Source organism: Collinsella ihumii (assembly GCF_900046475.1).
GTDB lineage: Bacteria > Actinomycetota > Coriobacteriia > Coriobacteriales > Coriobacteriaceae > Collinsella > Collinsella ihumii.
Genome location: NZ_FCOU01000014.1, coordinates 1 through 57,671, shown reverse-complemented (window position 1 = coordinate 57,671; position 57,671 = coordinate 1). Strand labels below are relative to the sequence as shown.

39 protein-coding genes, 1 tRNA gene and 2 pseudogenes (1 of these 42 running past the window's edge) are annotated in these 57,671 nt (G+C 64.8%); 10 read left to right on the top strand and 32 right to left on the bottom strand.

Annotated elements, in window-relative coordinates:
* From BN3789_RS11435 to uvrC, 13 genes are all read right to left on the bottom strand, one after another.
* Positions 1-1,039 carry the 5' portion of an ABC transporter ATP-binding protein gene (locus BN3789_RS11435; protein ID WP_066834490.1) on the bottom strand. The gene continues 80 nt to the left of window position 1, outside the view, so only the first 1,039 of its 1,119 coding nucleotides appear in the window; it begins with the start codon at positions 1,037-1,039; its stop codon lies beyond the left edge, outside the window.
* Positions 1,039-1,995, bottom strand: coding sequence for an ABC transporter permease (locus BN3789_RS11430; protein ID WP_066834488.1), 957 nt, complete (start codon positions 1,993-1,995; stop codon positions 1,039-1,041). The genes BN3789_RS11435 and BN3789_RS11430 overlap by 1 nt, the downstream gene beginning before the upstream one ends.
* A 12-nt stretch (positions 1,996-2,007) precedes the next feature.
* Entirely contained in the window at positions 2,008-3,045 is a 1,038-nt protein-coding gene (locus tag BN3789_RS11425; RefSeq protein ID WP_066834546.1) for an ABC transporter permease, read from the bottom strand.
* Between the two features lie 216 nt (positions 3,046-3,261).
* Entirely contained in the window at positions 3,262-4,947 is a 1,686-nt protein-coding gene (locus BN3789_RS11420) for an ABC transporter substrate-binding protein (RefSeq protein WP_066834486.1), read from the bottom strand.
* A 333-nt stretch (positions 4,948-5,280) separates the two neighbouring features.
* A complete protein-coding gene (gene secG, locus BN3789_RS11415; RefSeq protein ID WP_066834484.1) occupies positions 5,281-5,535 on the bottom strand; it encodes a preprotein translocase subunit SecG in 255 nt (84 codons plus the stop codon).
* 202 nt (positions 5,536-5,737) lie between these two features.
* Complete coding sequence (gpmI, locus tag BN3789_RS11410; RefSeq protein ID WP_267872882.1) at positions 5,738-7,291, bottom strand: 2,3-bisphosphoglycerate-independent phosphoglycerate mutase; 1,554 nt, start codon at positions 7,289-7,291, stop codon at positions 5,738-5,740.
* Between the two features lie 3 nt (positions 7,292-7,294).
* The gene (gene tpiA / locus BN3789_RS11405; protein WP_066834483.1) at positions 7,295-8,065 is read right to left on the bottom strand and encodes a triose-phosphate isomerase; all 771 of its coding nucleotides are present in this window, start codon (positions 8,063-8,065) and stop codon (positions 7,295-7,297) included.
* Complete coding sequence (locus BN3789_RS11400; protein ID WP_066834482.1) at positions 8,055-9,248, bottom strand: phosphoglycerate kinase; 1,194 nt, start codon at positions 9,246-9,248, stop codon at positions 8,055-8,057. The genes tpiA and BN3789_RS11400 overlap by 11 nt, the downstream gene beginning before the upstream one ends.
* A 133-nt stretch (positions 9,249-9,381) precedes the next feature.
* On the bottom strand, positions 9,382-10,407 hold the full coding sequence (gene gap, locus BN3789_RS11395) for a type I glyceraldehyde-3-phosphate dehydrogenase (RefSeq protein ID WP_066834481.1): 1,026 nt from the start codon (positions 10,405-10,407) through the stop codon (positions 9,382-9,384).
* A 165-nt stretch (positions 10,408-10,572) separates the two neighbouring features.
* Positions 10,573-11,526, bottom strand: a complete 954-nt coding sequence (whiA, locus tag BN3789_RS11390; protein WP_066834479.1) for a DNA-binding protein WhiA — start codon at positions 11,524-11,526, stop codon at positions 10,573-10,575.
* Positions 11,527-11,580: 54 nt separating this feature from the next.
* Positions 11,581-12,522: an RNase adapter RapZ gene (rapZ, locus tag BN3789_RS11385; RefSeq protein ID WP_066834477.1), complete on the bottom strand. Its 942-nt coding sequence runs from the start codon at positions 12,520-12,522 to the stop codon at positions 11,581-11,583.
* Between the two features lie 171 nt (positions 12,523-12,693).
* Positions 12,694-13,200 (bottom strand): ROK family protein, encoded by a 507-nt coding sequence (locus BN3789_RS11380; protein WP_079989306.1) that lies wholly within the window; start codon positions 13,198-13,200, stop codon positions 12,694-12,696.
* A gap of 191 nt (positions 13,201-13,391) precedes the next feature.
* Positions 13,392-15,290, bottom strand: a complete 1,899-nt coding sequence (uvrC, locus tag BN3789_RS11375) for an excinuclease ABC subunit UvrC (protein ID WP_066834475.1) — start codon at positions 15,288-15,290, stop codon at positions 13,392-13,394.
* Positions 15,291-15,366: 76 nt separating this feature from the next.
* On the opposite strand from uvrC, the gene BN3789_RS11370 reads away from it, so the two are divergent.
* Positions 15,367-16,602 carry a carboxylate--amine ligase gene (locus BN3789_RS11370; RefSeq protein WP_066834473.1) on the top strand — a complete coding sequence of 412 codons (1,236 nt, stop codon included), beginning with the start codon at positions 15,367-15,369 and terminating at the stop codon, positions 16,600-16,602.
* Positions 16,603-16,858: 256 nt separating this feature from the next.
* Here BN3789_RS11370 and BN3789_RS11365 read toward each other — a convergent pair whose 3' ends face one another.
* The 13 genes and pseudogenes from BN3789_RS11365 to BN3789_RS11305 form a co-directional block, all read right to left on the bottom strand.
* Positions 16,859-17,821 (bottom strand): lipid II:glycine glycyltransferase FemX, encoded by a 963-nt coding sequence (locus tag BN3789_RS11365; RefSeq protein ID WP_066834471.1) that lies wholly within the window; start codon positions 17,819-17,821, stop codon positions 16,859-16,861.
* A gap of 42 nt (positions 17,822-17,863) precedes the next feature.
* A complete protein-coding gene (gene murJ, locus BN3789_RS11360; RefSeq protein WP_229254353.1) occupies positions 17,864-19,921 on the bottom strand; it encodes a murein biosynthesis integral membrane protein MurJ in 2,058 nt (685 codons plus the stop codon).
* 86 nt (positions 19,922-20,007) lie between these two features.
* A complete protein-coding gene (locus BN3789_RS11355; RefSeq protein ID WP_066834470.1) occupies positions 20,008-21,285 on the bottom strand; it encodes a C40 family peptidase in 1,278 nt (425 codons plus the stop codon).
* A gap of 304 nt (positions 21,286-21,589) precedes the next feature.
* Positions 21,590-21,664, bottom strand: a tRNA-Thr gene (locus tag BN3789_RS11350).
* A 425-nt stretch (positions 21,665-22,089) separates the two neighbouring features.
* Positions 22,090-22,581, bottom strand: a complete 492-nt coding sequence (gene ybaK / locus BN3789_RS11345) for a Cys-tRNA(Pro) deacylase (RefSeq protein WP_066834468.1) — start codon at positions 22,579-22,581, stop codon at positions 22,090-22,092.
* Positions 22,582-22,656: 75 nt separating this feature from the next.
* A pseudogene (locus tag BN3789_RS11340) lies at positions 22,657-23,682 on the bottom strand (nSTAND1 domain-containing NTPase); the annotation flags it as partial.
* Between the two features lie 315 nt (positions 23,683-23,997).
* Positions 23,998-25,802, bottom strand: a pseudogene (gene uvrA / locus BN3789_RS11335) (excinuclease ABC subunit UvrA); the annotation flags it as partial.
* Between the two features lie 218 nt (positions 25,803-26,020).
* Positions 26,021-26,677, bottom strand: coding sequence for a DUF5028 domain-containing protein (locus BN3789_RS11330; protein WP_066834466.1), 657 nt, complete (start codon positions 26,675-26,677; stop codon positions 26,021-26,023).
* Positions 26,674-27,411 carry an ATP-binding cassette domain-containing protein gene (locus BN3789_RS11325; RefSeq protein WP_079989305.1) on the bottom strand — a complete coding sequence of 246 codons (738 nt, stop codon included), beginning with the start codon at positions 27,409-27,411 and terminating at the stop codon, positions 26,674-26,676. The genes BN3789_RS11330 and BN3789_RS11325 overlap by 4 nt, the downstream gene beginning before the upstream one ends.
* Positions 27,404-28,249, bottom strand: coding sequence for a hypothetical protein (locus tag BN3789_RS11320; protein ID WP_066834464.1), 846 nt, complete (start codon positions 28,247-28,249; stop codon positions 27,404-27,406). Before BN3789_RS11320 ends, BN3789_RS11325 begins: the two co-directional genes overlap by 8 nt.
* Positions 28,246-29,163: a hypothetical protein gene (locus tag BN3789_RS11315; RefSeq protein WP_066834463.1), complete on the bottom strand. Its 918-nt coding sequence runs from the start codon at positions 29,161-29,163 to the stop codon at positions 28,246-28,248. Before BN3789_RS11315 ends, BN3789_RS11320 begins: the two co-directional genes overlap by 4 nt.
* Entirely contained in the window at positions 29,163-29,921 is a 759-nt protein-coding gene (locus BN3789_RS11310) for a hypothetical protein (RefSeq protein ID WP_147569724.1), read from the bottom strand. Before BN3789_RS11310 ends, BN3789_RS11315 begins: the two co-directional genes overlap by 1 nt.
* 149 nt (positions 29,922-30,070) lie before the next feature.
* The gene (locus tag BN3789_RS11305; RefSeq protein ID WP_161939012.1) at positions 30,071-32,320 is read right to left on the bottom strand and encodes a helix-turn-helix transcriptional regulator; all 2,250 of its coding nucleotides are present in this window, start codon (positions 32,318-32,320) and stop codon (positions 30,071-30,073) included.
* 199 nt (positions 32,321-32,519) lie between these two features.
* On the opposite strand from BN3789_RS11305, the gene BN3789_RS11300 reads away from it, so the two are divergent.
* Positions 32,520-34,655 carry an LTA synthase family protein gene (locus BN3789_RS11300; RefSeq protein WP_066834459.1) on the top strand — a complete coding sequence of 712 codons (2,136 nt, stop codon included), beginning with the start codon at positions 32,520-32,522 and terminating at the stop codon, positions 34,653-34,655.
* A 209-nt stretch (positions 34,656-34,864) separates the two neighbouring features.
* A complete protein-coding gene (locus BN3789_RS11295) occupies positions 34,865-36,766 on the top strand; it encodes an ATP-binding cassette domain-containing protein (protein WP_066834458.1) in 1,902 nt (633 codons plus the stop codon).
* Positions 36,767-37,376: 610 nt separating this feature from the next.
* On the opposite strand, the gene BN3789_RS11290 is transcribed toward BN3789_RS11295, so the two are convergent.
* Together BN3789_RS11290 and BN3789_RS12495 are read right to left on the bottom strand one after the other, a co-directional pair.
* On the bottom strand, positions 37,377-39,677 hold the full coding sequence (locus BN3789_RS11290; protein ID WP_229254367.1) for a helix-turn-helix transcriptional regulator: 2,301 nt from the start codon (positions 39,675-39,677) through the stop codon (positions 37,377-37,379).
* Between the two features lie 23 nt (positions 39,678-39,700).
* Positions 39,701-40,996 (bottom strand): sirohydrochlorin cobaltochelatase, encoded by a 1,296-nt coding sequence (locus tag BN3789_RS12495; protein ID WP_161939011.1) that lies wholly within the window; start codon positions 40,994-40,996, stop codon positions 39,701-39,703.
* A 309-nt stretch (positions 40,997-41,305) separates the two neighbouring features.
* On the opposite strand from BN3789_RS12495, the gene BN3789_RS11280 reads away from it, so the two are divergent.
* The gene (locus BN3789_RS11280; protein WP_066834455.1) at positions 41,306-41,845 is read left to right on the top strand and encodes a GNAT family N-acetyltransferase; all 540 of its coding nucleotides are present in this window, start codon (positions 41,306-41,308) and stop codon (positions 41,843-41,845) included.
* A 458-nt stretch (positions 41,846-42,303) separates the two neighbouring features.
* Positions 42,304-48,342, top strand: a complete 6,039-nt coding sequence (locus tag BN3789_RS11275; RefSeq protein ID WP_066834453.1) for a DUF7601 domain-containing protein — start codon at positions 42,304-42,306, stop codon at positions 48,340-48,342.
* Between the two features lie 122 nt (positions 48,343-48,464).
* On the opposite strand, the gene BN3789_RS11270 is transcribed toward BN3789_RS11275, so the two are convergent.
* Complete coding sequence (locus tag BN3789_RS11270; RefSeq protein WP_066834452.1) at positions 48,465-48,986, bottom strand: NUDIX hydrolase; 522 nt, start codon at positions 48,984-48,986, stop codon at positions 48,465-48,467.
* Positions 48,987-49,052: 66 nt separating this feature from the next.
* Here BN3789_RS11270 and BN3789_RS11265 point away from each other — a divergent pair, with 66 nt between their 5' ends.
* Together BN3789_RS11265 and BN3789_RS11260 are read left to right on the top strand one after the other, a co-directional pair.
* On the top strand, positions 49,053-49,403 hold the full coding sequence (locus BN3789_RS11265; protein WP_066834451.1) for a phenylpyruvate tautomerase MIF-related protein: 351 nt from the start codon (positions 49,053-49,055) through the stop codon (positions 49,401-49,403).
* Between the two features lie 500 nt (positions 49,404-49,903).
* A complete protein-coding gene (locus BN3789_RS11260; RefSeq protein ID WP_066834450.1) occupies positions 49,904-52,480 on the top strand; it encodes an FAD-dependent oxidoreductase in 2,577 nt (858 codons plus the stop codon).
* 77 nt (positions 52,481-52,557) lie between these two features.
* On the opposite strand, the gene BN3789_RS11255 is transcribed toward BN3789_RS11260, so the two are convergent.
* Entirely contained in the window at positions 52,558-52,839 is a 282-nt protein-coding gene (locus BN3789_RS11255; RefSeq protein ID WP_066834449.1) for a hypothetical protein, read from the bottom strand.
* A gap of 23 nt (positions 52,840-52,862) precedes the next feature.
* Positions 52,863-53,525: a hypothetical protein gene (locus tag BN3789_RS11250; RefSeq protein WP_147569722.1), complete on the bottom strand. Its 663-nt coding sequence runs from the start codon at positions 53,523-53,525 to the stop codon at positions 52,863-52,865.
* Positions 53,526-54,134: 609 nt separating this feature from the next.
* Here BN3789_RS11250 and BN3789_RS11245 point away from each other — a divergent pair.
* Positions 54,135-54,977 (top strand): P-loop NTPase, encoded by an 843-nt coding sequence (locus tag BN3789_RS11245; RefSeq protein WP_066834446.1) that lies wholly within the window; start codon positions 54,135-54,137, stop codon positions 54,975-54,977.
* Positions 54,978-56,255 (top strand): NAD(P)/FAD-dependent oxidoreductase, encoded by a 1,278-nt coding sequence (locus BN3789_RS11240; protein ID WP_066834445.1) that lies wholly within the window; start codon positions 54,978-54,980, stop codon positions 56,253-56,255.
* A gap of 254 nt (positions 56,256-56,509) precedes the next feature.
* Here the strand turns inward: BN3789_RS11240 and BN3789_RS11235 are convergent, their stop codons facing one another.
* A complete protein-coding gene (locus BN3789_RS11235; protein ID WP_161939010.1) occupies positions 56,510-57,169 on the bottom strand; it encodes an IS3 family transposase in 660 nt (219 codons plus the stop codon).
* Between the two features lie 292 nt (positions 57,170-57,461).
* On the opposite strand from BN3789_RS11235, the gene BN3789_RS12825 reads away from it, so the two are divergent.
* The coding region (locus BN3789_RS12825; protein WP_147569718.1) for a hypothetical protein at positions 57,462-57,671 on the top strand (210 nt) is incomplete at its 3' end.

Here is a 57,671-nt window from a genome sequence, read left to right as displayed (position 1 = left end):
ACTTGAGGAAGTTCGGGTCGTCGGCGAAGTGGCACGCGGAGTAATGGCCGGTCTCGGTCGTGATGTGGCCGGGGACCTTCTCGTGGCAGACGTCGACGGCATACGGGCAGCGCGGGGCGAACGGGCAGCCGCTCGGCAGGTTCACGAGCGACGGCGGGTTGCCCGCGATCGGGGTGAGCTCCTTCTTCTCCTCGAGCGCGTGGTCGGGGATGGAGCGGATGAGGCCCCAGGTGTAGGGATGGCGGGAGTCGTAGAAGATCTCCTCGGCCGTGCCGAACTCCACGGGACGGCCCGCGTACATGACCATGATCTTGTCGGCCATGTCGGCCACGACGCCCAGATCGTGCGTGATCATGATGATGGCGTTGCCGTTCTTCTGCTGCATCTCCTGCATGAGCTCGATGATCTGCGCCTGGATGGTCACGTCGAGCGCCGTGGTGGGCTCGTCGGCGATCAGGATGTCGGGGTCGCAGGCGAGCGCCATGGCGATCATGACGCGCTGGCGCATACCGCCGGAAAACTGGTGCGGATACTCGTTCACGCGCTTCTCGGGCTCGGGGATGCCCACGAGGTCGAGCAGCTCGGTGGCGCGCTTGAGCGCCTCGGCCTTGGAGTAGCCGCGGTGCAGGCGCAGGCCCTCGCCCACCTGGCGGCCGATCTTGTAGACCGGGTTCAGGGAGGTCATGGGGTCCTGGAAGATCATAGCGATGTCGTTGCCGCGGATATGCTGCATCTCCTCCTCGGACATCTCCAGGATGGAGTGGCCGCGGTAGCGGATGTCGCCGCCCTCGATCTTGCCCGGGGGCATCTCGATGAGGCCCATGATGGTCATGTGCGTCACCGACTTACCAGAGCCGGACTCGCCCACCACGCCGAGCGTCTCGCCGCGGTCGAGCGTATAGGACACGCCGTCGACCGCGTGGACGATGCCGTCTTGGGTATGGAAGTACATCTTGAGGTTGTCGACCTCGAGCAGGTGCTGGCCCTCAGGAACCGGCTGCTCCTTGAGATCGACCCAGTCGTTCTTACGCTTTGCCATTATGCATCCTTCATCTTGACGTCGAGGGCGTCACGCAGGCCGTCGCCGAGCAGCGTGAACGCAAGCACCGTGGAGAGAATCGCCAGGCCGGGCAGGACCATGAGCCAGGGCTCGGTCTGCAGGTACTGCTGGCCGGACTGGATCAGCGTTCCCCACGAGGGATCGGGCGGGACGACGCCCATGCCGAGGAACGACAGCGCGGACTCGGTCAGGATGGCGCCGCCGATGTTCATGGTCGCGTAGACGACGATGGAGGCCACGGAGTTCGGGAAGATGTGGCGGGCGATGATGCGCAGATCGGAAGCGCCCATGGCGCGCGCCGCGTCGACGTAGTCGTTCTGCTTGACCGACAGGATCGCGGAACGGAACACGCGCGCGATACTCGGCCAGCCGAGGATGCCGATGGCGATGAACACGTTTTGGATGCCGTTGCCGATGACCGCGATCATGGCGATGACGAACAACGTGTAGGGGAACGCCAGGAAGATGTCGGCCAGACGCATGATGATGGTGTCCCAGATGCCGCCGTAGTACGCGGCGATGGCGCCCATCACGAGGCCGATGGCGGTGGAGATGCCGGTGGCGACCACGCCGACGGTCAGCGAGATGCGCGCGCCGTAGATGACGCGGGACAGCACGTCGCGGCCGAGGGTGTCGGTGCCGAACGGGTGCTCGAGCGACGGCGGGAGGCGCGACTCGGCGGCCATGTTGGCGGCCGTCGAGTTCGGGTCGCCCAGGACCTGGGGCACCCACAGGTCGGCGGAGAGCGCGATCACGATGATGAACAGGATCCAGATCGCGGCGATCACCGCGAGCTTGTTCTTCTTCAGGCGTCCGAGCGCGTCGCCCCACAGGGTGCGGGACTTGCCGCTATCGGCGGATGCGACGCCGCTGTGCTCGACGGCGATGGAATCGGCATACGCCTGTGCGTCGGGACGCGAAACGGGGTAATTCATATGCGCTGCCTCCTAGCCCTCGTTCTTGGAGCTGCCGAGCCTGATGCGCGGATCGAGGAAGGCGTAGCTCACGTCTACGATAAGGTTGATGACCATGACCACCACGACGATGACCGTGACCGAACCCATGACGATGGGCCAGTCGCGCTGGGTGATGGCGACGTAGGTCTCGCGGCCGATACCGGGCCAGGAGAACACCGTCTCGGTCAGGATGGCGCCGGCGAGCATGGCGCCGAAGTCCATACCGACGTAGGTGACGACCGGGATGAGCGCGTTTTTGAGAGCGTGCTTGCGGATGATCGCGCCCTTGGACAGGCCCTTGGCCTTGGCCGTGCGGATGTAGTCCTGGTTCATGACGTCGAGCAGCTGCGAGCGCATGATGCGCGCGGTGTAGGCCGTCGACACGGAGGCCAGGGTGATGGCGGGAAGGATGTAGTACATCCAATCCGGGTACAGGGCGCGCGGTCCGGCGACGCCCGAGATCGGCAGCGACACGGCGCCGCCCGTGGCACCCTTCAGCCAGATGCCGAAGATGAGCTGGAGCAGCATGCCGAGCCAGAAGGCGGGCATGGCCACCAGCAGGGACGTGACCAGGGTCACCAGGACGTCCCAGAACGAGTATCGTTTGATCGCCGATATGATGCCGGCGCCGATACCCACTATCGCCTCTATCACGATGGCCACGAGCGCCAGCTGCACCGTGTAGGGGTACTTCTGCAGGATGATGCTCGAGACCGGCGTACCGCGCTGGTACGAGGTGCCGAGGTCACCCTGGAGCAGATCGGTCAGATAGTTGACGTAGCGCTTGGGCATGGACGTCGGAATCGTGTCACCGTTCTCATCGTAGATGATGTTGCCATCGGCGTCGGTCTCGATAAGACCATGGGCGGCACGGATGTTCATCTCCGTCGTCGGATCGAGCTTCCTCTCACCGGCGATCAGCTTGATCGGATCGCCCGGCACGACGTTCTGCATGATGAATAGAATCAGCGTCACGCCAAGGAAGACGGGGATGAACTGTAGGATTCGCTTGGCGATGTACTTGATCACAGCGATACCCTCCCTCATCTGGTTCTTACAGCGCGCCGCGGCACAGCTCATCGACCCCTGTCGCGGCGAAATTACAAGTATAGGGCAAACACTGCATCAAGCGAAAGTACAACGTGTTAGCTACAGGGGTCTAACACAACAAACAGGACACCGCCACATTGACGGTGTCCTGCTTAACATCACATGTGCTGGATTTTACCCATGCGTTTCATGCAACTAGGCGAGCTCAGCAGTCTCGAAGTGCGGGATGGTCTGAGCGTCGTAGTTGAAGCTCGCGAGGCGCTCGGTACCAACGTAGTTGTGGGCGTAGAACATGATGGGGATGACCGGCATGTCGTTGCCGATGGTGGCGCAGATCTCGCGATAGGCGGCCTTGCGCTCCTCCTCGTCGTTGATCTGACGGGCGGCCAGCAAGGCGGCGTCGACATCGGGGTTGTTGTACGGGCCGTAGTTGTTGTCCGCGGTGCTGAAGAAGTTCGGGTACAGGAAGTTGTCCATGGTCGGGTAGTCAGCCGTCCAGCCGAGGCGGGCGAGCTGGAACTGACCGGTGGACAGGTTGTTCAGGTAGGTGGCCCACTCGGTGGTGTTCTGGGTCACCGTGATGCCCACGGCCTCGAGGTCGGCCTGGATGGAGGACATGATGTCCTCATGACCGCCGTCGCCGTTGTAGTCCAGCGTCACGTTGATGCCACGGGAGCCGTCCTCGCCCGCAGGGTAACCGGCGGCGTCGAGCTCCTCGGCAGCCTTCTCGGGATCGTAGGTGCAGGCGGCCCAGACGTTCTGCTCGTTGTCGTCGATGGACAGCGGCATGATGGAGTTGGCCGCCTCACGATAGCCCTCGTACAGGGTGTCGACGATGTTCTGGCGGTTGATGGCGTAGGAGATGCCGCGACGGACGCCGGCGTTGGAGAGCACCGGGTCGTTGAAGTTGACGACCAGGTAGTAGGTGGACAGCTCGGTACCGGTGAGGCACTGCTTGCCCGGGGTGACGGTGAAGCCGTCGTCGGACAGGCCGTACTGGTCGATGGTGTCCTGGATCTGGCCGGTGGGGATCATCGCGAAGTCGATGGAGCCGGACTGCAGCTCACGGAAGGCGACGTCCGGGTCGGCCTGGATGGAGAAGTACACGCCGTCGAGCTTGGGCGCCTCGCCGTAGTAGTCGTCGAAGCGGGAGACGGAGATGTACTGGTTGTGCTGCCAGGCCTCGTCCATCTTGAAGGGGCCGTTGCCGATGGGCTGCTCGAGGAACGACGCGGGGTCGTCGAGAGCGGCCTGCGGAACGGGCACGAGACCCGGGTGGCAGCAGACGGCCACGAAGTCGCCCATGGGGTCGGTCAGCTGGACCTGGAAGGTCAGCTCGTCGGGGCAGGTGAGGCCGGTGATCTCGGTGGCCTCGCCGGCAGCCATCTCGGCGTAGCCGGCGACAGGGGCCAGGTGGTAGCCGATCTCGGACGGGGCAGACATGGTGCCGTCGGCCAGGCGCTCCCAGCCGCGCTTGAAGGAAGCGGCGTCAACGGGGTCGCCGTTGTGGAAGGTCATGCCCTCGCGCAGATGGAAGGTGTAGGTCAGGCCGTCCTCGGAGACCTCGGGCAGGTCGGTGGCGCACATGGCCTTGGGCTCGTTGGTGTCCCAGTCCCAAGTGACCAGGCCGTCGAACACGGCGCGCACGACCGCGGTGCCCTGGTTCTCCTGGGCGTTGTACGGGTCGATGTAGGCGGGCTCGGACAGGTAGAAGCTCATGACGTTGTCGCCCGAGGCGCTGCTGTCGGTAGCGGTGCCGGAGCCGGAGCTTGCGGTGTTGCCGCCGTTGGAGCAACCGGCGAGCGCAGCGAGTGCGCTGGTAGCGAGAGCGCTGCCCACGAAGGCGCGACGACCCATGGGCTTGTTGAAGATTTCAGCCATGCCATCCTCCTTAAAACAGTTCAGAAGCGGGACCTGTGCGGCCCCTCCCCTACGACGCGATCATAAGCGGGGTGCTCAGGCTGTGATTGCACCCCTGACGCGATGGTCCCTAATGTACCGCAACTTTTGCATAATAAAGTGCTCAATTTGGTTCAATCCGAGATTTTCTTTAACAAACCGGAGCATTCGCAGGTCACATCTGCATACTTTTAGAGGTTTGTAACATTTCTGTAACCTAGAGAGGCCGAACCCCGTCATGCGGGGCGCCACACTAAAAAGCCGCCCGAGGTCTCCCCCGGACGGCTTGCAAGAAACTGGATTGAAGGCGTTCGCTTAGATGCCCACGATGCCCTGCGGGAAGAAGAACATCGCCAACACGATGCAGATCGCGAACACGACGGCAACGATCACCGTCAGCTTGTCGAGATTCTGCTCCATGATGCCGGTCGCGGCGCTGGAGTTGTACAGCGAGCTGGCGATCATGTCGGAGACGCCGGTGCCCTTGCCGGAGTGCATGAGGACGAGCGCGATGAGCGCGAGCGTGGACAGTGCCCACACGATGAACAGGATGATCTGGAACGGACCCATGAGTCGTAATCTCCTTCTACGTACGTTCGAACAGTCCGTATGGTACCACACCTGAACCCGCCGCACGCAATCGCCACGGGTTAAGGGGCTGAAGAGCCCGACCCCCACCCGACCCATCCATACGAGAAGGGGGTCGCCAGCAGACGCTGACGACCCCCTTGCGGATCGATGGGTTGGAACGAACCCGTCCCCAACCGACCGTCTACTCGGTGGCGAGGATGCGGCCGGTCATTTCGGCCGAGGGCTCCAGGCCTGCGAGCGTGAGCATCGTCGGGGCGATGTCGGACAGGCGACCGTCCTCGATGCCGGTGAGCTTGGCGGCCGGATCGACCACGATGAACGGCACGCGGTTGGTGGTGTGCGCCGTGAACGGGTGCTTCTTGCCCTCGGCGTCAACATCGAACATGTGGTCGGCGTTGCCGTGGTCGGCGGTGATGAGCGCGAAGCCGCCCTTGGCGAGAATGGCCGGGATGACCTTGGACAGACCGTCGTCAACAGCCTCGACCGCCTTGACGGCGGCGTCGAACACGCCGGTGTGGCCGACCATGTCGCAGTTGGCGTAGTTGACGATATAGAAGTCTGCGCGGTCCTCGTTGATCGCCTCGACGAGCTTCTCGGTTACCTCGGGCTCGCTCATCTCGGGCTGCAGGTCGTAGGTGGCCACCTTCGGCGAGGGCACGAGCACGCGCTCCTCCCCCTCCTTGGGCTCCTCGACGCCGCCGTTCAGGAAGAACGTGACGTGCGCGTACTTCTCGGTCTCGGCGGTATGCAGCTGCTTCAGGCCGGCCTGGGCGATGACGTCGGCAAGGACGTTCTCGGGGAACGTCTTGGGGAACGCCACCTCGACGTTCTTGAAGGTGTCGTCGTACTCCGTCATGGTCACGAAGTGCGAGAGCTTCGGCGCGACCTTGCGCTCGAAACCGTCGAAGTCGGTCTCGGTGAAGGCGCGCGTCATCTCGCGGGCGCGATCGGGACGGAAGTTGAAGAACACCATGGCGTCGCCGTCGCGCACGCCCTCGTTATGGCAGGCGAACGGCTCGATGAACTCATCGCCGCGCTCGTCCTTCTCGTAGTAGGCGCGGACGCCCTCGACCGGATCGGTCTCGGTGTCGGACGGCAGCGTGATGACGTCGTAGGCGCGCTCGACGCGCTCCCAGCGGTTGTCGCGGTCCATGGCCCAGTAGCGGCCGGAGACCGTGGCGATGCGGGCGTCGACCTCGGCGTAGGCGGACAGCGCCTCGAGGTTCTGCTTCAGCGTCTCGATGTAGCCTGCACCGGAGTGCGGGTCGACGTCGCGACCGTCCATGAAGCAATGGAAGCGGATGCGCTTGACGCCGTGGATGGCGGCGATGGCCGACAGGTTCTCGCCGTGGCGCTGCATGGAGTGGACGCCGCCCGGGGACACGAGGCCCAGCAGGTGCAGCGTGCCGCCGTTCTTGGCGACGTCGTCCATGGCGTGGGCCAGCGTCTCGTTCTCCTGGATGGAGCCGTCCTTGATGGAGTTGTTGATGCGGCTGAGCTCCTGGAAGACGATACGTCCGGCGCCGATGTTCAGATGGCCGACCTCGGAGTTGCCCATCTGGCCGTCAGGCAGGCCGACGTCCTCGCCCGAAGCGCCGAGCGTGGTGTGCGGGTACTGCTCGTACAGGCTGTCGAGAAACGGCGTGTTCGCGGCAGCGACGGCGTTGTCGGAGCCCTTAGGCGCCAGACCGCAGCCGTCCATGATCACGAGCAGAGCAGGAAGATGCTTGGGCACGGTCTACTCCCCCGCCTTCTCAACCATGGCGGCGAAGTCAGCAGCCTTGAGCGAGGCACCGCCCACCAGCGCGCCGTCGACGTCCTCCTTCTCGAGGAAGCCGGCGATGTTGCCGGGCTTGGCGGAGCCGCCGTACAGCACGCGGATGCCCGCGGCGGTCTCGGCGCCGAAGACGTCGACGAGCGTGGCGCGGATGGCGCCGCAGACCTCCTGGGCGTCGTCGGCCGTGGCGGTCTTGCCCGTGCCGATGGCCCAGATGGGCTCGTAGGCGATCACGTACTTGGAGGGATCGGTGATCTCGAGGCCCTCGGTGTCCTTCTTGATCTGGTCGACGACGAACTCGACGTGCTTGCCGGCCTCGCGGACCTCAAGCGACTCGCCGCAGCACGAGATGGGCGTGATGCCGGCGGCCATCAGGGCCTTCGCCTTGCGGTTGACGTCCTCGTCGGTCTCGTGGAAGTAGTCGCGGCGCTCGGAGTGGCCGATGATGCAGTAGGTGGCACCGGCACTCTTGAGCATGTCGCACGAGGTCTCGCCGGTGTAGGCGCCGGAGGCCTCCCAGTACACGTTCTGGCCGCCGAGCGCGATCGGGGCGGCCTGGATGCGGTCGTTTACCGTGGTCAGGTCGACGGCCGGCGGGCAGACGACGACCTCGACGCCCTCGGGGACCTCGGGCAGGGCGCAAGCCAGCTCGTCGGCGAGCTTGGCGGCGCCGGCCACGTCGTTGTTCATCTTCCAGTTGCCTGCGATGAGGCGGGTGCGGTTACTCGGCATCGTTCAGAGCCTCCACTCCGGGAAGGGCCTTGCCCTCGACGAGCTCCATGGAGGCGCCACCGCCGGTGGAGATCCAGCTCATCTTGTCGGCCAGGCCGAACTTGTTGATAGCGGCCACGGAGTCGCCGCCGCCGATGATCGAGGTGCAGTCGGAGTCGGCCACGGCACGCGCGACGGCCTCGGTGCCATGCGCGAACTGGTCCATCTCGAAGACGCCCATGGGGCCGTTCCAGAACACGGTCTTGGCGCCGGCGATGGCCTCGGCGTACAGCGCCTCGGTCTTGGGGCCGATGTCCATGCCCATGCGGTCCGCGGGGATCTTGTCGGAGTCGACGACCTCGCCGACCGCGTCCTCGCCGAAGTGGTCGGCGACGATGTTGTCGATGGGCAGCAGGATCTTGACGCCCTTGTCCTCGGCCTTCTTGAGCATCTCGCCGGCGCGCTCGATCCAGTCCTCCTCCTTCAGGGAGGTGCCGACAGCGTAGCCCTTGGCCAGGAAGAAGGTGTAGGCCATGCCGCCGCCGATGATCAGGGTGTCGGCGGAGTCGATGAGGTGGTCGAGGACGCCGATCTTGGAGGACACCTTGGAGCCGCCGACGATGGCGACGAACGGGCGCTCGGGCTCGGCGAAGATGCCGGTCAGGGTGTCGACCTCCTTCTCAAGCAGGAAGCCGGCGACCGCGGGCAGGTACGCGGCCGGGCCCACCACGGAGCCCTGGGCGCGGTGCGCGGTGCCGAAGGCGTCGAGCACGAACACGTCGCCGTAGGACGCGAGGATCTTGCCGATCTCGGGGTCGTTCTTCTTCTCGCGCTTGTCGAAGCGGACGTTCTCGAGAACAAGGATGTCGCCCGGCTCGAGGGCGTCGACCGCGGCGGCGGCCTTCTCGCCGTAGGTGTCGTCGACGAACTTGACGTCGAAGCCGGTGAGCTCGGCGAGCTTGTCGGCAGCCGGCTTCAGGGAGAGCTCGGGCTCGGGGCCGTCGCCCTTGGGGCGGCCGAGGTGGCTCATGAGGATGATCTTGGCGTTGTGCTCCTTGAGGTAGGAGATGGTGGGGATGGCGGCGCGGACGCGGGTGTCGTCGGTCACGACGCCGTCCTTCAGGGGCACGTTGAAGTCAACGCGCATCAGGACGCGCTTGCCGTCGACATCGATGTCGCGAACGGTCTTCTTGGTGAAAGCCATGTGCATCTACCTTTCAACTTGATGCATCCGCGAAAGCGGAGTGCATATGAAAAGAGGGCGCGACCTTGGGGCATACGCCTTAAGGCCGCGCCCTCTCAATTCAAGACGCTAAGAAGCTCTGGTCGGGATATGCTTAGCCGACGAACTTCTCGAAGTACTTGATGGTGCGGACCATCTGAGAGGTGTAGGAGTTCTCGTTGTCGTACCAAGAAACGACCTGCACCAGGGTCTGGCCGTTGCCCAGATCGTTGCACATGGTCTGGGTGGCGTCGAAGATGGAGCCGTGGGTCTCGCCGATGATGTCGGTGGAGACGATGTCGTCCTCGTTGTAGCCGAAGGTCTCGGAGATGGTGGCGGCGTAGGCCTTCATGGCAGCGTTGACCTCGTCAGCGGTGACCTGCTTGTCGACGACGGCGTAGAGGTTGGTCAGCGAGCCGGTCGGGGTCGGGACGCGCTGGGCGGCACCGATGAGCTTGCCGTTGAGCTCGGGCAGGACCAGGCCGATGGCCTTGGCGGCGCCGGTGCTGTTGGGGACGATGTTGATGGCGCAGGCGCGGCTGCGGCGCTTGTTGCCCTTGCGCTGCGGGCCGTCGAGCGGCATCTGGTCGCCGGTCCAGGCATGGATGGTGGTCATGATGCCGGCCACGATCGGGGCGAAGTCGTTCAGGCCCTTGGCCATCGGGGCGAGGCAGTTGGTGGTGCAGGAGGCGGCGGAGATGATGTTGTCCTCGGCCGTCAGCGTCTCATGGTTGACGTTGTAGACGATGGTGGGCAGGTCGTTGCCGGCGGGAGCGGAGATGACGACCTTCTTGGCGCCAGCATCGATGTGGGCCTGGGCCTTGGCCTTGGAGGTGTAGAAGCCGGTGCACTCGAGCACGACGTCGACGCCCAGCTCGCCCCACGGGAGGTTCTTGGCGTCGGCCTCCTTGTAGATGGTGATCTGCTTGCCGTCGACGGTGATGGAGTTCTCGTCGGAGGTGATCTCGTGATCGCGAGCGTAGTTGCCCTGCGTGGAGTCATACTTCAGCAGGTACGCGAGCATGTCGGGGGACGTGAGGTCGTTGATAGCAACGATCTCGGAGCCCTCGTGACCGAACATCTGACGGAACGCGAGACGACCGATGCGGCCAAAGCCGTTAATCGCAACCTTTACTGCCATGCTTGTCTCCTTTCGCGAGGCCCCCGCAGGTTCCCTTGCCTGCCGCTGAGGCCTACAAACAAACCTCTTAGAATATACCGTTTTTTCGTGATGAGTTTCACGACAATAGGGGTCGAATTGAGAATTTTCAGAGCTTTGAATTGCTTCAAAACCGCAGGAAAACGGCTATTGAAGCGATTCATTCATATCGGGACCAGCGGCTTCGACGAGCTTTTCCAGACGCAGCACGCGATGGTAGAGCGCCGACTTCGAAAGCGGGGGGTCGGCAATCTCTCCCAGATCGCGAAGCGACAGGTCGGGATGCGATTCGCGCAGGTCGCAGAAGGCCGACAGGGCCGAGGGAAGCGACTGCCTGAGCCCGAGCGCGTTCACCTGCTCGATGAGCTCCATCTGGCGCTGGGCTGCGCCCGCGCTCCTGCCCTGGTTGGCAAGCTCGGCGTTCACCCGGCGGTTGACGGCGTTTTTCACCGACTTGACGACGCGCGCCTCCTCGATCTCGGCGACCGAGCGCTGCGCCCCCACCTCGCGCAAAAGGCGCAAGATGTCGTCGGCGCTCTTGATGTAGACGGCGAACGAGGAGCGGCGCCGGTTCACGCGGGCGCGCACGCCCACCTGCCCGATGAGGTCGGCGAGCGCATGGGCGAACTGCTCGCCCTGCACCGAGATCTCCAGGTGGAAGTCGCCGCGCGGGTCGGCCACGAAGCCGCCCGCGATGAGGCTGCCGCGGATGTAGGCGAGCCGGCAGCAGTCGCGCGCGACCACATGGTGCGGGATGCCGCGCACGAGCGTTCCGGAGCGGTCGAGGATACCCAGCAGCACGAGCGCCTTCTCGAGGTCGGGCTGGTCGGGCAGGGCGATCAGGTAGTTGCGGACCCGGTGCAAGACGCTCTTGCGCACGGTGAACTCGGTTTTGAGCTTGAGGATCTGATGGGTGAGCCCGATCATGGTGCGCGCCACGGCTCCCGTCTCGGTCGCCACCTGCAGGCGGTAGTGGCCGCCGCCGCGCACGCTCAGGGTGCCGCAGACGCGGGCGAGCGCCGCGAGCGTCGCGATGTTGCAGTACTCGCAGGTCGGCGCGCAGCGCGCGAGCTCGTCGCGCACCTCGGCGGTAAACGACATCTATCCACCCCTTCTCAGGTATCGGGTCGGCACGAACCTTCAGACGTGCGGGCGTCAGTGCGCCTCGCCCGTGGCGGTCCGGTTCGCGCGCGGGAGGTCGCGGTGCGAGATGCTCACGTGATAGGACTGGCGCTCAAGGTAGTGCGCCGTCGCCTCGGCGATGGCGACGCTTCTGTGCTGTCCACCCGTGCACCCGATGGCGATCGACAGCTGCGGCTTGCCCTCGGCGACGTAGCCGGGCATCACGGCATCGAGCAGCTTGAACCAGGCGTCGAGGAACTCCTTGGTCTTGGGGTTCTCCAGCACGAACGTCGACACCTTCTCGTCGAGCCCCGTCAGCTTGCGCATCTCGGGGTCATAGAAGGGATTCGGCAGGAAGCGCACGTCGATCATGATGTCGGCCTCGACGGGCATGCCGTGCTTGAAGCCGAAGGAGAACACGCGCACGTCCATGAGCTGCTGGTCGGTCAGCTCCGAGAAGGCGACCAGCAGCTTGGCGCGCAGCTCGCTCGTGCGCAGGCGCGTGGTGTCGATGGTCATGTCCGAGCACTCGCGGATGCTCGCCAGCTGCACGCGCTCGCGCTGGATGGCGTCGGCAGTGGTCTCGCCGGGCATCGCGAGCGGGTGGCGGCGGCGGTTCTCGTTATAGCGCCGCATGAGCACCTCGTCCGAGGCCTCCAGAAAGACGATCTTGCAGCTCATCTCGTGATCGCGCAGCATCTGGATGGCATCTTGCAGCTCATCGAACAGGCCCTGGCTGCGCAGGTCGCACGTGACGGCGAGATGGCGCCCGATGCCCGCGTTGATGCCCACGAGCTCGGCGAGCTGCAGGATGAGGCGCGGCGGCAGGTTGTCGATGCAGAAGTAGCCCATGTCCTCGAACACGTGCATGGCCTGGGTGCGCCCCGATCCGGACATGCCCGTGATGACCACGACGTCGGGCACGCGGTCGGCAAGTTCGGCCTTGGTGATGGGGTTGTCGTTGGCAGCGGGCATAGAAGACCTCCTCGGGCAAACGCACTCTTTTCAGTATACCCGGGTGGAACTTTTTGGGACGGGGTCATTTGCCCCCGGCTGCCGGGAAGCAGATGGCCCCGTCCCAAAAAGTTCCGCGGGGCCGGCAGGTGCGCCGGCCCCGCGGAGCGACGTCGTCTTCGATCGAAGCGGCTACTTCTCGACCTCGGCCTTGAACCAGGAGGTCAGGCTCGTGGGATGCGCGATGGCGCCGCCGATGCCCGTGCCCGCGGCGACGACCAGGCAGCTGGACGCCTTGCGCCCGCCGCCCCAGCGCGCCTCGCCCAGGGCGTGCGCGTGCACGTCGTTGAGCACGCGGCACGGCAGGCCGCAGGCCTCGCTCACGGCAGCGGCGAGCTTAGTGCCGCCCCAGCCGGGCATGAGCTCGTTGGCGAAGGTGATGTCGCCCGTGCGCGGGTCCACCACGCCGGCCGACGAGATGCCCACGCCGGCAACGGGCTCCTCGGCGCGCTCGAGCGCCGCCTGCACGGCAGAGATCACGCGTGCGAGCACGTGCTCGCCGTCCTGCGCCGCCTCGGTCGGTATCTTCTCGACGGCCGAGACGACCGGGGTCGCGCCGCCGGCCTCCCCTATGGACACCAGGCCGCACGCAATCTTGGTGCCGCCGATGTCGACGGCGGCGGTGGTCATCTGTTCCATCGCGGACTCCTTACCTTAAGCGAGGGCGCGCCGGGCCCGCGCATGCGCGACGGCCCCGGCGCGGTACCAACCTGCATGCCAGTAAGAACCACTTGCACGACGTGGTCTTTTAGGGACAGGTGATTTTTATTCACGCCGGTGCGAGGGCACCGGCGTGAATAAAAATCACCTGTCCCTAAAAGACCAAAAGCTCAGGCGCGCAGCGTGTCGTAGACCGCCTGCGCCACGGCGCGCGGGACGCCCTTCACGGCGGCGATGTCGTCCACGCTTGCCGCGCGCAGCTTCTTCATGGAGCCGAAATGCCGCATGATCGCCTTCTTGCGCGTGGGCCCCACGCCCTCCACCTCGTCGAGCACGCTCACGGTCATCGCCTTGTCGCGCAACTCGCGGTGGAACGTGATGGCGAAGCGGTGCGACTCGTCGCGCACCTGCTTGATCAGGTACAGCGACGCCGAGCCCGACGGCAGCACGACCGGCGTATCGTCCCAGGGGACGAACACCTCCTCGTCCGCCTTGGCGAGGCCGCACACCGGGATATCGAGCCCCAGCTGCTCGAGCTGGTTCATGGCCGCCGTCAGCTGCGGCTTGCCGCCGTCGACCACGAGCAGGTCGGGACGGGACCCGAAGCGCTCGTCGGCCATGCGCTCCGGCGCGTAGCGGCGCCCGAGCACCTCGGACATGGACACGAAGTCGTTCGCCTCGGTGAGCTCGGTGCGGATCTTGAACCGACGGTACTGGCTCTTGTCGGGGCGGCCGTTCGTGAACACGACCATCGAGGCCACGGTGAAGCGGCCGTGGATGGTCGAGATGTCGAAGCATTCGATCCGCATGGGCGGCTCGTCGAGCGCCAGCGCGCTCTCGAGCTGCAGCAACGCCTGGTTCGTGCGGTCGTCGGCGTAGCCGGTGCGCATCATGTAGCGCATGAGCGCGTGGCGGGCGTTGCGCTCGCACATCTCGAGCAGATGCCGCTTCTCGCCGCGCTGCGGCCGGTGCAGCGCGCACTTGCGCCCCCGCTTGGCGGTGAGCCACTCGCCGATGACCTCCGCGTCCTCCAGGTCGACCGCTACGTCCACCTCGGAGGGAATGTCCGCCGTCTCGTCGTAATAGCGCTTGACGAAGCCCGAGACGAGCTCCTCCTCCGCCACGTCGAGGCCCTTGTCCAGGATGAACTCGCAGCTGCGCACCGTGCGGCCCTCGCGCACCACGAACACGCACGCCCCGGCGATCGTCTCCTCGCGGTAGAACCCAATGAGGTCGATGTCCACGCTCGTGGGGAACACGACCTGCTGACGGTCGTCGAGCCCGTCGATGACCTCGAGTCTGCGCTTGATGCGCCCCGCCCGCTCGAAATCGAGGTTCGCGGCGGCCTCGGCCATGTCCTCCTTCAGCTCGCCCACCAGCTCGCGGCGCTGGCCCGATAGGAAGCGCTCCACGCGCCGCACGCTTTTCGCGTACTCCTCAGGAGCGATCATGCCGGCGCACACGCCGGGGCCGCGGCCCACGTGGTAATCGAAGCACGGGCGCCCCTTCTGCGCGCAGATGAGCCCGATGATGTCCGCGTCGTCGGAATGCTTGGCGAGCAAGCGGTTCACGCGCTTCCATTCCGCGCATGTGCCCGAGCAGATGGGGCAGATCTTGCGCAGCGTGTCGATCGTCTCGCGCGCGGCGCGGGCGTCGGTGTAGGGGCCGAAGTAGCGCGTGCCGGGCCTGTGCTTCTCGCGCGTGTACTTGATGGCGGGAAACAGGTCGCCCTGCGTCACCGCGATGTAGGGATAGCTCTTGTCGTCCTTGTAGTCGACGTTGAAGTACGGGTGGTACTGGCCGATCAGGTTGCGTTCGAGCACCAGCGCCTCGTGCTCGTTGTCGACCACGATGTAGTCGAAGCCCGCCACGAGCTGCATCATGAGCGGGATCTTCTCGCGGTCGTCGGTGAGCATCACGTACTGCTTCATGCGGGCGCGCAGGTTCTTGGCCTTGCCCACGTAGATGACCTCACCCGCAGCGTTTTTCCACAGGTAGCAGCCGGGATCGGTCGGCACATGGGCGACCTGCTCGGCGATGTCGGGATCAAGGCCCGGGGCGAGTGCCATTCTCGTGACCTCCTGTCGAAGACGGGTGCTAAACGCTATGATGGCTATCGTACTATAGCCTCTGAAAGGTTGATGCATGGCGCATACCGAACACGACGCCGACATCGTGCCCGTCATCCTGGGCGGAGACATCGGCGCATACGCCATCGGCCGCGAATTCCACGAAGCCTACGGAACGCGCGCCGTCGCCGTGATCCAAGATCCCATCGGCATCATTCTGCATTCCCGCATCTTCGAGCACGAGCGAGTCGAAACCATCGGTGCCGACGACGTGCGCGCCGCGCTCGAGCGCATCCACGCGCGCAACCCGGGCAAGACGCTCGTCGTCGTCACGAACTCCGAGCCCTGCATCCCCGCCATCTCGGCGATCCGCGACGAGCTCCCCTACGTGGTGACGCCCACGCCGCGCCCCGAGGTCATCGAGCAGGTCTCGAACAAGGACCGCTTCAACGAGCTGTGCCGGGCAAACGGTCTCGACGTGCCCGAAACCGAGCTCGTCCGCCTCGCCGGCACCGATCCAATCGCGCCGAGCGAGCTGCCCTTCCCCGTGGTCGCCAAGCCGGCGCTCTCCCCCGAGTACGCGCACTTCATCAACCAGGGGTTCAAGAAGGTCTACTTCGTCGAGCGCCAGGAGCAGCTCGACGAGCTCTGGCGCGACCTGCGCGCCGCGGGCTTTGCCGGAAGCTTCCTGGTCCAGGAGCTGATCGGCGGCGACGACACCTATATGGACTCGATCACGCTGTATATCGACAGCACGGGCACCCCGACGCTGTTCGGCGGAGCCAACGTCCTGCTGGAAGACCACGCGCCGGCCATGCTGGGCAACCCCGTGGCGATGATTACCGCGCCCATGCCGGGCATCTGGGAGCGCTGCGCCAAGATGCTGTCGGATATCGGCTACCGCGGCTTCGCCAACTTCGACGTCAAGCGCGACCCGCGTACGGGACGCTCGCTGTTCTTCGAGGTGAACCCGCGCATCGGCCGCAACTCGTACTACAACTGCGCCGCCGGCGCCAACCCCATGCGCTTCTGCGTCGAGGACCTCGTGCACGGAAGGCGCGTCGAGCCGGTCCGCATCGACAACGAAATCCTCTACACGCTCGTGCCGACGAGGCTCGTGCGTCGCTATGTGCGCGACCCCAAGCTGCTCGCGCGCCTCGACGCGCTCATCCGCGCCGGCCGCGTGTACGACCCGCAGCGCTACCGCGCCGACGCCGGGCTGCGCCGCATGATCGACGTGACGCTCACCGAGCTCAACCAGGTACGCAAGTTCAAGCGCTACTACCCCGAGCCGACCGACACGTCGTTCTAGGGCCTCCCGCGGGGACGGGTTGGACAGGGCCCGTCCCCAACGAGCTCTGTCCTTGACGTCGCGACGGTTTTTGCGGGAAGCTCGGACGAAATATACATATCAATTCGAGCAAAACACAAACCAACGAGGTAAACAGCCGTATCGTTTTGGCCGTTATGCAAGATATCCCCCGGTGTTCCCGCAAAAACCGTCGCGACGGTTTTTGCGGGAACCATCCCCCGGGGTTCGTTGACGGGGCCGGGTTCGTTCGAGCCCCTTACTTAAAGAAGTGGCGATACAGCGTGAGCGCGCGCTCCCACACGGCGAACAGCGGGCTCAGCGGCTTGTCGAACGTGCCGATCCACATCGTCGGCTCGTTCACGAACAGCATCTTGAACTTGCTGATGCCGTCGTTGAACAGGCCGTTCAAGTCGTAGAGCTTGGCGCCCGCCTTCTTGGCCTCGCACATCGCGTGCCATTTCAGCAGGTAGTTGGCGCGCAGGCGCTTGCCCTCGTCGTTCACGCCTCCCCACAGCTCGAAGGCCGCCGCGGGCATGGTGATGTTCCACAAAAAGGCGAGCAGACGACCCTCGACCTCGGCCACGAACAGCTGGTTGACGTCGGCCATCGCATCGAACGCCTTGTAGTAGTACTCGTCCTCGTGGATGAAGAAGTCGTCCTGCTCGGCGGTGTTGTGGTAGAGCTCCATGATGCCCGGCAGATCCTCCCGCGTGGCGAGGCGGACCTCCACGCCGCTGCGCCCCGCCTTGCGGATGTACTGGCGGGCCTTCTTGGAGTGGATGCTGGCCATGATGGCGTCTTCGTCGGGCGTCAGGTCGAGCGTCGCCGTGTTCGGGATCAAGATCTTGTTCCCCTCTTTCCACCCGTCGCCCAGCTTGATGCCCGACACGCCCGGGTCGATCTTGAGCGAGACGGCGTGCACGTGCGCGCGGCACCACTCGGCGATGAGGTCGGCGGCGCGCGGCACGTCCTCGTCGCGCTCCGTCACCGGGCCGCGGGCAGCATAGCAGATGGAGCGAAACGGCCACGGCAGCTTGCGCTCGAGCACCTGGGCCGCGCAGACGAACTTGCCGTCGTCCTCGCACACCACGCGGTGCGCCGTCCACGAGCCCGTCTGCTCCTTGAGCGAGCCCCATCCCCACGACTGCATGGGGTGACCGTTGTGGGCCCGCAGAATCGCGTCCCAGGTCTCCTCGTCGTTGATCAGACGATACTCCATGGCAGATACCTTCCCTTGCGAATAAGCAGCCCCGCGTGGCGCCTAGGCGCGGCGCAGCAGGCCTGCGGCCTTATCGAACAGCGCGTCGAAGAACGGTGCCTCCGACTTGTGCAGCACGTACGCGCTGCCATAGGTCACGAGCAGCGCCGGGATGCCGGCAGCCGCAGTGTACACGAACCCACGGACCATCGAGCCCCCGACCGGGCCCATGAAGTTCGTGAGCGCCCACAGGATCGCGGCGCCGACGGCAGACCCGAGCAGGCCGAACGCGAGCGAGCGGACGCTCGAGGCCACGACCTCCATCATACCGAAGGCACCGATCTCCTTGCGGATATGCAAGATGGTGACCGCATCGACCGCGATGAAGAAGAACGTCGAGGAGAACGGCACGACGTACAGGCCGTACAGCGGCGTGAGCACGATGCAGAACGACACCTGGACCACGGCGGCAACGCAGGTGGCGATCGCGTAGAACTTCATGCGCATGAGCGACGAGCAGACCTTCTGCAGATAGGTCGACAGCGCGTAGAACGGCAGGGCGATCGACTGCACGCGCAGGTACATCGACGTCATGGCGGCGTCCTCCGCGTCGAAGCCGCCGATGGCCGCGATGAGGCAGGGCGCGAACACGATCAGAAGCATCGCGCACGGGATGAGCGTGAACATGAGCTTGCGCATGCCCGAGGCCACCGCGCGGCGGTAAGCGTCCAGACGGCCCGCGACGTGGTAGTTGGACAGCTCGGTGAACATCGTCACCGACAGCGGGATCGCCAGGATGGAATACGGCAGCACGTACCAGACGCGCGAGTAGTACGAGATCGCGGCGCCGTTGGCCGTGCACTGCAGGGCGCACGACGACTGGACGGCGCTCGTGGGGAACGACGCGAAGGTCACTACGAGCGTCGGCAGGCCGATGGCGAGCGTCTCCTTGATGGCCGGATCGTGCAGGTCGATGCGCAGGCGCAGGTGCACGCCATGCCGCGCGAGGGCGGGCAGCTGGACGAAGACCTGCGTGGCGACGGCGAGCGGGTTGCCGATGGCGAGGATGATGAGCGCCCGCTCCCAGTCGAGGATGCCGTTGTTGACCACGTATGCGTACAGCAGGAACGACGCGATCGTGATGACGTTGTTCAGAATCGGCGCCGCGTTGCTCCAGAAGTAGTCGCGCTCCGCGTTCAGCACGCCCGAGATGATCGACGACAGGCCGTACAGGATGATCTCGAACGCGAAGAACCGGAAGAACCAGACCGCCAGATCGAAGTTGAAGTCCTCGCTCGCGCCTGCCGATTGGGTCCAGATGACCGGCCCCGCGAAGATGAAGCACAGGATGGACATGGCGCCCATGAGCAGCAGCACGAGCGAAAGCAGGTTGGACGCGTAGGCGGCCGCGCCGTCCCGGCCGAGCCGCTTGCGAACCGACAGGTACACCGGCAAAAAGGATGTGATGAGCATGCCGCCCATGACGAGCTCGTAGAGGAAGTTCGGCATGGTCGAGGCGACCGTGTAGCAGCTCGCGACCGCCATGAGCGCACCCGACAGCGCGTTGGCCTGCGCCATGGTGCGCCCGAAGCCCGTGATGCGGCTGATGATGACGAGCAGGCTCACGCCGTTGGCCTTGCGGGAGGCCAACTGCTCGACCTCCTCCTCGGTCTCCTCCTCGTCGGGGTCGGCGGGAGCGAAGTCGTCCAGCGCGGGGAGGTCGCCCGTGGCCTGGTCCGCGGCATCAGGGCAGGCGATGACGCCATCGGCATCGACTACCTCATCGGATGCGAACGGAGCGGACGGCACGTCGGCGCCCTCGAAACCGGACTCCATGCCCAGCCGGGCGCTCTCGGCGGCGGTCAGGTAGGCGATGGTCTCGTCGGGGCGCGGCGCGTATCGCCGCGTGTGGCGCGCCTCCTGGCTCTGGGCAGCCAAGATGAACTGCGTGGTCTCATCGGGTGAGGACGAGGCCGCCGTCATGTGGCTCGGCGCGGCCATGTGGCTCGGCGCGACCGCATGGGCGCCGCGCACCGTCTCGTCGGCATCTTGGGATCGGGGCGCAAAGTGCGCGCCGCGCGGTTTCGGCTCGTCCGCGTTCGTCTGGAACTCGTCGTCCATCGCATCCCCTATTCGTCAATAAAACGGGACCCCGGGAAACCCGGGGTCCCGCCGCTTCGGACAGATGTGTGTGGAGGCAGGAACCCTTACACCGGAGAACCGCCGCCGGCGAAGTTGCCGCCCGTGGACAGCGTGCCGACCACGACGCCGACGCCCGGCATGGACGCATGGACGTACTGGCCGCCGCCGATGTACATGCCCACGTGGTAGATGGAGCTGCCGCTTCCGCCGTAACCCCAGAACACGAGGTCACCGGGGCTCAGCGCGCTGACGCTGTACACGAGATGGCCCTTGGAGGAGACCAAGTTGTACTGCGACTGGGAAGAATGCGGGATGGAGATGCCCATCTGGCGATAGGCGTAGGAGGTCAGGCCGGAGCAATCGAACGAATCCGGACCGGAGGCGGCCCACACGTAGGGCTTGCCGACCTGGGCGAGCGCGACGTCGACGACACCGGAGGGCGCGTTGCCGGAATCGGTATTGCCCGTATCGGTCGGGGGCTCGGGCTCAGGCTCAGGCTCGGGCTCGGGGTCGGGCGTCGTCACGGTGTTGTCCGAACCGCCGCCAGACGGCGTGTTCGGAGTCGAGGGGCTCGAGGTGCCCCCGGACGGGGTCGACGCATCGGGCGTGTTCGCGTCCGTGTTGGTATCGCCGCCCGTCGTGGTATCAGTGGTGGAACCGCCGTCGCTGTTGTTCTCCTGCTCCTGGGCGCGCTCGGCCTCGGCCGCCGCCTCGGCAGCGCGAGCCGCCGCCTCGGCCGCAAGCTGGGTTTGCAGCTCGCTGTCGAGACCGTTGTAATAGCTCTGCTGGGCGGAGAGCTTCGTCTGGACCTCGGAGGTCTTGGCCTCCTGGTCGGACACGAGCTGCTTCTGCTCGGCCTCCTGGGCCGCAAGGGCGCTCTGCTTCTCCTCGAGTTCGGCCTTGGTCGTCTTGACCGAATTCACGAGCGCGGCGTCCTGCTCGGCAACCTTGTTCGCGTAGTAGACACGCGAAAAGAGCTCCTCGAAATCGGACACGCCCAGCACCACGGACATCAGGTTGAAGCCGCCCTGCTTGTACAGGACCGAGACGCGGTCGGAGAGCGCAGCCTGCCCCTCCTCGAGCTCGGCCTGCTTGGTGGCAATATCGCTTTCGGTCTGCTTGATCTGCTCCTGGATGGAGGCGAGATCCTCCTGCACCTGGAACAGCTGGTTGTTGGCGTACTCAAGTTCCTGAGTATAGGTCATGAGCGTGGAGTAGGCCTCGTCAACCTGGTCTTGAAGCGTCGCGGTGGGCTCAGCATACAGAGCCACCGGAACCGTGCTGAACGTCAGAGCACCGGACAGCAGAAGCGCGAGCGTGGTTTGGGTGCGTTTGAGCTTCATGCGCAAAGATCCTCTCGATCGACTAGATGCAGGCTCTACTATAGCAATGTTGTCACGTCCCGGCTAACGTGCTTCCCCCGAACGCAAAGAGCCTTCATGCCACCGGTACAGCAAATCCACATATCTTTAAAGTTCAAGTCAAGCTTGAGAGGGTGCGAATTAAGGGCGATTCAGTGCGTCCGCGGCGCATCCCATCCGGTGCAAATCGGGGGACGTACCTTCTCCGTGCAAACATGCACGGAGAAGGTACGTCCCCCGATTTGCACAAAAAAGGGCCCTCGCGATGAGGGCCCTGAACGTGCTCTGGAGCCGGCGGCAGGAGTTGAACACTGCACCTTCGGTTTACTATACCGATGCTCTAGCGTTAAGCTACGCCGGCGGGCGGATAACGATTATAGCAACGGCGCCCTCGCGGGCAAGGCCCCACAAGCGACCTACACAACTATGCATATGGGGGGACGTACCTGTTTCGTGCATTCATGCATGAAACAGGTACGTCCCCCCATATGCAGCCAGGCGCCCGCTACGGGGCCGAAGCGCGGAATGAATTGATCAGCGTTTCTAGGGAAACGCCGAAAAAGGCCTCGAGCACCGCGGGCCGGGTCGGCCGGGCGATCGACTGTACGCATATGGAACACCGCCCTGCCGACTGTACGCCATGGGAACGTTTTCGGGCGAAAAACGTTCCCATGGCGTACAGTCGATGGGGCGGCGTTCCCATAGCGTACAGTCGACAGGGCGGCTCCGCGGGACAGGCGGGAGGCGCCCGAACCGTGCGGGCATCGGCCTATTAATCAGCGCTTCCTAGCGGCAGATGGGCGCGACGACGGCATCGGTCACCCGTATGAGGTCGTCGGTTGCCAACGTGAGGCTCAGGCCCCGACGCCCGCCCGAGATGTTGATGGTGTCAAACAGCACGCACGTCTCGTCGAGCAGCGTCGGGAAGCGCTTTTTCATCCCGATGGGCGAGCAGCCGCCGCGCACGTACCCGGTCACGCCGACCAGGTCCCGCACGTGCATCATGGACAGGGATTTGGCCCCCGCCGCGCGCGCCGCCGCCTTGAGGTCGAGCTCCTCGGCAACCGGAATGCAGCAGACCACGTGCCCGCCCTCCGGCGTCTCGGTCACGAGCGTCTTGAACGACTGGTCAGGGTCCTCGCCCAGCATCTTCGCGATGGTGATACCCAGGCCCGAGGCCTCTTCCCCGTCGTCCTCGTAGGTGCGCGCCTCATACGCGACGCCCGCCCGATCGAGCTCGCGCATCGCATTGGTTTTCTGCAGCTTCGCCGCCTTCATCGATCACCTTTCTTCCGCGATCCCCGACCGGAGACGCCGCCGCGCCCCGCGAAGGCGCGGCGCGGTGGCTATCTCTCAGCGCTTATCGAGCTCGGGCGCCTCATGACCCGCCTGGCGGGCGCGGTCGCGCTCCAAGATGGGCTCCAGAAACCTGCCGGTGTAGCTCTCCTTGCAGGCCGCGACCTTCTCAGGCGTGCCGGACACGACGATCTTGCCGCCGCCGTTACCGCCCTCGGGGCCCAGGTCGATGATGCGGTCGGCGACCTTGATGACATCTAGGTTGTGCTCGATCACGAGCACCGTGTTGCCCGCGTCGACCAGGCGCTGCAGCACGTCGATGAGCTGGCGCACGTCCTCGAAGTGCAGGCCCGTGGTGGGCTCGTCCAGGATGTAGAAGGTGCGCCCCGTCTGCTTGCGGTGCAGCTCCTTGGCGAGCTTCACGCGCTGCGCCTCGCCGCCGGACAGCGTGGTGGCGGGCTGGCCCAGGCGCACGTAGCCCAGGCCCACGTCGAACAGCGTCTGCAGCTTGCGCTTGATCTGCGGGATGTTCCCAAAGAACGCGAGCGCCTCGGTCACCGACATGTCGAGCACGTCCGAGATGGACTTGCCGCGATAGAGCACCTCGAGCGTCTCGCGGTTGTAGCGCTTGCCGCCGCAGACCTCGCACGGCACGTAGATGTCGGGCAGGAAGTGCATCTCGATCTTTATCTGGCCGTCGCCCTTGCACGCCTCGCAGCGGCCGCCCGGCACGTTGAAGCTGAAGCGCCCGGGGCTGTAGCCGCGCGCCTTGGACTCCGGCACGCTCGCGAACAGCGCGCGCAAGTCGTCCCACAGGCCGATATAGGTCGCCGGGTTCGAGCGCGGGGTGCGCCCGATCGGCGACTGGTCGATGTCGATGACCTTGTCGATCTCCTCGATGCCCTCGATCGCGCGGTACGGCCCCACGGGACGCGCCGAATGGTGGATGGCGTTGGTGAGCGCCGGCGCGATCGTGTCGGTCACAAGGCTCGACTTGCCCGAACCCGACACGCCCGTCACCACGGTGAACGTGCCGAACTCGATCTTCGCCGTCACGTTCTTGAGGTCGTTCGCGCGCCCCCCGCGCCCCCCGAGCCCGCCGCCCCCCAGGCTGTCTCTTATCCACATCCACATGTGTATAAGACACAGGACTAGCCCTCGTCCCCCCCGCCTCTAAACGCCGCGCCTCCCAACGTTCTGGAAGTGATCCAACACCGCGATAGCGTCTTCTCCTGGCCCCCTCCAATGCAGGATCCGCGAACCACCCATACTCCGCTCCTTCCATGAGAGGTCGTGGCGACGTCTGTCGCCTTGAGACCAACCATGCAGAAGAAGCGGAAGGATGTCTGTAGACACGGGGCTTCGAGCCTGGCTCTTATACACATCTAGAGGTGTATAAGAGACAGGTACTGGCCGGTCAGCGACGCCGGGCAGGCCATGATGTCGGCCGGCGTGCCCGCGCACACGACCTCGCCGCCGCTCTCGCCCGCGCCCGGCCCCATGTCCACCACGAAGTCCGCCGCGCGGATGGTGTCCTCGTCGTGCTCGACCACGATGACCGTGTTGCCCAGGTCGCGCAGGCGCTCAAGCGTGGCGATGAGCCGCTCGTTGTCGCGCTGGTGAAGGCCGATCGAGGGCTCGTCCAGGATGTAGAGCACGCCCATGAGACCCGCGCCGATCTGCGTGGCCAGGCGGATGCGCTGGGCCTCGCCGCCCGACAGCGTGGCCGACGCGCGGTCGAGGGTGAGGTAGTCCAGGCCCACGTCCACCAGGAAGCGCAGGCGCTCCATGATCTCCTTGACGATGCGCCCGCCGATGAACTGCTGGCGCTCGTTGAGCTCGAGCGCCTCGAAGAACTCGAGCGACTCGCGGCAGCTCATGCAGCACACGTCGTGGATGGACTTGTCTCCCACCGTGACGGCCAGCATCTCGGGGCGCAGGCGCGCTCCGTGGCAGGCGCGGCACGGCTCCTCGCGGATGTAACGCTCCAGGCGCGCCTTGGTGTTCTCGTTCGTGGTCTCGATGTAGCGCTCGTACAGGATGTTGCGCACACCGGAGTACTTGGTGAACCAGTGCGTGTCGCGGCCGTCCTGGGTATGGTAGTCCACGCGCATCTTCTTGTCGCCCAAACCGTCGAGGAAGATCTTCTTCACGCGGGCGGGCAGGTCGCGCCACGGCGTGGCGGGGTCGACCTTCAGGTGCTTGGCCAGCGCGCGGAAGATCTGCGGATAGTAGTTCGACTTGCCGAAGAAGCTGCCGAACACGCCCTCCTCGATGGAGAGGTTCGGGTCCTCGATAAGCGCCTCGGCATCCACGACCTTCTTGAACCCCAGGCCGTCGCACTCCGGGCAGGCACCGTATGGCGCGTTGAACGAGAAGTCGCGCGGCTGGAGGTCGTCGATGGAGTGACCGTGCTCGGGGCAAGCGAGCGCGAGCGAGTAGGTGAGCAGGTCGCCCGGCGTGCCCTCGGGCGCGCCGCGGTCGGGCAGCAGGTAGACCGCCACGTTGCCGTGCGCGAGCTTGGTGGCCTGCTCGACGGCCTCGGCGATGCGGCCCACGCTCCCCTCGCGGATAACGATACGGTCCACCACGACCTCGATGGTGTGGCGGAACTTCTTGTCGAGCTCGATGGGGTCATCGAGGCTGCGGACCTCGCCGTCGATGCGCACGCGCGAGAAGCCCTCGCGGCGCAGGTCGTCGAGCAGCTTGGCGAACTCGCCCTTGCGGTCGGAGACCACCGGCGCGAGCACGAGGGCGCGCCGGTCCTGCCCCGCCTCGAGGATCTTGTCGGCCACCTGGTCGGTGGTCTGGCGCTCGATCACACGCCCGCACTCGGGACAATGCGGTGTGCCCACGCGCGCGAACAGCAGGCGCAGGTAGTCGTAGATCTCGGTGACCGTGCCCACCGTGGAACGCGGGTTTTTAGACGTGGTCTTCTGATCGATGGACACCGCCGGCGACAGGCCGTCGATGGAATCCAGATCGGGCTTGTCCATCTGGCCCAGGAACTGGCGGGCATAGCTGGACAGGCTCTCGACGTAGCGCCGCTGGCCCTCCGCGTAGATGGTGTCAAAGGCCAAGCTCGACTTGCCCGAGCCGGACAGACCCGTGATGACCACGAGCTCGTCGCGCGGGATCTCGACGTCGATGTCGCGCAGATTGTGCTCGCGTGCGCCGCGGATAACGATGGATGAATCAGACATGGGAACCCTTTCGGCGTGCCATGGAATATGCAGCCTTTGAGTCTACCCCTTTTGAATGCGGACATGTGTTCGTGCTTTACGCCGCCACGGATTGCCCACGTCATGTTCGGGTCATCGATGGGTCATTTGGGGACGGGTTCGTTCCAACCCATCGGCGGCCGTGTAGGCCGCCGATGGGTTGGAACGAACCCGTCCCCAAATGACCCGTCCCTCAGGCGCTATACGTCAAAGGTCACCAGCTTGCGCGTGGGCATGACGGACAGGTAGAGGTCGTAGGAGCCCGCCTCCACCGGCTGACGGTATTCCGCATCCACGCCGCCCGATGCCTGGTCGGCAAGCGTGTCGCGCGTCAGCAGACCGGCTGAAAGCGGAATATGCGTCGTGTAGCTCGTATGGGGCACCACGCCCGTAGAGGCCGCATAGGGAGATTCCGCTAAAGCCGGCTCCGCTTGGCTCCACAGCTTCGTGTCAACGCGCATGAGCCCGCTCCCATCCGGTTTGACGAGGCTCATGAGGGAGATGTTGAACCCTCCCTGGTCGGGGGTCTTGTCGGAGTCGTTGGTTATGGTCACGGTCAGGCAGATGATCGACGCCTCATCGAGCCCCTCGACCGTCTGCGCTCCCTCGACGCCATAGGTCCGCACGTAGTCGTTGTACGACATGGCCTGCGCACCGTCGATGCGCAGCGAATAGCCGTCGGTATTCTCCGTGGCATCGGCAAAGAACCCGCCTTCAAGAGCCACGTTGTCCCCTATCCCGTAGCGCTCCGTGGGGTACCGGATCGCCCGTGCGTTCACGTCGTGGATGCGCCATGCGCACGCAGCGACGATCACCAGCGCCGCGCACACAAGAATAAGTAGCTTCGCGCGCCTCATAGAGCAGGCACCTCCCGCGCGTAGCGTCGGGCAGAAGGGCGCGGCACGGATGTGGCATCCGCGCCCGCCGGGCCCACTGCACCAGCTCTCCGCACCGTCTCGCACTCGATGACCCGACCGTCTTTCATGCGGATGATCTCGTCGGCCATGCAGCGCAGCACGTCCGGGTCATGGCTCGCCACAATCGCCATGGCGCCGCGCCGGCGGATATCGGCCGCGATGCGCCCCATGAGGTCGAAGCCCGACTCGTCCAACGCGTTGGTCGGCTCGTCCAGCACCACGAGCCGAGGTCTCCCCATGATGGCGGCCGCGATGCCCAGCCGCTGCCGCATGCCCAGCGAGAACTGCCGGTAGCGGCGGCGATCATCGGGGTCGAGCCCAACCGCCGCAACGCAGCGGCGGATATGCTCCATGTCGACGCCATCCGACATGGCGGCGATGAACCGCAGATTGTCCACCGCCGTGTACCTGCCCAAAAACGCAGGGTTCTCTATCAGCACGCCCCCATGGGGGACAAAATCGATGTCTCGGCCCAAGCGCTTGCCGTCATATTCCACAAACCCCCGATCGAGGTACATCAGCCCCGTGATCGCACGCAGCAGCATGGTCTTGCCCGAGCCGTTGGCCCCGCACAGCCCCACGATCTGCCCCGAGGAGCACGACAGGCTGACCCCATCGAGCACCTTGATGCCGCGTACCGTCTTTTCCGCTTCACGCACAATCAGCTCACTCATCGCGCGAACCTCCATAGATCGTCATACGGGAAACCAACAGGCCGCCCACCGCCACGGCGATCCACGCCACGGCCAGCGACAAAGCGAGCCCGTCGTTCATGGGCAAACCCTCCACATAGGCGCCGGCAGAGCGCCCCGAGATCAGGTAGTTGCCCAGCAGCAGCGGATGCTCCACCATGCCCGATGCAAAAAACACGCCCATGCACAGCAGATAGCCCGGCATGCGCTCAACGCGCACGGACACCGCCAGCTGCACGAGCATCATGCTGGCGCAGATCGGGACGGTCAGCAGCATCAGCGGCACCATGGACATGCCCGGATATCTGGTAGACGACGAAGCGGGAACCATGATCATGGCGAATTCCGACATGAATTCAGACGCCTGCGCCCCGAACGCCCAGGCCGTCAGGATGAGCCCCGCAAAGAGCAGCACCCAGAACGCAGCGGCCACCGTGCACACCCAGGCGCACTTCGCGATCCACCACGCCCAGCGGCTGCCCGAAGCCACGACCCCACGGTATCCTGCACCCAGAAGATCGGCGCGCGGATACTCCAACGTGGCGGCGAACAGCACCGCAAATGAGAAGAACCACGGAAACGTGATGGTGAGCGGTCTGCCCTGTATGAGCAGCCACAGGTCCACAGGGTTGGCGAACTGAAACGTCAAAGCAACGTAGTCGGCAAACGTAAAGGAGGAGAGGTCGTTGCCGGAGTACGCGCAGTTCCCCGCAGCGGCGATTCCGTGGACGACGCCCAGCACCAGCGCCGCAACAAGATACGGTCGCACCGAGGGCAAGCCGACCCGCAGGTCCCGGGCATACAGCCTGAGCGTCCTCATAGGTAGCACCTCCTCTTGAAAAACAGCGCGGGCAGCAGCAGGGTCAGCCCGCCGTAGACAACAAGCGAGGCCGCCATGCCCTCCAAACTGGTGATCACCCCTTCGTAGCCCGTGGGGACCAGAAGGGTGAACAAGTCGAGCGAGCGCGAGGCGTCCTGTGCCAGCAGGCGGCTGAGCGCAACCGTTGCGTAATTAACGAACAACTGGGCGGCAAAGCCCCAGAGGAACAGCTTGGTCGCATTGCGCACAAACAGCGACACCCCGAGCAGAGCGGTCGCCCAGATCCCGCTGAACAGAAATGCGGCAAGCGTCCACACGGCCAAAAAGAGCAAGGGCTGGGTAAAGTAGAGGTCGCGAAACGGCGTGAGCCAACTGATGGGCACCGCAAGGAATACGTACGAGATGGGATCGGGTGCCCCATAGGGGGCGACGAGCGCCGCCGCAAGCGCACTCGCAGCCAAGGGAACCAGCGCCACGAGACCCGCCGCGATAAAGCAGGCAAAAGCCTTCGCGCCGTAGTAGCACCGGTCGGTCAGGCGCGACAAGGCGTGCTGCTGATAGCCCGATGAGCGCTCCTCTACCAGCGACCCCGCTCCCGGCAAAAGGCAGAGCAGCGGGAGCAGGAAGTAGAGAGCGACCGAAGACGGCTTGAGGTCGGTACCCACCCAGTAGTTGACCATCAAACGGCTTTCCATGCCGTACCCCTTGGAGGGGTTTTGGACCGCATACCCGTACCACTCGCTATACGAGAGATGATTCAGGATGGCGCTGAGGGCAACCAGGACCAAGCAGACGACAACCGGCACCGCAAACCAAGGAGATACGATCATGCGCTCCAGCTCGCTTGAGAAGAGCCGCAAGGCATGCGAAGCGCGATGGCGCTTGGGAGCGTAAGCGATGGAATTCACGGTCATCACCCCACCTCCGGCACGCCAAGGTGCACCGTGCAGTGCCCATCAGAGCCGGCATCGCCAAAATACAGGACAAGCGGCTCGTCAACGGGGTACGATCCGTCTTCGGCACGCGATTCGATCGCCCAGCCCAGCGTGACCGTTTGCGTTTGCCCTTGCGGAATGGCTATGACCGAGTGGTTGTTATAAACGTCCTGCTCCGCTTCACCGCTGTTGTAGATCAGCGTTCCGTACACGAGATCCAGCGCATAGTTGCCCTCTTCATCGGCATCAACTCGAAAGCTGAGCGACGACACATCAGCGCAAAGCGCAATCATGCCCTCATCTCTCAATTCGTCATTATCTGAAAAGGCATCAACATTTGTGATTTCCAAGTCCATGAGCAGATAGCGCGCTTCATTTGTGGGAAGGTAGCCGGCCCAGTCGCCAAGCCCGGCGTCTTCGGGAGAAGAGAACCATCTGAGGTTCGACACCTTCAACGTAAGGGTCCCGAACCAACCCAGTGACCGGAGATAGGTGCCGAAATATTCCTCATTACCCGGCAGCGTCGTATCGATGCCCTCTAGATCAAACACGTCGCCAACCTGGTAGTCCTTATTATGCTCCGCCTCAAATGCGGCAACGCGCTCCTGCTCAGCCTGAAACGCCTCCGCATACACCTGCGACACCCCCGTCGGGCCGAATGCGTGCAGCATCTGCGCCGACGCTCCAACCGCACACGTCACCGCAAGGAGCACAACACCGCGATAGCGTCTTCTCATGGGCCCCTCCAATGCAGGATCCGCGAACCACCCATACTCCGCTCCTTCCATGAGAGGTCGTGGCGACGTCTGTCGCCTTGAGACCAACCATGCAGAAGAAGCGGAAGGATGTCTGTAGACACGGGGCTTCGAGCCGGGCTAGCGACTGTCTACAGGCCGGTGACCTGCTGGATGATGGAGAGGACCCCGCTTATCCCGCGGACATCCAGTGCGCGATACGCGTCGCGCCTCACCGCGTACACCGTACTCGCAGAGTAATTCACCGATGCGGCGATCTGCTTGAGCGTCTTGCCCTCAAGCGATCCCATGAGGACGTCGACCTGCAAATCCGACAGCCCCCGTGCCCGCAGGGCGTTCGCCGCCCGATCGGCGGGCAGACGCGAGAACTCATTTCCGACCGCGTCCCGGCGCGCCGACGCGACGACCTCTGCCCACAGCACCGCGAGCGCAAGGACAGCAAGCGCCACCACGATACCGAGCACAAAGCTGAATGCCAGCTGCGCTTGCCGCTCCGCGATAACCCGATCGGTCACGGCCATGATGTTCACCTCGTCGTACAGCCAGCTGATGGGACCAACGCCAATCATGCCGCCGACGCTCAGCCCACCGAGCAGAGCCCAGGAGATACGGCCCGCATTCCCCGAGCGACGCAACTCGACGACCATCCCCGCCACGGTTCCCGCAAGAACGACCAACATGGGGGCATAGTTCTCGAACAGCCGGGCAACCGCAACCGAACCGATCAGGCACAAAGCGAGCGCAGCACCCTGAGCCGTTCGGCCCAGATAGGCAAGCACGCCGACCGAGCAAACGGCCAGAAACCCCGCGAGCAGGTAAAACTGCTCGACGGGGGCGATGAACGACCATACCGAGCCCTTCCAGAACACGAACAGAGACAGCCCCAACACGGTTGCGATAACGGCAAGGCAGCATGCCGTCACCGCGGGAAGCGCAGTATCCTCCCGCGCCGCGTCCAGCACGATGAGCGCATCGGCCATTGCAAGGGTCGAAGCGAGCATCACGATCGGCAGCGCATCGACGCACAGCGCCTGAGCCGCGCACTCGGCCGCGACGCACGCGGCGAGCACGACCGCCCGGACGTGCATCGATCGAATCGTGCCGCCCCACGGGCCGATTAGTCTTGAGGCGAGAAGCGGCCCGAGCGCAACGATCGACAGCGTCGCGCACACATTGAGGGGCGTGAACCACACCGCCTCGCGCGCATGCCAGGGGAACATGCCGACGAGGACACAAAGAGCGAGCACCGTCATCGCGGATCCCCAGCGAGCACGCAGCGCATCGTCACCATCGACAACAACCGCAGGCGCCGCCTCGCGACGCGCAAGCTCGCGGGCCTCTGACGCAGATGACACGCCCATCTTGGCCCACGCGCGGCTCTGCAGGTTGCGCACCGTGGAGGCGCTGATGCCCATCGACTCGGAGGCGGCACGCGAGCTTGTGCCCTCGAGCGCATGCATGACGGCTTCGCGCTCCCGCTCGGAAAGCCGCCAGGCGTCTTGGATCTCATAGCCTTGTTCGACGTCATCTGCGCGCTCGACGAGGGGATCGGACGCTTCGCGTCGAGCGAGCAGATGGATAAGGGCGAGACCCGATACGAAAACCGCGGCACACGCCAGCGCACACAAGGGTATGTGGTCGAGCGCCACAAAGACAGCATTTGGGAATAGCCGCAACAGGACATGACCGAGCACCTCGCCATACATGAGCCCCGCAAACAGCGCGGCAAGCCCTTGCGCGCCTCCCCATCTCGCAGCAGCCGCCCCCAGAGCACACAGCGCGAGGGCAGGCACCAACAGCGATCCCATCGCCGCAACGTCAACGCTCGCAGTGGCGATGCCAACGGAGTATGCGCTGACAAGAGCAAACGGAGCAGCCAGCACCATTCTGAAAATCCCTATGAGCACGCAAGCGCCGAGGAGCGGAATCCGGGCATGCCCTCCCCCGTCGTTCTCGGGCTCGCGCCGGATGCGCCGTCTGAAGCTCAGCGCCAGCATCATGACGGAGCACAGGGGCAGCACCGTAAAGCAAAGCGTCCACAACGGCAATGCAAGCAAGAACAGCTTCACCTCGAGCGGAAGATGCGGCCACACGACAGAGCCCACAAACGACAGGGCATAGAGGAGTGCTGCGACTCCCAGCCCGATGCGATCAGCGCACCGGGCGATGCGCGTCCGAACAGATCGCGCATCAGACTCCCGCCCGCCATGCTCGGGCAGCAGCCAGGCGAACACACCTGCAAGCGCCACGATCCAGTAATACGTGGAAAAGCTCGGGATGTCAGCGACGTCGTACAACATATTTGCTGAAGTCCGCATAAAGAACGGCGGCATACCCATCAGCAGGGCGAACCATATGATGTAGCGGGCGTTTGATCGCATCGCGTGCCTCCCTGAAAGCGTTCGGGCCACCGAATCGAACGTCTCAATCATCTGTCTACACCATACACGCGTCTGTAGACAGGCAGCTTGAAACATGTTTACCGCCTGTCTACAGACGCCCGCGACGTCACGTTGATTTGACGGGGCGCGACCGACGTGGGATTCTTACATAATCTGTAAGCTGACGGTAAAGAGCACCATGACCGACGAGATCCTGTCACCGGCATACGCGCCGATTCCATATACCGCCGCGGCGGCACTCATCGCGTTCACCGTCGTCATGGTCGTGCGCACGCGCGCGGCGCGCGAGCGCATCACGCCCGGCATGATCCTGTGGCCGCTGCCGTTCGCGGCCCTGCTCGCCGTCATGGGCGCCCTCTGCGCACACGGGCTCTGCCTGTTCGGCGCCAAGACCCTTATCGCCTACTCGATCGCCATGGAGCTTTTCGGGGCCGCAACGCTCGCGCGAACGTTTGTTGCCCCGTGGCTCGAGCGCATCGGGGGCGGCGCGCACGGCATCCGCCTTCTGCGCGACCTCGTGCTGCTCGCCATCGCCGCCATCATCTCCGCCTGGTCGCTCGAGTTCGCGTGGAACGAGCGCGCCGGCCAGGTCCCCGTCGCCTTCTTCGCGCTCTCGGTGCTCGTCGTGTTTTGCCTGATGGTCGCACTGTACTTTATCGGCCAGCGCTCGGGCGTACTCGCGGTCATCCCCGTCGTCGCATGCGCGGGCTTCGGCGTGGCGCAGTACTTCATCCTCCAGTTCAAGTCGGCGGCGATCCTGCCGAGCGACCTGCTCGCCCTCGGAACCGCGGCCGCCGTGAGCGGCAACTACACCTACGAGATCAACACAGCCGTGGCCGAATCGCTCGTGGGCGCGGGCGCGGCGGTCGCGCTGCTCTCGTTCATCTGGCCCGGTCGCCCTCGCACCGTGGCGCGCGGCGCAGCCGGCGTCGTCGGCAACCTGTGCGCCGGCGTCGCCGTCTTCGGCATCCTGGCGGGTACGTTTTCCACCGTAAAGCTCGAGGAGGCCATGGGGTTCGAGTATGACCGCTGGTGGCCCATCGCGACCTACCAGACCTACGGGTTCCTTCCCTCGTTTATCGCCGTCGCCCAGGACCTTCCCATTCCCGAGCCCGAGGGCTACGACGACGAGACCGCGGCGGATATCCAGGCGGACCTTGTCGCCGCCTACGACGCGACCCTCGGCGCCACGCCCGAGCGCATCGCTGCCGAGCAGCAGTTCGCGCAGGTCCAGCCCACCATCATCGCCGTCATGAACGAGAGCTTCTCGGACCTGTCCCTGTACCAGGGGCTGCTCGACGCCGGCTACACGGGGCCCGCGTTCTACAACTCGCTGGGCGACACCCTGCAGCGCGGCACGCTCATGACCTCGGTCAACGGCGGCGGCACGGCGAACAGCGAGTTCGAGTTTTTGACGGGCGACTCCATCGCGTTCATCGGCAACGGGAAGTATCCCTACCAGCTGTACAACCTGTCCGACATCGAGTGCCTGCCCCGGCAGCTCGAGGAGCTCGGCTACCGTGCACGCGCCATGCACCCGCAGGCGCCCACCAACTGGAACCGCGCGCTGTCCTACAAGCAGATGGGCTTCGAGGAGTTCTACTCCATGGAGGATTTCGAGGGCGAGCCGCAGTATCATGCCGGCGTGACCGACCGCGCGACCTACGACAAGATCCTCGAGCTGCTCACCGAAGACGACGGGCCGCAGTTCATCCTCGATATCACGATGCAGAACCACAGCGGCTACGACGCGGGCACCGTCCCCGCCGAAGAGCTCACGTCGTATGCGCCGGCCGGCGTGACGGACGGGGAGCTGCTCACGCAGCTCAACACGTACCTCACCTGCATCAACGCCTCCGACCGCGACCTCGCCTACTTCGTGGACCAGCTGCGCCAGCTCGGCCGGCCCGTCGTGCTCGTGTTCTTCGGCGACCACCAGCCCAACATGACCACGTCGCTGAACGACGCGCTCTATCCCGGCGAAGACGAGCTGACGCATCAATGGCGCCTGTTCCAGTCGACGTATTTCATCTGGGCGAACTACGATGTCGCCGGCAACGATCAGGTCAGCGCGCAGAGCGAGATCGGTGCCAGCGCGCTGGCGGCGCAGGCGCTGCACGCCATCGGCGCACCCCTGACCGACTATCAGAAAGCACTGCTCGCCAGTCGCTCGCAGATCGTCTCGCTGAGCGCCAACGGCTACCGCGGTGCCGACGGCGTCTGCTACACCCTCGACGCGGAGGGACCGTACCGCAGCCTCGTGGACGACCTGCGCGCCGTGCAGTACCTGAACTTTGCGCGCAAGGTGAACTAGCCACCTTGGGAACACGGTGCCCGTCTACGTGTTCTCAAGCAAAATCGGAAATGAGCGCAATGCGCTCAAGAACGGTGTGCCCCCTTGTAGACGCGCCCTCTCAACCAAGCACATAGCTGGTGTCTACAGACATATTTGCTCGCTTGCCATAGCGTCTACATCGAATATCGAGGCCCATTTACATTTCGAATCTGCGGAGAGGGGCGACGATGATGGCATGGCTGCGAGTTGTACAGGCCCAAATACGCGTGACGGCACGCAACAAGCTGCTGCTGGTTCCCATAGTGCTCACCATCATGGCATTGCTGCTCCCCGTGGCGCTCGCACTTCCTACGGGGGGAGCCTATATCGCCGGACGCGACGCCGTTGAAACACAACAAACGTTTCTGAGCGAACAACTCTCTTCCGGTGCTTACCGCACCGCTCCAGCCAAACTGGTGGAACTGAAGCAACAGGAGGTCTCCTACCTACAGGAAGCTTTAGCGCTCCCCATCGAGGACGCAGCGGGGTACTTTTCCGCTCTCGCCCGTCGCGCGCGCACCGTGGAGAAGGAGCACGAGCACGGTTACGTCCAGGGTGCGGAAAACGAGTTGTCCTTCGCCGCCAATGCTCTGCTGCTTGAGCGCATCGCGCTGCTTGGCGCACCTGAAGTTTACGACACTGCAGCAGACATGCCCGCCATCTACCTGTTGGCGTTCTCCATCGGGTCTACGCCTTATATCTTCTGGTACCTCGTCCCAGTCGCCGTGATGGCAATCGCGGGACGGCGCTTGGACAGACGCCTCGTCTCTCAAGGTCGCATGGGAATACGAGGCTCTGCCTGCGCAACTGGTCTTGCCGGTGCGCTCGTATCCCTCGCATGCCTCCTCATATGCCTGATCATACCGTTTGTTATCGCATCGATGCGAAACGGAATGGGCGATCCCAGCTATCCCGTCGTTCTCATACGCGACAACACACTCGTGTCCACCACAGTCGGCGTGCAGATAGCTGCATTTCTCGCTCTACAAACTGCAATCTACATCGCGCTGTGCTCCATAGCCGCAGCCGTCCTCATGTGCAAAGGCGGATCTGTCGCCGCTGCAATCATCATGACGCTATTGATCGCCGCGCCGTTGTTTGAATTGTATTACGCGCACGATGTCCCTTGGGCCCCTCTGCTCACGTCTCTGCTTCCCACCTACCTGAACTCAGCGAGCGTACTTGGCGGCGCCTCGTATCTCAACACCTCGGACATCGCTCTCGTGACGGGAGCTGGCGGTGCCCATGCAATCATAGTGCCACTCATGTGGGGAGCTGCGGCGCTCGGTTTCGCCAACACCGTGTCGATGATGCCTTCGCAACGACGATGGGGCTGGTGCTCAGGAATCGGCGATCGTGCCATATCCGGCACGAACATCACGGCGCCTACCAGGGTTTTTGACATCGTGTTCGATACAGTCGCATATCGTCGCAATCCGATTCTCAATAAAGCACATGTGCAGATACAACCTGGCGAGATCATAGGGCTCATCGCTCCTAACGGCGCCGGTAAGACAACTCTGCTCCAAGCCCTCAACGGCACAGGGCATGCAACCGTCCGCGGCAGCCTCCAGCTCGGCGGCTTTCCGCTTTGTGACCGATCCACCATGCGCACGACGGTCTTTCTCCTCAGCGATAGCGAGCTACTATTCCCAGCCCAAACCGTCCGGTTCCATCTCGAGCTCACCATCGCCCTTTGGGAAACTAGCAAAAACGCGCGTGAAGAAGCAGAGCGTTTCGACCTGGCCGAATACCTGAATACGCCCGTACACAAGCTGTCCCAGGGGAATCGGCAGTTGCTCTTACTCTGTATGGCCTGCACAAGCAATGCGTCGATCCTGCTGCTCGACGAGCCCATGAATGCGCTGGACCCGCTTCACGTCGAGCTCGTGTCCACCGCCCTACGTGAGCACGCCACACGCGGTGCAATCGTGGTTATCTCATCCCACATGCTGTGGGATCTGGAGACCCTCTGCGACCGGACGCTTTTCATCGCAGAGCAGCACGTCATCGAGATAGGAGGTGAGACCAGCGGGAGCGACATAAACCTGAACGATATTTATCGACGCATCTATCAACATGCAACATGATGGGAGATCAAACATGAAGAAGAATGCAAGCAGGCTTCGCAGCACCCTAGCGACCATTATCGCTTTGACTGCCGTATGCTCCGCCACCATATCCCCCATTGCCGCCGCGTGCGCAGCAGAGCTCAACGCGCCCGCAGCCCAAGAAGAGACTATTTCCCCCTGAGCCATGAATGCCCAGGTCGTCGACACCTATATGTCATTTTCGACAGCAAACGACCCTTCAGAAAACATCGATAGGTATAATGAGACATATAAGCTAATTTATTTTCAAAACTCTTATGCACTCACTGGGACCCAGATAATTTACACATCTCTTGGAATAAGTCCAAACAACCCATTTGTGGTTGGATTCGAGACCAAGTATCGTTGCATCTATGACACCTGGTAAGTGCGCTCTCAATACGCTACGTCATCTCAGGGCCTGGCATTAACCGAAGAGGAGGTGTGCCTATCATGGGCGCACCTCCTTCTTGCACCCCTGCATGAATCGCCCAATGAGCAGCTTTCTGCCCTACGCCAGCATGACCACGCTGGCACTATTCGCCTGGCTTCATTGGCCCTCATAGGATGAGACAGTCATGGTCATCTATAGCCGCATGGAAATGACTCATCATATGCTCTGCTCACGCAGGCGGAAAGCCGCATCCACAAGCGCCACCTTAAGATCGCGGGAGGTATGGACATCGAAGTATCGAAACGCCTGATGGCGCGCATCATTTACCGTGCCAGGCGCACAGTTGAGCTCCTGGCAGATTTCTCTTCGAGACAAGCCGCTCGCAATGCCCACAGCGACATCCGCGTACAACGGGGTAAATCCACACCCCATGAGCACACCTTTCATGCGGCCCTTGAGCTGCGCGTCACGCATCGGTAGCTCATCAAGACGCGCGGCGCGACCACGCACACGCATGATGACTGCGGCCGACGCCGCCATCGCTCCCGCAGCCAGCGCGTCGATCACGCCCGCCGCGACCCCATGCGCCGATGCCTGGGGAGCCGCCTGTAGGAGCAGCGCGATGCCGCTTCCCCAGCTCTGCGTACCCACAAGCGCAACCGATGTCATGAGACCTGCAAGCCCTCCGATGAGCACGCAAAGCGCCTCTTCTAACGACTCCCCGCGCGCCGTATGCCTCGCCATCACAACCAGAACGCCAACGAACAATATGCACGAAAGCATAGACAACATGGTGCCGAGCGCAAACGGATCAGTCCGGCTCATGTCCCATGTGACAATGAGCCGCCACAGTGACCTGAAGCCGCACGCCCCCACCAACAGATAGGCCACACGCCCCACAGCCCCCATGCGACGCATCGCGACAAACAACCTCCGCATGGCCATTCGGTCTTCTTGCCAAATCATAGAGGCAAGCGTTGCTGCACAGGCAACCGACAGCGCGCATGTCACCGTATCCATCACAATACCCCATGCGTTTCCCGATGCACAAAGGAATGCCACGAAAACCAGGGCAACGTATCCAGCGATTACAATTCGCAGCCAGGTTGCATTTTTCTCGCTCGGACCAGCGCCCTCCCCTTCAGACAGAAGAATGAACGCGTGCAGCACGGCGAGTACCATAACAAGGATAACCAACGAGAACATGGCGATCAGATCAAACGGCACGACATCAACCTGCGTGCCGGATGATAAGAATACGAGAAGCGGCCACAGCGCAATCACTGCTGCTGGGATCACCAAAAGCAGAACGGACGAACGCCGTGCTGTCGCGCAACGCCCCCTGTCCGCGCTCCCATTCGTCCTTTCGCGGGAAGCACGGCCACCGAAGGCTCCTCGACCATCCGAAGCCTGATTCCTTATCTCATCGATCGAGCCCATTCCAAGTTTCGCCAGCGCCCGCTCTTGGTAGGTCCTCACCGTCGAAGCGGAGATCCCCAGAGCTCGCGCCGTCTCAGCAGATGTGTCACCTGCCATCCGGTGCCTCAACGTCTCGCATTCGCGCTCGCTGAGGCCTCGTTCCCTCCAAGACTCCACCTGCGCGGCGATGTGCGGATCGTCCTCGCAGGTATCGCCCGCCCGCGACGCGTCCGAAGCAGCCGTGTCCCCTGTCCTCGTCGCTCCGCCAGCTTGTCGCGCGACCATCTGACGTATGGCGCAACAGGCGAACACGATAAGGTTGACGGCCATCAAACCGACACCGAGAGCATCGAGCCGTCCGCGCGTCACTCCGTAAGCGGCAGACGAGATGCATATCGACGCCTGGCATCCCGTGAAGAGCCCGAGGCAGGCCAGCCGCCGTGCGCGCCAAGGCCCCACGCGAAGCAGGCACACCGCAAGCGGGATCGCCACCAGCAGCGCAAGACCGACAGGCGCCGCCGCGGGAGCGGTGGTATCGGTGCCGGTCGAAAGACGGACGACGTCAGCCAGCGAGACCGAAACGGGCATCTGGTCGATCACGAGTGTCCCGAAGCCCATCTCACGCCATAGCGCATCAAGCAGGTCGGGGAGCAACCTGTGAGCATCTGCCGCGCCCATCGTCAACAGGGCCACCGAAGCCGCGCTACCGCACAAAACCGCCGCCGCGAGCGGGGCGCGTCGACGACCGGGGGCGCGCCCGCCGCGGCCGAGCAGCAGGATGCAGAACTGAAGCGGCGCCACGATGGTCAGCGCCAGCACCGCGCCGCAGGCAACGACAGCGCCCGAGCCGTGCGCGTCCACGTTCCACAGCGCAATCAGAGCGACCGCCATGAGCAGCGCCGCCACCGCACTACCCCATGTGGGACGCACCCGGCGCGACAGGGCAAGGGCCGCCGCGACCAGCGCGGCGAGCACATCGACACCCGACAAGACGAGCATGCCGAGCAGCAGGCAGCCGGAGCCAAACGGCGCACAGGCAAGCAGGGCCGCACCCTTCACCCAGCACAGCGAGGCAATCGAAACAAGAACGGTCAACATCGTCACCACCCTCTCCCTTGCGGTCAACTCGCGGATTCATCGGCTCGTCGCGGTAGGATTCCGCGGATCTGGGCCGCAGTCCGCGCGACGACGGCATGATCGCCCGGCATCGCGCCCCGAGACGTGATGCCGACCACCAGCTCGTCGTTTTCGCACAGCGCGGGAAAGAAGAACGTGCATTCATCGGGTGCGTCCGCCACGGAAACCGGTATTCCGAGGCGGCGGCAGCGCTCGCCGATCGCACGGTTAACCGACCGGTCGTCGGTCGCCGCGACCACCAGCGCGCGGCCGTCCTCGTCGCCCGCCTCGTACGGGCGTCGGCGCACCTGGATCCCCGCACATGGGCTCACGCTCTCCCCGGCGCGCGGGTCGATGACGGTCACCCGGGCGCCGAAGCGTGCGAGCGCCTCCGCGCGGCGTCTTCCCACCTCGCCCGCGCCGACGACGAGGCAATCGGCATCGACGAGGGAAACGAACAGGGGGAAGCGGCCGCGCGCGGCGGCCTCCGCCTGAGAGGCTGCACTCACTCGCCGCGCCCTCGCGGGCGCTTCCCGCATATGCGCGACCGCCAGCCGGCAGAGCTCGGGCCACGCGCCGATGCCCTCGTGGGCCACTGACACTGCATATCCCGCCTGCTCGAAGCGAGCTCGCCAGGTGCCCTCGATATCGCGCTCGACGTGTCCCGCCGCCGTGAGCATAAGCGGCACAAGGCGCACCTCGTGAGGCAGCGGGTCCTCGGCACCCAGCTGGGCGGCGATGTCCTCCATGGACGGCTCGCCCCGAAGCAAGCCGATGGCGATATCGTCGCGCCCGCGCACGCGCAGCGCATATCCGAGGGCAAGGTAGGCGAGCTGACCCGCCCCTTCCGCCCCATGCCCCACCAGGACATATGACGCGCCATCTCTGCGAGGCAGGCGCTCCTCGAAAACGCGGGCCACCGCCTCGACATCTGCCGCCGTCTCCATCAACGGGCGTGAGAGGCGCACCTCGTCGAACAGCGGCGCCTTTTCGTCCACCGCCTCCCGCACGCTTTGGTATGCGCGCCCGTCGACCAGATGCGCGTCGGCAACGACCGCACGGCGCACGCCGCGCGCCCATAGCTGTTCGAGCGCTTCGGCCACATCGGGCACCCGCTCGCCGCGCGCTTCGAGATGCGCGCGGGCCTTCGCGCTGGTATACGCCACGACACACGGGGCCCCGGCGCTCTTCTCGGCCCGAAACGCATCCTCGAGCGCGCGCACCATCGCATCGACGCTGCGCCCGCGCACCTCGGTACGCGACGTGCCGTGCACCGCGATCACAAGACCCCAGCGATCCATGACGTACCCCATTCCTCGTCCTGCCTTGTGACCACGATACCCCATTGTGCACCGGGGATGCATTGATCAAGGGCGCACGAACCCCGCGGGACGACACAGACGGCCCACCCACGGTACGCTATAGGCACGCCGCTCCATCCACGGTACGCTATAGGCACGTTTTTCGCCCGAAAACGTGCCTATAGCGTACCGTGGATGGGCCGACGTGCCATATGCGTACCGTCGATCCGAGCAAAGTTGAGGGAGGGGCGAATTGGCCCGCGGTTCCCGAGAGGCGTACACTTGAATCATCAACACGAGAGGAGCGCTATGGAGAGCACGACGGCATCGCCGGACGGTCGCGCCCGGTTCGAGCGCGTGGAAACGCCGGAGCAGACGCGCGCGCTCGCCGAGCTCGCCGGCACCATCTGGCGGGAATACTGGCCGGCATATCTGGGCGAGGCCCAGACCGAGTACATGATCGAGCAGTTCCAGAGCCTGCCCGCCATCACGCGCGACATGGCCGAGCACGCCTACGAATACTGGTTCGTTCGCGCGGCAGACGACAACCGTATCGTCGGCTACACGGGAGGGCATGTCGAGGCGGAAACCAACCGGTTCTTCATAAGCAAGATCTACCTGCTTGCCCCCGAGCGCGGCAAGCACTTCGCGAGCGCGGTCATCGCGTTTTACGAGGACCTGTGCCGAACGCGCGGGCTCGATGCCATGTACCTCACGGTCAACAAGGGCAACGAGCTCGGCATCCGCGCGTACGAGGGCAAGGGATTCGCGACCATCGACGCCGTCGAAACCGACATCGGCGAGGGATACATCATGGACGACTACATCATGGAGAAGCGCGTGTCATAGCGGGGTGCCATGCACCTCCGTGCCCGCCCCAGCGCTCCAGGATTCCTGCCGCACCCCCACCGTGGATACGGGGCCCTCCGCGTTCATGAAAAAGTGCGGAGCGGTGACGGGCGGCGGGACGCTTCCGTTCCGGCCCGCAGGGGCCGCGGAGGCAGCCGAATGGGTTGAAACGAACCCGTCCCCAAGCAACCCAGCTCGGGTCGCTAGGCCCAGCCCCCCCGCTCATTCATGAATGAGCGGGGGGCTTTTTGACGTTTCCGCAGGAATTATTTATTTAACCCATCTGCTCATTCATGAATGAACGAATCGGATGGACATGGAAAAGCGTATCTCGTAGCGCATGGGGCCGTCTGCGACGGCCAGGGACCGATCGCATAAGTTAAGGGGCGCTAAGGAAATCGTAAGGGGACAGACGGGTAAAGGGCGAGCAACTGCCCTTCCCCTTGAATCGAGGATCCATGCACCGTCTCGCCCGTATCGCGCTTCTCATCACCGCTGCCCTGGCGCTGCTCATACCGACCGCAGCGCAGGCAGGGCAATCGTCAGCGATAGCCAAGATCGTCGACCCCAACACATCGGACGCATGGAGCGCGCTGTTCGAGGCGGGCGACGACGGCCTGTCGTTCTCCTCCGAGCAGGCCGGAAGGATCTGGGTCGACAAGACCGTATACGGATCGACCGACGAGGCGAACGCATCCGGCGTTCCCGCCCGGCTCGACGACGAGGCGCGCGGGTTTCTGGTCAGCCTCTCGGCACTCTCCTCGGCGGTGTCGGTCCGGCACGAAAACGCCCTGGCCCACGACGTGGTGTTCGTCGTGAGCACCAACGGCATGCTCGCCGACATGACCTACGGCGGACGCCCGCAGGGGGCCTACCTCGCCGACGCGCTCAACGTGGCGATCGCCCGCCTCATGGCGGAGAACGAGGGCGCGGCGGTGCCCACGCGCATCGCCGTCGTGGGATATTCCGCCGATGTCGCCACGCTCATGCCGCTCGACACCTACACGCCCGACAGCGATGGCCGCTACGTGTCGTTCGCACCGCGCGGCGCGGCGACGACGCCCGCGCTTCTGGTCAACGCCCGCGCGGACCATGGGTCCCGCACGACATCGATGCAGCTGCGCAGCGGATCCTACTTCCAGCGGGCGGTCCGCATCGCAGGCGACCTGCTCGTTCAGGCGGCAGGCGACGCGCATGCGGCCGAACGGAAGCCCGAGCTCGTCCTCATGGGCGTGCAGACGCCGCCGATGGCCCATGTCGACCTGGCCGATCCTCCCTCCTATACCGGCGACACGACCGGCTTTCTGGGCCCGCTGCCCAACACGCGCGAGAACGGCTACGGCACCGACGCGATGATGGCCACGCTGCTCACCGTACGCGCGCAGCGGCGTCGCATCGAGGACGCTTGGAAGCCGACGGGGCGAGATCTCGCGCTGTACACGACGGGACTCGACGCCACCGCGACCGTCGAATACCTGCTGCAGACGGCCGAGGCGCAGCGAACCGCCTCCCTCCCCGGATCGGGAGCCGCCACGGGCGTCGACCTCGCGCACAACATGGCCCAATCCGCCCGCGCTTACGCGGACGCCGCCGCGCGCGGGGACGCAACCGTGTCGCTCGACCTCTTCGGCTCGAGCACCTCGGGTCTCGTCGCAAATACCGTGGACCTGCCGTGCCTCCCCGATCTGCTCGACAGCGCGGACGGCTACGCCCTGAGCTGCGTCGACGAGTTCTTCTCCGCCCACAGCGCGTCCGCCATCTCCTGGGCGTTCAACTCCGCAATAAACCGCATGCTGGACATCGAGTACACCTCGCCCTCCCCTGCGGACACCGCCGGTGCGCGATGGGGAGAAAGCCGCCTGACCGTAGAGGACCGCATCGGCGCCGGCATGAACGTCTCGTCCATGAAGGGCATCGTGTACGGAACGCACCTGCTCGACGGTGCGCTTGCCGCCCAGGCGGTCACGATCAGCATGAGCGACCCGTGGGACATCGAGGCCACGCACGAGTACGCCTACCTTGTCGACACGGTCAACGAGCGCTACGGCCTGGGGTACGACGCCTACAACCTCTTCTTCGACGCGTTCTCCGACGGCCAGTTCGCCTATCGCGGTGCAGGGGACTTCTCGAACCGCGCGTCGTGGTACGTCGACGCCGAGCACCATATGGTCGCGCACGGCAGCGCGCCCTACACGTTCGCCACGACCGCCGAAGTCGATGCCGTCCGGCAGGGAGATTGGGCGGATGCGGCTCCTGCCGACGTCAAAAGCCGCATCGAGGCCGCGCGCGACGCCGGCGCGACCGCCGTGTGCGAGACGTGGTTTTTCATCGGTAACCTCCCGAACCAGTACACCGGCGGCGACATCGCGCTCTACGACGTCATCGTCATGGTGGAGACCGACCTGGAGACCGGCCGCCAGACGGTGCTCGCCTCTGTTCCCACCGACGCGCTGCCGGCACGGCGCGCGAGCGTGACCGTGCATGCCGACGGCAAGGCAACCATGGCGCTCGAGGACCCTGAGGAAACCTACCCGATCCGCCTGGTCTACGAGGTGGCACCCACCGAGCGCGTGAGTGGCCTGCTCGACCGCATCGACGCGGGAGAAACCGTATCCGACGACGAGCTCTCCGAGGCTCTGGGCGAGCGGCCGCAGCACTCCGGCGGCGGCTCGAGGCTGGTCTACGCGGGTTCGTTCTCCCTGGAAGACGGTCCTGAGCATGCCGCGGCCGGCTGCACCGCCGCAGCATACGTCGCGCCCACCAATGCGTACTACGCCTTCACCGAGCCCACGCCCCTGTTCGCCCTGGCACCGGGCGCATCCACAGACGGCGGCAACCCGCCGCAGGCAGACGACCTCATCCCCCTCACCTCCCTGCCCGAGGCGGGAGCGACGTATTACTTCATGCGCACGGTCTACAGCGCATCCCATATCGACCCCGACGGGGAGGCTGAGGCCACCGTCGAGCAGCGCATCATCCCCTACGTTGCGATCGCGGCTGCCGAAGACGGCACCACCCCCTATTTCACGGATGACGACGGCCAGGTCTGCGTCGCCGCCGGAACGCCCCGATTCCGCGCTGCCGAGACCATCGGGTCGAGCGACAAGGCGCCCAATCTCACCGGGTCCGCCCCGTACGTGACAAAGCTCGCCGTGCAGGCCCATGAGGGCGGCCAGACGCGGCTTGCAGCGCAGATGGGAAATAACGGCGCCCTTGCCCTGCCTTCCGCCCAGGGTTCCGGCGATCTCACGGTCGAGGTGCACGTGCGCGCCGCGGGCTCATCGGGCGATGGTGGCCAGGGCGCGTGCAGATTCCGCATCACGTTCACGACCGAAGCCGGCGCGGTGCTTGCGGGCCCCGTGGTCTGCACCGATCCCGTCACGCACGATCCGCAGATCACGCCGCTCGACAACGGCTCGTTCGATCTGACGCTAACGGACGGGGCCAGCGCCACGATCGCGGATCTCCCCGCGGGCACCGGGTATCGCATCGAGGAGCTGCCCGCAAAGGACGGCTCGACCTGGCAGTGCTCGCACGCCACGACCGTGGGCGCGCAGGGCCCCACGCAGGAGACCGGAACCGTCGCGGAGGGGGCCGTCGTCCAGGATAAGACGGTCGTCAGCTTCACGAACGTCCCCACCTCGGGGCGCATCGTGATCTCCAAATCGGTCACCGGCAACGACGGCGACACGGCCCGCGCGTTCCCCTTCTTGGTGAGGTTGACGCGCGAAGACGGCCTCCCCCTTCCCTCGTCGATTCCCTATGAGCTTGACGGACGGGCCCGGGCGTCGGGTATCGCCGCGGTCGCGGACGACGGCAGCGTGACGCAGGAGGACGGATCGCCGTTCGCGCTGGCGGACCGGCAGCGCCTCACGCTGTCCGGCATTCCGCTCGGCATCGCCTACGCCGTCGAGGAGACCGATCCGGCCGGCCACACGGTCCATATCGACAAGACGAGCTCCGCGGCGGACGAAGAGGATGCCGGCGGAGACCCGACATCGGGCCTCATCGAGCACGACGGGCAGCACGACGTGCTGGCCTTCACCAACGAGCGCTGGGCGTACGGCTCGCTTGAAGTCGCCAAGCACACCGTGGGCGGCGAGGCGGGGCGCGCCTTCGCCTTCACCGCGACGCTGACCGATGCCGCGGGCGCACCGCTTTCGGGCACGGTCTCCTACCGCATCGAGGGCGCTGGCGAGGGCGAAAGCCGTACCGCAGAGCTGCAGGGAGGCTCCTTCTCCTTTGAGCTCGCGGACGGCCAGACCCTCGTCGCCGACGACATCCCACAGGGGACGGCGTATCGCATCGCGGAGCAGGACTACGCAGCGGAAGGCTATCTCGCCCTGCAGTCCGGCGCGACGGGGACCATCGGCGACGAGCCCGCTCAGGCGACCTTCGCCAACATCAATGCCACCGGCGCGCTCGGCATCGCGGAGGTCGGCGCCGGCAACGCGCTCGAGACGGACAGATCGTTCTCGTTCGCTGTCACGCTGAAAAACCTGTTCGCCGCCAAACTGGCGACAGACACCGAGGTCGTCTTGCAGTCCACGCGATACGCCTCCTCCCAGGACGCCGTCGAGGAGCGCCTGCGCTTCGAGCGCGTCTCGGGCACCGATGACGGGCGAGCGGTCGTCGAGAACATCGCGCACGGAACGGGCGTCGTGATCGAGGGCCTTGCCCCGAGCATGGCGTTTTCCGTCGAAGAGCTCGACGCCCGCGCCCTCGAGGACGCAGGATACCGCATCTACCTGGGGAGCCGACCGGATATCGAAAGCGGCGCCCAGCAGAACCCCTATGAGGGAACGCTCGCGAGCGGCGGGGTCACGCCGGTTTTCGCCGTCAACGTCCGCGACCTGTACGGAACCCTTGCCGTCTCGAACAGCGTCGAGGGACAGGCGGCGCTCGACGATGCGCAGGCGGGCCAGCGCTTCCTCTACACCGTCCACGCCCTGACGGCCACCGGCGCGCCCGTGTCCGGCGCCTTCGCATGGCGCGCGGAGGGTGCCGCCGAACCCGCCGACGGCTCGAGGGGGACCATGCCCGATGGAAGCCCCGCCCTCGTGTTCGATAACGGGTACGCCGCGCTCGAGATAGCGGGCAGCGGGACCATGCAGATCTCAGCCCTGCCCGCCGGGGGCTCGGTCACCGTCGCGCAGCGCGACGAGGCCGACTTCGGATACGCCACCTCTCCCGCCTTGGAGCAGACGGCGGCCCTCGACCCAAACGGCACCGCGACGCTCTCCTTCACCAACGTCAAGGAGTACGAGGCGGCCGCGGCCTCCGTTCCCGCCTCCTCCACTCTGTTCGGGCGCGCGCAACAAGACGGGGAGTTTACCTACCGGCTCTTTGACGAACAGGGAGACCCCGTGACCGTCGACGGCGAGCCGGCATCCGCGTCCAGCGCCGCCTCACCGGACGGCGTCGCCTCCGACCTCGCGTTTCCGCAGCTCACCTATAGGAAGCCGGGAACCTACTCCTATTCGGTGCGGCAGGCCGTCCCGGCAGACCCCGAGCCCGGCGTAGTGTACGACGAGCGTGCGTTCGACGTGCGCGTCGACGTCACCGCCAACAGCAAGGGCGCGCTGTCGGCTCGCGTGACCACATCGCATGAGGGCGAGCCGATGGCGGCGGCATTCGAGAACCGCTATCGTACGACAAGCGAGTCGGTCCCCATCGAAGGGACCAAGACCCTCGACGGCAAGGCCCCCGCCGCAGGCGCCTTCGCCTTCACCCTGCAGGAAGTCGATGCGAACGGAGAGGAGATCGGACCTGTGCTCACCTCGTACAACGACGAGGAAGGGGGTATCGCGTTTGGACCTTTCGAGCTGAACGCCCCCGTCGGCAGCTCGGTGCACAGAACGTTCATCGTTCGCGAGAATATCCCTGAGGACCCGGAGCAAGGCATCGTCTACGACACGCGCGTCTACCGGGCAGAACTCACCGGCGAGTCGGCCGACGACGGCACGCTCGACGTCCATGCGGCATACTCCGTTCGCGACGGCGACGCGGGGGACGGCCCATGGCTACCCTGCTCGGGCATCGTGTTCGAGAACCGCACCGCTCACGCGCCGGAGACCCCTGACACACCGATCGACCCCGATACGCCGGTGTCACCGGATACACCCGACACGCCGGACTCCCCTGACGAGCCGGGCAGCCCGGAGTCTCCCGATACGCCCGAATCGCCCGATTCTCCGGACACACCGGACACGCCCGACGGGCCAAGCACGCCGGAATCCCCAGAAGAGCCCGTGGCACCGGAATCGCCCGACTCCCCCAGCTCCCCCGACACGCCGCCCGCCCCGACAACACCTGCGGACCCCGAGACGCCGACCGGGACCGACGCCCCGCCTGAGGCCAACGGCCCAGATGAGCTCGCAAAGACCTCGGACCCTGTGTCTCCCTTGCATTTCATCTTGCTCATCACGGGCGGCATCGTTCTTATCGCCTGCGGGTCCCTCGTTCTGATCCGACACCGCCGTCGCTCGGATCGCTAGGCTCAGCCCCCCGTTCATTCATGAATGAACGGGGGGCTTTTTGACGTTTCCGCAGGATTCTTTTATTTGACCCACCTTCTCATTCATGAATGGACGAATCGGATGGATCGGCCGCACCCGCATCAGGCGCCGCCCCCTCCGCCGAAGAACAGCGCGTGGGCATCGCCGGCGTCGCGGCGCCCGAAGAACTCCCGGACCAAAGCGAGGCGCTCGACGGTCGAGGCGGCAAGCGGGGCGGGCAGCGCATCGGGCGCAAACCAACCGACCTCCAAGCTCTCCTCATCGCCCGCGCGCGGCTCGGCATGCCTCTCGTCGACCGGTCGGCATACGAACAGCAGGTCGAGATACATCGTGTTGTCGCCGTTGGCATAGGTGATTACGCGGCTCGAAGCCTTGACGCTTGCGAGCTCCTCCGCCACGACTGCCACGCCCGTCTCCTCGAGGACCTCGCGCACCGCCGTCGTCGCCGGCTCCTCGCCCGGCTCGTTGATGCCGTAGACGAGTGCCCATTCGCCCGTGTCGGCACGACGGCCCATCAGGATGCGCCCGCGACCGTCCTCGACATACGCCGTGATGCCGATGAGCCACAGCAGGTCATGGCCGATCTTCTTGCGCAGCTGGACGATGAAATCGGGTGTGGGCATGACGGCTCCCTGCGATCGACAATGGGTACAACCCCATTGTATGCATCCACCTCGAAAGGAGAAGCTATGCCCGTCATCCGCGTCAACGCCTCAACCCCTATCCCCCGCGATGCGCAAGTCGAACTCAAGCAGGCGTTCGGCCAGGCTATCTCAGCGGTGCCCGGAAAGTCCGAACAGTGGCTTATGTGCCAGTTCGAGGAAAACGTCCCCACCTTCTTTGCCGGAGACGACTCTGAGCCCGCCGCCTATATCGAGGTGAGCGTCTTCGCCCGCAGCGAGGTTCCGACGACCGCATGGGAGGCTTTGACCGAACAGATCACGCCCGTCGTATCGCGCACCCTCGGCATCGATCCGGCACGCATCTACATCAACTACAGCGCAAGCGCGAACTTCGGATGGAACGGAGGCAACTTCTAGGGAAACACCGATCGATTGCTTTCGCGACGGCCGCCACGGGGCCGGCCGGTGCAGAATGAATTGATCGGTGTTTCCCTAGAGCACTTCAGTTTGGAGCGCCTCGCCCTCCGACTTGGCAGCCGTCCGGTCCGACGCTCCGCACCCTGGAACTACCCCGGTAAACAGGGATGCTGATGGGGTATACCCAGTACGAGCAGAAGGAAAAAGCCCTCCTGCGGAAGAATTTGTTGGTGGGCAACACCCACGCAGAACAACCGCCTCCGCATAAGGCGGTTGTTCCTTTTTAGGCATCACCCACCGAGAGTTATTTGATCACCAAAATCAAGATGATCACGAACGCAACGAACGTTGCAACAGTGCCGGCCGCCGAAAACGACCCTGTCCCAAAAAGTACCACCCGCGCGCTTCTGGGCTTCCATCGAGCGCCAGCGCCCTATCATGGATACATCAACGTTTGGGACGCGGCTCGCCTGCGCGTCCCGCACTGCAAGGGGGTATGCATGAGATACCTGATCGTTGGCGGCGTCGCCGCCGGCACCAAGACCGCAGCGAAAATCAAGCGCTGCGACCGCTCTGCGGACGTGCTCGTCATCACCAAAGGGCACGATATCAGCTATGCGGGCTGCGGTCTGCCCTATTACGTAGGAGGGGACATCGAGACCCGCGAGGCGCTCATCGTCAACACGCCCGAGGCATACGCCGGCCTCACCGGCGTGACGGTCCAGACCGGCCAGGAGGCGATCTCCCTCGATGCCGCGGCAAAGACCGTGACCGTTCGCTCCGAGGACGACGAGGAGCACACCGAGGCATACGACAAGCTGGTCATTGCCACGGGTGCCAACCCGTTCATGCCGCAGGTCGAAGGCATCGACCTGCCCGGCGTGTTCGGCCTGCGCACCCCGGACGACGCGACCGGCATCCGCGATTACATCAAGGATAACGGCTGTCGTCGCGCCGTGGTCTGCGGAGCCGGCTTCATCGGCCTCGAGATCGCGGAGAACCTCATGGCCCAGGGCCTCCAGGTCACCGTCATCGACGCGATGCCCCAGATCCTGCCGAATGTGCTCGACCCCGAGATGGCCGGCTTCGCCACCCGTCAGCTCAAGGCAGCCGGCATGCGCGTGCTCACGGCCACCGCGCTGACCGGCATCGCCGGCGAGACGCGCGCCGAGGGCGTCCAGACCGCCACCGGCACGCTTCCCGCCGACATCGTCGTGGTCGCCATCGGCATCCGCCCAGCGACCGCATGGCTCGAGGGATCGGGCATCGAGATGGTCAAGGGAACCATCGTCACCGACGAGTTCTGTGCGACCAACCTGGCCGACGTCTACGCCGCCGGCGACTGCGCCATGGTGCGCAACGCCATCACCGGCAAACCCGCCTGGAGCCCCATGGGGTCCACGGCCAACATCGCCGGCCGCGCGCTCGCCCGCACGCTCACCGGAACGCCCACGAGCTATCCGGGCGTGCTCGGCACCGGCGTCGTCCGCCTGCTGCCCGCGCTGAACGCCGGGCGCACCGGCCTCACCGAGGCGGCGGCCCGCGAGGAGGGCTTCGATCCCGAGAGCATCGTCGCCGTCGTGGATGACAAGGCCCACTACTACCCCGGCTCCTCGAGCTTCTTCATCAAGCTTATCGCCTGCAAGAAGACCCATCGCCTGCTCGGCGTCCAGGTGCTCGGGGCGGGTACCGTCGACAAGGTCGTCGACATCATGGTCGAGGCGCTCTACCAGAAGCTCAAGGTCGAGGACCTCGACCTCATGGACTTCGCCTATGCGCCGCCGTTCTCCACGGCCATCCATCCGCTCGTGACGGCCGGCTACATCCTCGAGAACAAGCTCGCCGGTCGCCTGGAGTCCTTCACGCCCGCTCAGTACGCCGCAGGCGAGGCGGCAGACTACGCGGTCATCGATGCGCTGCCCGCACCCGCCATCCCCGGCGCCGAATGGGTCGACCTCACAAAGGTCGCAGGCGAGCTGCCCGGTCACGCCAAAGACGAGAAGCTGCTGCTCGTGTGTGCCAAGGGCAAGCGCGGCTACTTCATGCAGAACCGCCTCAAGGCAGCCGGCTACACGAACACGCGCGTGCTCGAAGGCGGCATCACGTTCAACGAGGTCAAGGTACCGCGCCCCGCGGGCAAAAAACTGCCCGCCGTCGAGATCAAGCGCCTGAAGGGCCTGGGCTGCCTGCAGGACAAGCGCTTCGACGATGTGTTCAACATCCGCGTCATCACCCGCAACGGCAAGCTGACGAGCGTCGAGCAGAAGACGGTCGCCGAGGCAGCCGAGACGTTCGGCTCCGGCGAGGTCACCATGACCACGCGCCTCACCCTGGAGATCCAGGGCGTGCCGTATGACAACATCGCCGCCTGCATCGAGTTTTTGCAGGACCACGGCCTGGATTCCGGCGGCACCGGCTCCAAGGTCCGCCCCGTCGTCTCCTGCAAGGGCACAACCTGCCAATACGGCCTGATCGACACGTTCGATCTGTCCGAGAAGCTGCACGAGCGCTTCTACGTCGGATACCATGGCATCGAGCTGCCGCACAAGTTCAAGATCGCCGTCGGCGGCTGTCCCAACATGTGCGTCAAGCCCGACCTCAACGACCTGGGAATCGTGGGCCAGCGCATCCCGCAGATCGACCTCGGGAAGTGCCGCGCCTGCAAGGTCTGCCAGGTCGTGAAGGCCTGCCCCATGGGCGACGCACAGGTCGGCCCGGACGGCAAGATCACCATCGATGAGAGCCTCTGCAACCACTGCGGTCGCTGCGTCGGCTCCTGCCCGTTCGGCGCGGTGACCGAGGAGCTCACCGGCTACAAGGTCTATATCGGAGGACGTTGGGGAAAGAAGACCGCCCACGGCCGTGCGCTCGAGCGGATCTTCACCAGCGAGGACGAGGTCATGGATGTCGTGGAGCGCGCCATCCTGTTCTTCCGCGACGAGGGCATCTCGGGCGAGCGCTTCGCCGACACCGTGGCGCGCCTGGGCTTTGAGTACGTGCAGGACAAGCTCCTGACCGCACCCATCGACAAGGAAGCCATCCTCAACAAGAACGTGGTGGGCGGCGCGACCTGCTAGCATACGGTTCACGCTCGCAAGGGGCGCCACGGGAAGCATATCCCGCGGCACCCCTCATATACCGCCCTCACAAGCGCCTACACCAGATCGAAAACAGTCAGCGCGCCTGCTGCCAGCAGCAAAACGGACAGGGCGACGTCGCCGACACGATTGCCGTACACCGCCTCGCCACGAGGACCAGACCAGATGACGTACACGATGTAGAGCATGAACAATACGCTCGCTACCATGAAGGCATCGGCAGCAAGAGGCATCCCGCCCGCGTCGCACAGACTCGCGATAATCCGAGTTACGCCTGCGCCCGCAAACGCACTATTCGCGCGAAACAACCGTCGGCGCTCTGAACCCTTCCGCTCCATCAACCGTGAACCTTTCGATCCCATCAATAAATCCCTGCGGAGTCAATTCCCGCTTGGGTCTGGTAAAGCACGCCATCATCGTCATACCATCTCTTCAGGATTGTGACAACGTAGATCCCGCCGTTAGGATCGTCTGGGACAGAGCCCAGAATCCAAACCGCCGCAACTGCGGCACCCAGCGCAACGTCTAGTGCGGGGATGCCAATGCGGCCGACAAAGAGGCTCGCAACATTTGCCGCAGTTGCGTAGGGCCCGAATATTGCCCGGATCTCAGCAAAGGATATTTGATACCTCGTATATGTTCTGACAGGTTGATTTACACGCTGAACAACATCTTCATCGCCATAGCTTTCTGGCTCCGATGACAAATACAGAGTCGCACCCGTGAAATCAGACGTCACCTTTCCAGTCTCCACATCAAAAAACAAATGATTGGATTTTCCCGTGGCCTCATCCTCAATGGTAACAGTGCGAACTCCGTCGGCTTCGGACAAGCTGATGATTTTCTTAGAACCATTATCGTTGATCGTTATTGAACCGTTCTGGTTCTCTCCAATCGAGATACCCGCAGAGCTGAGTATACTTTCATCATTCGACATACCAAACGCAGCGGCAACTGGAGAAACTCCCTGGAAGAATAACGCTGCCGTCACGATAGCCGTCATCAAACGCTTACCCTTCATCATCTTCCTTTCTCGCCTGCGTTTCGAACCAATCCAATTGAAGAGGTGCCCTATTGATTCAGTTTGAGCCGCACCCTTGACTCAAGAACCCAACATGCTGTCTGTTTCTTCTACATGGGACACATCTCCTTCATGGTGAATCTACATGTGCACCCACAATCACCTATCGCATGTGCTTATGAGGAATCGGAAGGGTGCATAGGCTACTGCAGCTTGCGCCAACAATACTGAAATGACACGGCATTTCGTATAGACAACCGATATGTAATATCGCGACAAGAGTGTCTACAGGGTTACCTATCCAGCTCACGTGCAAGAAGAGCGACAAAGCCCTCCGCGATTTTCACATCCAGAATCCCATACGCCTCACGTCGAGCCGAATGACTTGTTCCGAACGAAACATGCAAACGCTCAAGAATCTGCGACCCCATCTGGCCTCGTCCCAGAAACATGGCCGTCATACATTCACAATACTCCGCACAAGCGCCATTTGAGGAGCCTGCGACGAGTGCTATGTCACCGTCAGCATAAAGCGCCCAACTCGATGCACAGCTGCCATGAGCACGGGTACAATGGGGTCATAACAACGTCATCGCGAACGAAAGGACCCCCATGGCAACATGTGAACATGCCGCTGCGGCGGGCGGGCAGACCGCGCCGATGCAGTTCGAGGAAAACAACCTCTCCGAGGTCAAGCGCGTCATCGCCGTGCTGTCCGGCAAGGGCGGCGTGGGCAAGTCGCTCGTCACCGGCTCGCTCGCCGTCGAGCTCGCGCGCGGGGGCGCCAAAGTCGGCATCCTGGACGCCGACATCACCGGTCCGTCCATCCCCCGCATGTTCGGCATGGGCGACCGCCGCGCCCACGGCCTGGGCAAGCTTCTGCTCCCCGAGATCTCCGCCACGGGCATCAAGGTGATGTCGTCCAACCTGCTGCTGCAAAACGAGACCGACCCCGTGCTCTGGCGCGGCCCGGTCATCGCCGGCGCCATCAAGCAGTTCTGGAGCGACACCTCGTGGGGCCCGCTCGACTACCTGCTGGTCGATATGCCTCCGGGCACGGGCGACGTGGCGCTCACGGTCTTCCAGTCGCTGCCCGTCGACGGCATCGTCGTGGTCACCAGCCCGCAGGACCTCGTGTCCATGATCGTGGCCAAGGCGGTCAACATGGCCGACAAGATGAACGTGCCGATCCTGGGCATCGTCGAGAACATGAGCTACGTGCAGTGCCCCGACTGCGGGCGCGCCATCGAGATCTTCGGTGAGAGCAAGCTCGACCAGGTCGCCGAGACCTACAACCTGAAGGTGCTCGACCGCCTGCCCATCGACCCCGCGCTCGCCGCCGCATGCGATGCGGGCACCATCGAGGCCGACCTTCCCGCAGGCACCCTGCCCCTCACGCTCGCGGCCGCCCGTGCCGTCGAGGCGCACGAGGGCGACGAGGATAAGCAGGCATAGGTGGCCGGCTCTCCCATATATGATGTAGCGATCATCGGCGGCGGCGCCTCAGGGCTCGCCGCCGCCCTGTCTGCAGGCAGAACGGGACAGTCGGTCGTCCTTATCGAACGCGATGTCGAGGTCGGCCTGCCCATCCTCGCCACCGGCAACGGCCGATGCAACCTGTCGAACGCCGACCTCGACCCTGCACGCTACCGGCACCCCGGCATCGCGCGCACCGTCATGGGCGATCATCCCGAGGAGGAGCTCGCGCGACTCTTCGATTCGATCGGCCTTCTGACCTGCGAGATCGACGGTCGTCTGTATCCATACAGCAAGCGAGCCGACACCGTGCGCGACGCCCTGGTCGCCACCGTGGCCAAGCTCGGGGTCGATATCCGGTGCTGCGCCGAGGTCGAGCGCGCCGTGCACGATAACGCCGACGGATGGCAGCTCGAGCTCTCGGTTCCCGCAGGCCCGCTCCCGACGCCCAAAAAGCCCCCTGCGGATTTTCGCGCCCATCTGCGCGGGCTGCGAAAAGAACTCAAGCGCGCGCCGCGCACGGGAGAGCGCGTATCCGCCCGCCGCGTCATCGTCGCCTGCGGTGGTGCGTCTGCGGGCGTAGCCGGCCTGTTCGGCCTGCCCCATATCGAAGAGATGCCGGTGCTGTGCCCGGTCGCCTGCACGCCGCAGCCCGACATTACCGCGCTCAGCCGCCTCGACGGGCTTCGCGTCGACTGCCGCCTGTCGCTCATGCACGGCAACGCACGCTGCTGGTCCGAAGAGGGCGAGGTGCTCTTTCGCCCGTACGGCATCTCCGGCATCGTCGCCTTCGACCTGTCGCGCCGCGTGAAGGCGAGTGACGTCATCGAGCTCGACCTGTTCCCTTCCTTCTCGGAAGAGGAGCTCATCGAACTGTTCGACAGGCGCTGCGACGTCACCGGCATGCCCGAGACGGCGGGCCCCGCATGGTTCTGCGGCATGCTCGCACCCGCTTTGGCGGTCCATGTCGACGCGGTCTCCGAGCATGCAGGCGGTCGAGGCGTCCACGCCTATGCCCATGTCTGCAAGCATCTCGCCTTCACGGCAGCGGGGACGACAGAGCACGCGAGCGCCCAGGTGCGGCGCGGGGGCATACCGTTCGATGCGGTCGAGCTGCCTTGCCTTTCCGTCACGCCCTCGTGCGCGCCGGCGCTTTCGGTCTGCGGCGAGGCGCTCGACATGGATGCGGACTGCGGGGGCTTCAACCTCGCCTGGGCCTGGCTCTCGGGCCTGCGCGCCGGCGCGGTGCGCCCATAAGGGGCTGGCCCCTGGACACGCCCCGCGATGGTACCAGCCCCATCCAAAAGCCTTCGCGCCGCTGCGGGGCGTGCCGAGGGACGTTGCCGACATTGGCCTTACGCGAGCCCACCGCTCTAGGAAAGCGCTGATCAATGGCACCGCCCCCTCCATCGTCGCCGGGGAGGACCCCGGATACCGCCCTCCCCGGCGAAAGTGGCTAGAAATTTCTGTTTTGCTGTAAGCCGGGGATGCGGACGATTTCCTGGACAGGCCTAGGCGGCCAGCCCGAGCCGCTCTCTTCGGCCCCTGATCGTATCGTACACCGTCCGGCCGCCCTCCCGGAAGGCCTTCAGCCGGCCCTCCCGGTACCAGCGGATGTACGAGGAGAGCTCCGCGATGAACTCCTCCGCCCTCCAGCCCGACCAGTCCCTGCCGTGGAAGAACTCGACCTTCAGCCTGCCGAAGAAGCCCTCGCAGGCGGCGTTGTCGGGCGAGTGGCCCTTCCGCGACATCGACCTCGTCACGCCCGCCGACCCGCAGGCGGCGACCCAGTCGGGGGTGCGGTAGTGCCAGCCGCGGTCGGAGTGCAGGGTGAAGCCCCCTCCCGCGGCGGCCACGGCCCCCGCGAGCATCTCCGAGACGAGCGCCTTGGAGGGGCTCGTGCCGGCCGAGAAGGACACGACGTCCCCGTCGTAGAGGTCGATGACGGGGCTGAGGTAGACCTTGCGCGCGTCGTCCGGCAGCCTGAACTCGGTGACGTCCGTGACCATGGTCTCGCCGGGCGCGGCGGCCGAGAAGTCGTGCAGGTCTCGGGAGGCGTCGACGAGCAGCAGGTTCGGGGCGCACGCGCGCCCCTCCTCGCCGGCGTAGGAGCTGTAACGCCGGCGGCGGGGCCTCGCGGCCTCGAGCCCCTCCTCGCGCAAGACGCGCATGCCGCGCGCGTCGAAGGCGCGCGAGGCGGGCCCGCAGCGCGGCGTGCGCGCGCCGGTAGCCGTAGCGGCCCCCGGAGGCCCGGAACTCCTCGGCCACGAGGGCCCTGATGCCGGCGTCGCGGTCCGCCGCGGCGCGCGAGAGGCGGTGGTAGAACGTGCTCCTGGGCAGAGAGAGCGCCGCGAGCACGCGCGGCAGCCCGAACCGGCCCCTGAGGGACTCAGCCAGCGCCGCCCGCTCCGCCGCCGTCAGGGCGGACGGGTCGGCGCCTGGGCCTTTTTTAGTATCTCGACCGTGCCGGCCAGTATCGCGTTCTCCAGCTCCAGCTCCTCGCAGCGGGCCCTGAGGGCCTCCAGCTCCGAGGGCGGCGAGGCGGGGGGCGCCTGCGCCTTCACCGCGACGTCGGTCACCAGCGCCAGCGCCCCCTCCTCGCGGAGCCTGCTCATGGCCAAGGGCGTGCCCTACGACTCGCCGGAGGCCCGCGCGCTCGCGGCGGCGATCGTC

Bases quoted from the DNA above. Each gene is read 5' to 3' on its own strand.
- BN3789_RS11320 (WP_066834464.1), bottom strand. From the start codon at position 28,249: ATGAGGACGCTCAGGCTGTATGCCCGGGACCTGCGGGTCGGCTTGCCC.
- murJ (WP_229254353.1), bottom strand. From the start codon at position 19,921: ATGGACGACGAGTTCCAGACGAACGCGGACGAGCCGAAACCGCGCGGC.
- rapZ (WP_066834477.1), bottom strand. From the start codon at position 12,522: ATGCCCGCTGCCAACGACAACCCCATCACCAAGGCCGAACTTGCCGAC.
- whiA (WP_066834479.1), bottom strand. From the start codon at position 11,526: ATGTCGTTTACCGCCGAGGTGCGCGACGAGCTCGCGCGCTGCGCGCCG.
- BN3789_RS11380 (WP_079989306.1), bottom strand. From the start codon at position 13,200: ATGGAACAGATGACCACCGCCGCCGTCGACATCGGCGGCACCAAGATT.
- BN3789_RS11420 (WP_066834486.1), bottom strand. From the start codon at position 4,947: ATGGCTGAAATCTTCAACAAGCCCATGGGTCGTCGCGCCTTCGTGGGC.
- BN3789_RS11305 (WP_161939012.1), bottom strand. From the start codon at position 32,320: ATGCGATCAAACGCCCGCTACATCATATGGTTCGCCCTGCTGATGGGT.
- BN3789_RS11265 (WP_066834451.1), top strand. From the start codon at position 49,053: ATGCCCGTCATCCGCGTCAACGCCTCAACCCCTATCCCCCGCGATGCG.
- BN3789_RS11290 (WP_229254367.1), bottom strand. From the start codon at position 39,677: ATGTTGACCGTTCTTGTTTCGATTGCCTCGCTGTGCTGGGTGAAGGGT.
- BN3789_RS11280 (WP_066834455.1), top strand. From the start codon at position 41,306: ATGGAGAGCACGACGGCATCGCCGGACGGTCGCGCCCGGTTCGAGCGC.
- BN3789_RS11365 (WP_066834471.1), bottom strand. From the start codon at position 17,821: ATGGAGTATCGTCTGATCAACGACGAGGAGACCTGGGACGCGATTCTG.
- BN3789_RS11310 (WP_147569724.1), bottom strand. From the start codon at position 29,921: ATGAGAAGACGCTATCGCGGTGTTGTGCTCCTTGCGGTGACGTGTGCG.
- BN3789_RS11355 (WP_066834470.1), bottom strand. From the start codon at position 21,285: ATGAAGCTCAAACGCACCCAAACCACGCTCGCGCTTCTGCTGTCCGGT.
- BN3789_RS11235 (WP_161939010.1), bottom strand. From the start codon at position 57,169: ATGCGCGTCTTGCGCGAGGAGGGGCTCGAGGCCGCGAGGCCCCGCCGC.
- BN3789_RS11300 (WP_066834459.1), top strand. From the start codon at position 32,520: ATGACCGACGAGATCCTGTCACCGGCATACGCGCCGATTCCATATACC.
- BN3789_RS11325 (WP_079989305.1), bottom strand. From the start codon at position 27,411: ATGAGTGAGCTGATTGTGCGTGAAGCGGAAAAGACGGTACGCGGCATC.
- BN3789_RS11430 (WP_066834488.1), bottom strand. From the start codon at position 1,995: ATGAATTACCCCGTTTCGCGTCCCGACGCACAGGCGTATGCCGATTCC.
- BN3789_RS11315 (WP_066834463.1), bottom strand. From the start codon at position 29,163: ATGACCGTGAATTCCATCGCTTACGCTCCCAAGCGCCATCGCGCTTCG.
- BN3789_RS11370 (WP_066834473.1), top strand. From the start codon at position 15,367: ATGGCGCATACCGAACACGACGCCGACATCGTGCCCGTCATCCTGGGC.
- tpiA (WP_066834483.1), bottom strand. From the start codon at position 8,065: ATGCCGAGTAACCGCACCCGCCTCATCGCAGGCAACTGGAAGATGAAC.
- BN3789_RS11330 (WP_066834466.1), bottom strand. From the start codon at position 26,677: ATGAGGCGCGCGAAGCTACTTATTCTTGTGTGCGCGGCGCTGGTGATC.
- BN3789_RS11260 (WP_066834450.1), top strand. From the start codon at position 49,904: ATGAGATACCTGATCGTTGGCGGCGTCGCCGCCGGCACCAAGACCGCA.
- BN3789_RS11245 (WP_066834446.1), top strand. From the start codon at position 54,135: ATGGCAACATGTGAACATGCCGCTGCGGCGGGCGGGCAGACCGCGCCG.
- ybaK (WP_066834468.1), bottom strand. From the start codon at position 22,581: ATGAAGGCGGCGAAGCTGCAGAAAACCAATGCGATGCGCGAGCTCGAT.
- BN3789_RS11400 (WP_066834482.1), bottom strand. From the start codon at position 9,248: ATGGCTTTCACCAAGAAGACCGTTCGCGACATCGATGTCGACGGCAAG.
- BN3789_RS11275 (WP_066834453.1), top strand. From the start codon at position 42,304: ATGCACCGTCTCGCCCGTATCGCGCTTCTCATCACCGCTGCCCTGGCG.
- BN3789_RS11255 (WP_066834449.1), bottom strand. From the start codon at position 52,839: ATGGAGCGGAAGGGTTCAGAGCGCCGACGGTTGTTTCGCGCGAATAGT.
- secG (WP_066834484.1), bottom strand. From the start codon at position 5,535: ATGGGTCCGTTCCAGATCATCCTGTTCATCGTGTGGGCACTGTCCACG.
- BN3789_RS11295 (WP_066834458.1), top strand. From the start codon at position 34,865: ATGATGGCATGGCTGCGAGTTGTACAGGCCCAAATACGCGTGACGGCA.
- gap (WP_066834481.1), bottom strand. From the start codon at position 10,407: ATGGCAGTAAAGGTTGCGATTAACGGCTTTGGCCGCATCGGTCGTCTC.
- BN3789_RS11250 (WP_147569722.1), bottom strand. From the start codon at position 53,525: ATGATGAAGGGTAAGCGTTTGATGACGGCTATCGTGACGGCAGCGTTA.
- BN3789_RS11270 (WP_066834452.1), bottom strand. From the start codon at position 48,986: ATGCCCACACCCGATTTCATCGTCCAGCTGCGCAAGAAGATCGGCCAT.
- uvrC (WP_066834475.1), bottom strand. From the start codon at position 15,290: ATGGCACTCGCCCCGGGCCTTGATCCCGACATCGCCGAGCAGGTCGCC.
- BN3789_RS12495 (WP_161939011.1), bottom strand. From the start codon at position 40,996: ATGGATCGCTGGGGTCTTGTGATCGCGGTGCACGGCACGTCGCGTACC.